This window comes from Methylocaldum sp. GT1TLB (genome assembly GCF_051027445.1).
Taxonomy (GTDB): Bacteria; Pseudomonadota; Gammaproteobacteria; order Methylococcales; family Methylococcaceae; genus Methylocaldum.
Genome location: NZ_CP194898.1, coordinates 3,211,656 through 3,266,992, shown reverse-complemented (window position 1 = coordinate 3,266,992; position 55,337 = coordinate 3,211,656). Strand labels below are relative to the sequence as shown.

Annotated in this window: 55 protein-coding genes (2 of these 55 cut by a window edge); 30 read left to right on the top strand and 25 right to left on the bottom strand. The window is 59.9% G+C overall.

Going from position 1 to position 55,337, the window contains the following annotated elements; genetic code table 11:
* The 3 genes in view from ACR2R1_RS14200 to ACR2R1_RS14190 are tightly spaced (at most 12 nt apart) and all read left to right on the top strand, a layout consistent with a single transcriptional unit that may run on beyond the window.
* Positions 1-1,146, top strand: partial view of an NAD(P)H-binding protein gene (locus ACR2R1_RS14200; protein ID WP_434110615.1) — the 3' portion only. The gene continues 135 nt to the left of window position 1, outside the view; 1,146 of the gene's 1,281 nt are visible here — the last part of the coding sequence; its start codon lies beyond the left edge, outside the window; it ends in the stop codon at positions 1,144-1,146.
* Positions 1,146-1,616: a DUF2269 family protein gene (locus tag ACR2R1_RS14195; RefSeq protein ID WP_077730812.1), complete on the top strand. Its 471-nt coding sequence runs from the start codon at positions 1,146-1,148 to the stop codon at positions 1,614-1,616. The genes ACR2R1_RS14200 and ACR2R1_RS14195 overlap by 1 nt, the downstream gene beginning before the upstream one ends.
* 12 nt (positions 1,617-1,628) lie before the next feature.
* Positions 1,629-2,237, top strand: coding sequence for a DUF4166 domain-containing protein (locus tag ACR2R1_RS14190; protein ID WP_077730813.1), 609 nt, complete (start codon positions 1,629-1,631; stop codon positions 2,235-2,237).
* A 55-nt stretch (positions 2,238-2,292) separates the two neighbouring features.
* Here ACR2R1_RS14190 and ACR2R1_RS14185 read toward each other — a convergent pair whose 3' ends face one another.
* The 3 genes from ACR2R1_RS14185 to ACR2R1_RS14175 form a co-directional block, all read right to left on the bottom strand.
* Positions 2,293-3,171 carry a general secretion pathway protein GspB gene (locus ACR2R1_RS14185; RefSeq protein ID WP_434110613.1) on the bottom strand — a complete coding sequence of 293 codons (879 nt, stop codon included), beginning with the start codon at positions 3,169-3,171 and terminating at the stop codon, positions 2,293-2,295.
* A 16-nt stretch (positions 3,172-3,187) separates the two neighbouring features.
* Positions 3,188-4,891 (bottom strand): AAA family ATPase, encoded by a 1,704-nt coding sequence (locus tag ACR2R1_RS14180; RefSeq protein ID WP_077730815.1) that lies wholly within the window; start codon positions 4,889-4,891, stop codon positions 3,188-3,190.
* A 279-nt stretch (positions 4,892-5,170) separates the two neighbouring features.
* On the bottom strand, positions 5,171-5,623 hold the full coding sequence (locus tag ACR2R1_RS14175) for a hypothetical protein (protein WP_434110610.1): 453 nt from the start codon (positions 5,621-5,623) through the stop codon (positions 5,171-5,173).
* Positions 5,624-5,875: 252 nt separating this feature from the next.
* On the opposite strand from ACR2R1_RS14175, the gene ACR2R1_RS14170 reads away from it, so the two are divergent.
* Positions 5,876-6,943: an extracellular catalytic domain type 2 short-chain-length polyhydroxyalkanoate depolymerase gene (locus ACR2R1_RS14170; RefSeq protein ID WP_434110608.1), complete on the top strand. Its 1,068-nt coding sequence runs from the start codon at positions 5,876-5,878 to the stop codon at positions 6,941-6,943.
* A gap of 205 nt (positions 6,944-7,148) precedes the next feature.
* Here the strand turns inward: ACR2R1_RS14170 and ACR2R1_RS14165 are convergent, their stop codons facing one another.
* Positions 7,149-7,571, bottom strand: a complete 423-nt coding sequence (locus ACR2R1_RS14165; protein ID WP_077730818.1) for a glycine zipper family protein — start codon at positions 7,569-7,571, stop codon at positions 7,149-7,151.
* Between the two features lie 318 nt (positions 7,572-7,889).
* Here ACR2R1_RS14165 and ACR2R1_RS14160 point away from each other — a divergent pair, with 318 nt between their 5' ends.
* Entirely contained in the window at positions 7,890-8,489 is a 600-nt protein-coding gene (locus ACR2R1_RS14160; protein WP_086133441.1) for an OmpA family protein, read from the top strand.
* 118 nt (positions 8,490-8,607) lie between these two features.
* Here ACR2R1_RS14160 and ACR2R1_RS14155 read toward each other — a convergent pair whose 3' ends face one another.
* The 4 genes from ACR2R1_RS14155 to ACR2R1_RS14140 form a co-directional block, all read right to left on the bottom strand.
* Positions 8,608-9,441: an OBAP family protein gene (locus tag ACR2R1_RS14155; protein WP_347259126.1), complete on the bottom strand. Its 834-nt coding sequence runs from the start codon at positions 9,439-9,441 to the stop codon at positions 8,608-8,610.
* A gap of 365 nt (positions 9,442-9,806) precedes the next feature.
* Positions 9,807-10,256: a cache domain-containing protein gene (locus ACR2R1_RS14150; protein ID WP_077730820.1), complete on the bottom strand. Its 450-nt coding sequence runs from the start codon at positions 10,254-10,256 to the stop codon at positions 9,807-9,809.
* Positions 10,257-10,590: 334 nt separating this feature from the next.
* A complete protein-coding gene (locus ACR2R1_RS14145) occupies positions 10,591-11,724 on the bottom strand; it encodes a GNAT family N-acetyltransferase (RefSeq protein ID WP_086133442.1) in 1,134 nt (377 codons plus the stop codon).
* A gap of 672 nt (positions 11,725-12,396) precedes the next feature.
* Complete coding sequence (locus ACR2R1_RS14140; RefSeq protein ID WP_077730822.1) at positions 12,397-12,705, bottom strand: hypothetical protein; 309 nt, start codon at positions 12,703-12,705, stop codon at positions 12,397-12,399.
* 401 nt (positions 12,706-13,106) lie between these two features.
* Between ACR2R1_RS14140 and ACR2R1_RS14135 the strand changes: the two genes are divergently transcribed.
* Positions 13,107-15,128: a PAS domain S-box protein gene (locus ACR2R1_RS14135; RefSeq protein ID WP_434110605.1), complete on the top strand. Its 2,022-nt coding sequence runs from the start codon at positions 13,107-13,109 to the stop codon at positions 15,126-15,128.
* Between the two features lie 183 nt (positions 15,129-15,311).
* On the opposite strand, the gene ACR2R1_RS14130 is transcribed toward ACR2R1_RS14135, so the two are convergent.
* Together ACR2R1_RS14130 and aqpZ are read right to left on the bottom strand one after the other, a co-directional pair.
* A complete protein-coding gene (locus ACR2R1_RS14130; protein WP_077730824.1) occupies positions 15,312-15,494 on the bottom strand; it encodes a hypothetical protein in 183 nt (60 codons plus the stop codon).
* Between the two features lie 996 nt (positions 15,495-16,490).
* Complete coding sequence (aqpZ, locus tag ACR2R1_RS14125) at positions 16,491-17,243, bottom strand: aquaporin Z (RefSeq protein ID WP_077730894.1); 753 nt, start codon at positions 17,241-17,243, stop codon at positions 16,491-16,493.
* A gap of 192 nt (positions 17,244-17,435) precedes the next feature.
* On the opposite strand from aqpZ, the gene ACR2R1_RS14120 reads away from it, so the two are divergent.
* Positions 17,436-18,620, top strand: coding sequence for a hypothetical protein (locus ACR2R1_RS14120; protein ID WP_156881335.1), 1,185 nt, complete (start codon positions 17,436-17,438; stop codon positions 18,618-18,620).
* A gap of 5 nt (positions 18,621-18,625) precedes the next feature.
* On the opposite strand, the gene ACR2R1_RS14115 is transcribed toward ACR2R1_RS14120, so the two are convergent.
* Positions 18,626-18,910 (bottom strand): glycine zipper family protein, encoded by a 285-nt coding sequence (locus ACR2R1_RS14115; RefSeq protein ID WP_077730826.1) that lies wholly within the window; start codon positions 18,908-18,910, stop codon positions 18,626-18,628.
* 23 nt (positions 18,911-18,933) lie between these two features.
* Complete coding sequence (locus ACR2R1_RS14110; protein ID WP_077730895.1) at positions 18,934-19,353, bottom strand: Rap1a/Tai family immunity protein; 420 nt, start codon at positions 19,351-19,353, stop codon at positions 18,934-18,936.
* A 307-nt stretch (positions 19,354-19,660) separates the two neighbouring features.
* Between ACR2R1_RS14110 and ACR2R1_RS14105 the strand changes: the two genes are divergently transcribed.
* The 7 genes from ACR2R1_RS14105 to ACR2R1_RS14075 all read left to right on the top strand — a co-directional run bounded on the left by ACR2R1_RS14105 (position 19,661) and on the right by ACR2R1_RS14075 (position 25,869).
* The gene (locus ACR2R1_RS14105; protein WP_086133445.1) at positions 19,661-20,098 is read left to right on the top strand and encodes a MerR family DNA-binding protein; all 438 of its coding nucleotides are present in this window, start codon (positions 19,661-19,663) and stop codon (positions 20,096-20,098) included.
* A gap of 10 nt (positions 20,099-20,108) precedes the next feature.
* Positions 20,109-20,615, top strand: coding sequence for a DUF4396 domain-containing protein (locus ACR2R1_RS14100; RefSeq protein WP_168175442.1), 507 nt, complete (start codon positions 20,109-20,111; stop codon positions 20,613-20,615).
* A gap of 36 nt (positions 20,616-20,651) precedes the next feature.
* Positions 20,652-21,473 (top strand): methyltransferase domain-containing protein, encoded by an 822-nt coding sequence (locus ACR2R1_RS14095; RefSeq protein WP_156881334.1) that lies wholly within the window; start codon positions 20,652-20,654, stop codon positions 21,471-21,473.
* 230 nt (positions 21,474-21,703) lie between these two features.
* Positions 21,704-23,431, top strand: coding sequence for a copper resistance system multicopper oxidase (locus ACR2R1_RS14090; protein WP_347258392.1), 1,728 nt, complete (start codon positions 21,704-21,706; stop codon positions 23,429-23,431).
* A 4-nt stretch (positions 23,432-23,435) separates the two neighbouring features.
* Positions 23,436-24,149: a copper resistance protein B gene (locus ACR2R1_RS14085; RefSeq protein WP_240502545.1), complete on the top strand. Its 714-nt coding sequence runs from the start codon at positions 23,436-23,438 to the stop codon at positions 24,147-24,149.
* A 423-nt stretch (positions 24,150-24,572) separates the two neighbouring features.
* Positions 24,573-25,238 (top strand): LON peptidase substrate-binding domain-containing protein, encoded by a 666-nt coding sequence (locus ACR2R1_RS14080; protein ID WP_077730830.1) that lies wholly within the window; start codon positions 24,573-24,575, stop codon positions 25,236-25,238.
* On the top strand, positions 25,222-25,869 hold the full coding sequence (locus ACR2R1_RS14075; RefSeq protein ID WP_077730831.1) for an HAD family hydrolase: 648 nt from the start codon (positions 25,222-25,224) through the stop codon (positions 25,867-25,869). Before ACR2R1_RS14080 ends, ACR2R1_RS14075 begins: the two co-directional genes overlap by 17 nt.
* Before the next feature lie 263 nt (positions 25,870-26,132).
* Here ACR2R1_RS14075 and ACR2R1_RS14070 read toward each other — a convergent pair whose 3' ends face one another.
* A complete protein-coding gene (locus tag ACR2R1_RS14070; protein ID WP_434110599.1) occupies positions 26,133-27,368 on the bottom strand; it encodes a glycosyltransferase family 4 protein in 1,236 nt (411 codons plus the stop codon).
* 22 nt (positions 27,369-27,390) lie between these two features.
* Between ACR2R1_RS14070 and ACR2R1_RS14065 the strand changes: the two genes are divergently transcribed.
* The 3 genes from ACR2R1_RS14065 (at position 27,391) to ACR2R1_RS14055 (ending at position 29,859) form a co-directional block, all read left to right on the top strand.
* On the top strand, positions 27,391-28,080 hold the full coding sequence (locus tag ACR2R1_RS14065) for a CDP-alcohol phosphatidyltransferase family protein (RefSeq protein WP_347258737.1): 690 nt from the start codon (positions 27,391-27,393) through the stop codon (positions 28,078-28,080).
* A gap of 4 nt (positions 28,081-28,084) precedes the next feature.
* The gene (locus ACR2R1_RS14060) at positions 28,085-28,834 is read left to right on the top strand and encodes a class I SAM-dependent methyltransferase (protein WP_086133449.1); all 750 of its coding nucleotides are present in this window, start codon (positions 28,085-28,087) and stop codon (positions 28,832-28,834) included.
* 110 nt (positions 28,835-28,944) lie between these two features.
* Positions 28,945-29,859, top strand: a complete 915-nt coding sequence (locus ACR2R1_RS14055) for a methyltransferase domain-containing protein (RefSeq protein WP_434110596.1) — start codon at positions 28,945-28,947, stop codon at positions 29,857-29,859.
* A gap of 213 nt (positions 29,860-30,072) precedes the next feature.
* Here ACR2R1_RS14055 and ACR2R1_RS14050 read toward each other — a convergent pair whose 3' ends face one another.
* Both ACR2R1_RS14050 and ACR2R1_RS14045 read right to left on the bottom strand, forming a co-directional pair.
* Positions 30,073-31,512 (bottom strand): sensor histidine kinase, encoded by a 1,440-nt coding sequence (locus tag ACR2R1_RS14050; RefSeq protein ID WP_434110594.1) that lies wholly within the window; start codon positions 31,510-31,512, stop codon positions 30,073-30,075.
* 142 nt (positions 31,513-31,654) lie between these two features.
* Entirely contained in the window at positions 31,655-32,377 is a 723-nt protein-coding gene (locus ACR2R1_RS14045; RefSeq protein WP_434110592.1) for a response regulator, read from the bottom strand.
* 218 nt (positions 32,378-32,595) lie between these two features.
* On the opposite strand from ACR2R1_RS14045, the gene ACR2R1_RS14040 reads away from it, so the two are divergent.
* From ACR2R1_RS14040 to ACR2R1_RS14030, 3 genes are all read left to right on the top strand, one after another.
* Positions 32,596-33,093, top strand: coding sequence for a Spy/CpxP family protein refolding chaperone (locus ACR2R1_RS14040; RefSeq protein ID WP_434110590.1), 498 nt, complete (start codon positions 32,596-32,598; stop codon positions 33,091-33,093).
* Between the two features lie 273 nt (positions 33,094-33,366).
* The gene (locus ACR2R1_RS14035; RefSeq protein WP_434110587.1) at positions 33,367-33,606 is read left to right on the top strand and encodes a type II toxin-antitoxin system CcdA family antitoxin; all 240 of its coding nucleotides are present in this window, start codon (positions 33,367-33,369) and stop codon (positions 33,604-33,606) included.
* Position 33,607: 1 nt separating this feature from the next.
* The gene (locus ACR2R1_RS14030; RefSeq protein WP_434110585.1) at positions 33,608-33,925 is read left to right on the top strand and encodes a CcdB family protein; all 318 of its coding nucleotides are present in this window, start codon (positions 33,608-33,610) and stop codon (positions 33,923-33,925) included.
* 53 nt (positions 33,926-33,978) lie between these two features.
* On the opposite strand, the gene ACR2R1_RS14025 is transcribed toward ACR2R1_RS14030, so the two are convergent.
* From ACR2R1_RS14025 to ACR2R1_RS14000, 6 genes are all read right to left on the bottom strand, one after another.
* Positions 33,979-34,941 carry a class I SAM-dependent methyltransferase gene (locus tag ACR2R1_RS14025; protein ID WP_434110583.1) on the bottom strand — a complete coding sequence of 321 codons (963 nt, stop codon included), beginning with the start codon at positions 34,939-34,941 and terminating at the stop codon, positions 33,979-33,981.
* A complete protein-coding gene (locus ACR2R1_RS14020; protein ID WP_077730838.1) occupies positions 34,896-35,270 on the bottom strand; it encodes a 6-pyruvoyl trahydropterin synthase family protein in 375 nt (124 codons plus the stop codon). The genes ACR2R1_RS14025 and ACR2R1_RS14020 overlap by 46 nt, the downstream gene beginning before the upstream one ends.
* A gap of 17 nt (positions 35,271-35,287) precedes the next feature.
* Positions 35,288-36,313 (bottom strand): zinc-dependent alcohol dehydrogenase, encoded by a 1,026-nt coding sequence (locus tag ACR2R1_RS14015; protein WP_077730839.1) that lies wholly within the window; start codon positions 36,311-36,313, stop codon positions 35,288-35,290.
* Complete coding sequence (gene ribA / locus ACR2R1_RS14010) at positions 36,313-37,626, bottom strand: GTP cyclohydrolase II (protein WP_346425849.1); 1,314 nt, start codon at positions 37,624-37,626, stop codon at positions 36,313-36,315. Before ribA ends, ACR2R1_RS14015 begins: the two co-directional genes overlap by 1 nt.
* A 212-nt stretch (positions 37,627-37,838) precedes the next feature.
* A complete protein-coding gene (locus ACR2R1_RS14005) occupies positions 37,839-38,276 on the bottom strand; it encodes a GlcG/HbpS family heme-binding protein (protein WP_077730841.1) in 438 nt (145 codons plus the stop codon).
* 209 nt (positions 38,277-38,485) lie between these two features.
* A complete protein-coding gene (locus ACR2R1_RS14000; RefSeq protein WP_347258064.1) occupies positions 38,486-39,577 on the bottom strand; it encodes a DUF3080 family protein in 1,092 nt (363 codons plus the stop codon).
* 47 nt (positions 39,578-39,624) lie between these two features.
* On the opposite strand from ACR2R1_RS14000, the gene ACR2R1_RS13995 reads away from it, so the two are divergent.
* The 7 genes from ACR2R1_RS13995 to ACR2R1_RS13965 all read left to right on the top strand — a co-directional run bounded on the left by ACR2R1_RS13995 (position 39,625) and on the right by ACR2R1_RS13965 (position 45,220).
* Positions 39,625-40,560 carry a lysylphosphatidylglycerol synthase transmembrane domain-containing protein gene (locus ACR2R1_RS13995; protein ID WP_434110580.1) on the top strand — a complete coding sequence of 312 codons (936 nt, stop codon included), beginning with the start codon at positions 39,625-39,627 and terminating at the stop codon, positions 40,558-40,560.
* Between the two features lie 110 nt (positions 40,561-40,670).
* Positions 40,671-41,402, top strand: coding sequence for a DUF3450 domain-containing protein (locus tag ACR2R1_RS13990; protein ID WP_434110578.1), 732 nt, complete (start codon positions 40,671-40,673; stop codon positions 41,400-41,402).
* A complete protein-coding gene (locus ACR2R1_RS13985; RefSeq protein WP_434110576.1) occupies positions 41,399-42,631 on the top strand; it encodes a MotA/TolQ/ExbB proton channel family protein in 1,233 nt (410 codons plus the stop codon). The genes ACR2R1_RS13990 and ACR2R1_RS13985 overlap by 4 nt, the downstream gene beginning before the upstream one ends.
* A gap of 50 nt (positions 42,632-42,681) precedes the next feature.
* The gene (locus tag ACR2R1_RS13980; RefSeq protein WP_434110574.1) at positions 42,682-43,176 is read left to right on the top strand and encodes a MotA/TolQ/ExbB proton channel family protein; all 495 of its coding nucleotides are present in this window, start codon (positions 42,682-42,684) and stop codon (positions 43,174-43,176) included.
* A complete protein-coding gene (locus ACR2R1_RS13975) occupies positions 43,173-43,607 on the top strand; it encodes an ExbD/TolR family protein (protein ID WP_434110572.1) in 435 nt (144 codons plus the stop codon). Before ACR2R1_RS13980 ends, ACR2R1_RS13975 begins: the two co-directional genes overlap by 4 nt.
* Complete coding sequence (locus ACR2R1_RS13970; RefSeq protein ID WP_434110570.1) at positions 43,604-44,413, top strand: energy transducer TonB; 810 nt, start codon at positions 43,604-43,606, stop codon at positions 44,411-44,413. Before ACR2R1_RS13975 ends, ACR2R1_RS13970 begins: the two co-directional genes overlap by 4 nt.
* Before the next feature lie 270 nt (positions 44,414-44,683).
* On the top strand, positions 44,684-45,220 hold the full coding sequence (locus tag ACR2R1_RS13965) for a PepSY domain-containing protein (protein WP_077730849.1): 537 nt from the start codon (positions 44,684-44,686) through the stop codon (positions 45,218-45,220).
* 56 nt (positions 45,221-45,276) lie between these two features.
* Here the strand turns inward: ACR2R1_RS13965 and ACR2R1_RS13960 are convergent, their stop codons facing one another.
* Complete coding sequence (locus ACR2R1_RS13960; RefSeq protein WP_077730850.1) at positions 45,277-46,071, bottom strand: hypothetical protein; 795 nt, start codon at positions 46,069-46,071, stop codon at positions 45,277-45,279.
* A gap of 143 nt (positions 46,072-46,214) precedes the next feature.
* Here ACR2R1_RS13960 and ACR2R1_RS13955 point away from each other — a divergent pair, with 143 nt between their 5' ends.
* A complete protein-coding gene (locus ACR2R1_RS13955) occupies positions 46,215-47,579 on the top strand; it encodes an alkaline phosphatase family protein (protein ID WP_434110567.1) in 1,365 nt (454 codons plus the stop codon).
* Between the two features lie 250 nt (positions 47,580-47,829).
* On the opposite strand, the gene ACR2R1_RS13950 is transcribed toward ACR2R1_RS13955, so the two are convergent.
* Positions 47,830-49,323, bottom strand: a complete 1,494-nt coding sequence (locus ACR2R1_RS13950; RefSeq protein ID WP_434110565.1) for a MinD/ParA family protein — start codon at positions 49,321-49,323, stop codon at positions 47,830-47,832.
* A 545-nt stretch (positions 49,324-49,868) separates the two neighbouring features.
* On the opposite strand from ACR2R1_RS13950, the gene ACR2R1_RS13945 reads away from it, so the two are divergent.
* Both ACR2R1_RS13945 and ACR2R1_RS13940 read left to right on the top strand, forming a co-directional pair.
* A complete protein-coding gene (locus ACR2R1_RS13945; protein ID WP_086133492.1) occupies positions 49,869-51,161 on the top strand; it encodes a nickel-dependent hydrogenase large subunit in 1,293 nt (430 codons plus the stop codon).
* A gap of 28 nt (positions 51,162-51,189) precedes the next feature.
* On the top strand, positions 51,190-51,855 hold the full coding sequence (locus ACR2R1_RS13940; protein ID WP_156881642.1) for a DUF2959 domain-containing protein: 666 nt from the start codon (positions 51,190-51,192) through the stop codon (positions 51,853-51,855).
* Between the two features lie 940 nt (positions 51,856-52,795).
* Here the strand turns inward: ACR2R1_RS13940 and ACR2R1_RS13935 are convergent.
* A complete protein-coding gene (locus tag ACR2R1_RS13935; RefSeq protein ID WP_434110562.1) occupies positions 52,796-54,166 on the bottom strand; it encodes a sensor histidine kinase in 1,371 nt (456 codons plus the stop codon).
* Positions 54,167-54,833: 667 nt separating this feature from the next.
* Positions 54,834-55,337 carry the 3' portion of a bestrophin family protein gene (locus ACR2R1_RS13930; protein ID WP_434110560.1) on the bottom strand. Its footprint extends 408 nt past the window's final position, so the window shows 504 of its 912 coding nt (coding positions 409-912); its start codon lies off the right edge, out of view — the gene reads right to left on this strand; it ends in the stop codon at positions 54,834-54,836.

Below are 55,337 nucleotides of genomic sequence, written 5' to 3'. Positions count from 1 at the left end.
ATTTCCATCGACTTTGCTCATCTTTTGAAGTCTGTCGACTGGCTGCCCCATTTATACGGGGTCGATGCGGTGATCAACGCGGTCGGGATCATTGCCGAGCGTCGGAACAGCCGGTTCGACGACGTGCATCGCGATGCCCCGATAGCCTTGTTCGAGGCGTGCCGCCGGGCCGGCGTGCGGAAGGTCATTCAAATTTCCGCTCTGGGTGCAGACGATTCGGCGTTCAGCCGTTATCACCTCAGCAAAAAGGCCGCCGACGATTTCCTGGCGACGACGGATCTCGATTGGTCCATCCTTCAGCCTTCGCTGGTGTTCGGACCCGGCGGGCAGAGTTCGGCTCTCTTCTGCGCGCTCGCGGCCCTGCCGGTCATCCCGTTGGTCGGCGACGGCGGGCAGAAGATTCAGCCGGTACACGTGGACGATCTCACGCGGACCGTGCTGCGGCTGCTGAAATCCGGTGCGCCGGCTCGCCTGCGGCTTCCCGTGGTCGGGCCGGAGCCCATGACATTGCGCGAGTGTCTGGGCGTGCTCAGAAATTGGCTAGGCTTGGGGGAAGCGCATTTCATTCCGATTCCCTATCGCTGGCTGTTGGCCATTGCCGACCGGCTCGGCGCGATGACGGCGACTCCTTTCAACGGAGAAGCATTGCGCATGCTTCAGCGGGGCAATACCGGGGACCCGGACATTTTGTCCGCCCGCCTGGGGCTTCGTACCGAAGGCTTGGCATCCGCTCTCCGAAATCGACCCGGCACGTCGGCCGAACGGATCTACGCCCGGCTGTTCTTTATCATCCCGGTCCTGCGGTACGCTTTGGCGCTGCTGTGGATCTGGTCGGGGCTGACCTCAGCGTTGTTTTTTCCGGAGAGCGAAAGTCTCGAGCTTTTGGCGGCCACGGGCATTACCGGTTCGGCGGCTCCTTGGGTGCTGTACGGTGCCGCCTCCCTGGATGTCGTGCTCGGAGTCGCTCTGCTGACGCGTTTTCACGTGGTCCTGGTGGGCCTACTTCAGCTCTTGGCGATGCTCGCTTATACCGCGGTCATCACCGTAAGCTTGCCCGAATTTTGGCTCCATCCCTTCGCGCCGATCGCGAAGAACATTCCGATTCTCATCGCTACCTTGGCGATTATGGCCGCGGAGAAACGCTGATGGACGTCCTGATCATCAAATGGGTTCATATTCTGAGTTCGATGTTCCTGTTCGGCACCGGTATGGGAACCGCCTTTTTCAAGTTCACCACCGACCTCAGCCGCAATGTGCAGGCGATGGCGATCACCAACCGGCGTGTGGTGCTGGCCGATTGGCTGTTCACGACGCCGACCGTCGTCGTCCAGCCGGTCTCGGGGTTCGCGCTTGCGGCGCTTTACGGTTATCCGCTGGATTCGCCGTGGCTGGTCGCGTCCGTGCTGATGTATATCATCGCCGGGGGCTGCTGGCTGCCGGTCGTGTACCTTCAAATCCGCATGCGAAACGACTGCGACCGGGCGCTTGCCACCGGCGAGCCGTTGCCCGAGCGTTATTGGCGAGATCTGAATAAGTGGTTTTGGCTGGGGGTGCCGGCCTTCATCGCCATGCTCGCTACGCTGTATCTGATGGTTTGCAAGCCGACATTCGTTTGAAAAGGGGGATTTATGACCGTACGCCACATGCCCGTCGTTCGGCGGGTTCTCGGAGAAGAGCACTGGGCGCGGCTGGCTCCTGCCGTGCGCCGGCACTACGACCTCTCGCCATCATTTGCAGAAGACATGACTCTCGATGGTGTGATGGACGAGATTCGCCATGCGCCCCTGGTCAAGCCTTGGCTGATGCTTGCCCGTTGGTTCAAGGCCTTGGTGCCTTATCCGGGCGATAATGTTCCCGTCAAGGTTCGGAATAGAACCGACCCGACGACCCCCGACTCCCTCTACTGGCATCGCACCTTCTCTTTCCCGGACGGCCGAGTTACCGAATTTCTGTCCCGAATGGAACCGGCCGGCAGAGGCCAGATCGTCGAGATTCTGCGCTTCGGGGTCGGCATCCGCATGAGGCTCAGCGTCGAGGACGGGGCGCTGGTGTTCACCGGATTGCAGCACTGCTGGAAACTGGGGCCGATGATGATCGGAATTCCCAATTGGGCACTGCTCGGGGATGCCGTTATCGTCGAGAGTCCGGTATCCGATGACGAAGTGCGCCTGGATTTCGAGATCGTTCACCCCTGGTTCGGGCGAACCTTTTCCTATTGCGGCCGGTTTCGGATGTAACGTATGCGGGCATGGACGCTCATTGTTCGCCGGTGGCCCGGCGGGACCGAAGGCGTTACGGCCGCGGAATGCGGAATTTACGCCCTTCCGTCCGCAGCACTAGGCTGTCGGAGCGAATCTCCAGGAGTTCCGCGCCGCCTTGGATGCTGTCGCCCACCCGGTATTTTTTCATGTCGATGATCGCAAACCGCTCTTCCGGCTGTTCGGAGTAGGCGAATACGTTGATCGTGATAGGGCCCACCCGCTGCTGAAAATCGATGGGCAAGGCATGGATGAACGGAATCGCGGGTTCGTCCGCGAGAGGCTGGGGCGGCAGGTCGCGAGTTTCCGGCGCGCTTGCGGGAGCCCGAAAAGCGACCGGAGGGTTGGCGTTTTCGCTCGCAGCAGATTCCGTTAGAGGTTCCTGATCGATTGGTTGCCGGGTTTTTTCCGCCGGTTTGCCGAGCCGCTTTTCGGTTATCGGCGTCGGGGAGCGTTCCGTAGATTCTGAGGGTGCGGATTTGGGTTTGGAAGGCTTTGGGGGTGTAACCGGCGGATTGACGGGATTGTCGGCCTTCGCTTCTGGGCGTTGGGCTGCCGGTGGCATACCTCTCGCGGGCTGAGGGATTTCCTCTGGACTCGATATCACCGGGGCTGAATCCGATGGAACCGCCGTGACGCCGGGTGCGGCAGCGTTCTTAACCGCGGCGGGTTCAACGGTTGGTCCGGCCGATTCGGCCGCGGTGGGCTGCGTTACCGGTCCATTGTTTCCCCATCGAGTGAGCCAAAGATAGCCCAGGACGGCGCCGTTAAGCACGATGAGAAACGCTGCCGACCACGCCAGACCGCGGCGCCGCGGCGGTGCTTGATCGAGCGGGATGGGAACGGGCGGCGCGGCTTGGCCCGCTTGCCGTTCGCGTTCCGATTTTCGGAGTGCTTCGAGAATGTAGGACATCGGCGCTGTTCCGGTTTTATCGAGGACCTGAGGTTAACCTGGGAATGCCTGGATCATCGGCTCTTTTGACAAGATAAATCATGGTATAGGGACCCGCTACGCCGTCCGGATTCAGCCCGTGTTCCACCTGAAAGGCGACCACGCGGGCCTTGAGTTTTGTGTCGAAATAGTCGTCGGCTCCGTCTTCAGCCGGTGCACGCAGCATCCGTCTCAACCACCTCACGGCTTCACCTTTGCTGCCCGCGACTAACGTTCTGGCGTCGCCCTTGGGCGGCTTCCAGAGCAAAGCGGCACCGCCCCGCCAAAATGGAAGAATGTCCGCGAGTTCGAAAGCATGGCGTTGAGTACCGAAGCTCAGCTCGATCTTGTCGTCGCGGATGCCGACCAGGACCGCATAGCGCTTCGTGCCGTCCGGCACTGCGAATTCCAGTACGGCCGGATGATCGAGGCTTCGCAGTTGGAACCAGTTGCCGTTGGTCGACAGACAGTGCAATCCCTTTTGTTCGGCAAATTGGCAAAAGTCGGTCGCGTCGACCGGCGGCTCGATTTGCCACAAAGCCAGGAGTCGGGCAAAAGCCTTGTCGCGGGTCAGGCCGGAGTCTGACATCAACTCGGCAAACACCGGCTCGGGAGCGCGCGCTGCGGTGGGGGGCGCGTCTGCGGTTTTCTCGGGCTCCGGGGCGCTTTTCGGCGCGGTTGAGGGCGCTGAAGGAACCGGGGCATCCGGCTTCGGCTGAACAATGGGCGGATCGTCGGCCAAAAGCGGACCCAGCAGAGCCGATAAGTGACGCGGTATGACAGCCGGGTCGGAACGGAGCGCAAGGCCTGCATAGATCGACCCGCAAACGGCGAGTACGGTCAGAAGGCCAAAGGGCGTAACGGCTGAAAAGCGTACGGAGCGTGTAATGTCGGCTTTCGGCATCAGCTCGTTGGCGGCTTTCCGGGCAATTGCATAGCCCGCTTTGCTTTTTCCAAGGGTGTAAACGCCCAACAATGCCCGGTCGCAAATAAGATTAATGAGACGCGGAATTCCGCCCGACCGGCGACAGATTTCACCGACCGCCAGCCGGCTGAACAGCGTATCTCTGGCGCCGCTGACGGCCAGGCGATGCCGGATGTAGGCCATCGTTTCCCGGAAATTCAGCGGACGCAGGTGAAACCGCGCGGAAATCCGTTGCGAAAGCTGCCGCAAGTTCGGCTGAGCCAAAAGAATGCCGAGTTCGGGTTGTCCGACCAGGATGATTTGCAGCAGCTTGGCCTGGTTGGTTTCGAGATTGGTAAGCAGCCGGATCTGTTCCAGCACTTCGAAGCTGAGGTTCTGCGCTTCGTCGATCAGGACGATGGTCCGTCGCCCCCGTGCGTGGATTTCGAGCAGATGCCGGTTCAGCAGGTCGATCAATTGCTTCAGGCTGGCCCGCTCTTCGGGATAAGCAATGTGCAGTTCGTCGCAAATGCTGGCGAGCAGTTCGCGGGGGTTCAGCCGGGGGTTGAAAATCAGGGCGAGATCGACGTCTTCGGGCAGTTGGTCGAGCAGACAGCGGCACAAGGTGGTTTTTCCCGTGCCGACTTCGCCCGTCAGCACGACGAATCCTCCGCCGACACTGATCCCGTACAAAAGATGAGCCAGCGCCTCTTGGTGCTGGGGACTCAGATAGAGATAGCGCGGATTCGGGGCAATGGAAAAGGGGGGCTCGCTGAGCTGAAAATACGGCGCGTACATGATAGTGAGCGAGTTCCCCTAGTGCCATTTGGATTGCGATTCTGATCCGACGATATCATTGCGTCGAAGGGGACTGTCAAGTTTATGTACCCCAAACGGTGCTTCGCCGGAAATCCTGGTCTTAGAGCCTATCTCAGTAGGCCGTTCGCTCTGAGCCCTTCGACGGGCCTGTCCTGAGCCCTTCGACTTAGCTCAGGACAGGCCCGTCGAAGGGTTTGGGACTTACTGGCATAGGCTCTTAGCTCTGAGCCCTTCCACCCGCTCCGCGATTCGAAGCTTCTACGGCTCGGAACCCGAAGATCGAGCCATCATCCAGATCAGCATCTCCTCGCTCACATCGTCGGCTGCCGCTGATTCGGTTGATTGCTGAGTAACTAATGATTCGGCCTTCTGCAATTGCAGGAGGTGCTCGACGGCCTCGTTGATCGTCATTCGCTGTTCCTTGGCCAGCTTGGCCAAGGCGGCGTAGGTGCTTTTCTTGAGGCTCAACCGCTGCAAGTTCTCCGAGCACCGGCGCTGGTTCAGTGCGTTCTGCAGGCGTTTCCAGCCGGTGTCGTTCAGATGGCGTCCAATCCACGCGTTCAATTGGTGGTGATCCGAACAGAGATCGAGCTGTTCGGCTGCGACGCGATCGTGAGTTACTAATATTTCCGGCGCCTTATCGGGTTCTTTGAGCATACGCCGCAAGTAACTCAGCGCCGCCGCGTATTTTTCCGGTTTGAGTCCGCGCATGGATAGCCCTCATTAGTTACTCATTTTTGTGGAAACATTCCAACTGAAGCCGTGAGTTCAAATTTGTGAGTAACTCATGAGTATTAAGGCCAAGTTCGGATGAGAGGTCAATCCTCCGCTTAAACAGGGCCGGGAAAAAACGGCCTTCGCTGCTGTCGTATAAGAAATGGCGCAGCGGGCGTCAAAATCGGGCTAATCCGCCGTATCGTGCTGTGGAGAGCGACCGAATACGAGCGCAGGGAGAACGACATCATGGCCGGTTTCAGCGTGTCGCGAACCATTGGCGGAATGACCTTGGCTACCGGGCTGGCCATCTTGAGCGTCGACGCGGACGCCGAAGCGGAGCGTCTACCCGCCTACGGCGTCGATCTTGAACAGACCTCGGTCTCGGGGATTTCCTCGGGCGCTTATCTGGCGGTGCAGTTCCATGTCGCCCATTCCGGTATCGTCCGCGGCGCCGGGGTCATCGCCGGCGGACCGTATTACTGCGCCGAGAACAACTCCGGCAGGGCAACACGGAACTGTATGAAACCCGATGAAACCCATCCTGTCCCCGATGCCGCGCATCTCAAGAATCTTACCGACCAGCTTGCGCAGTCCGGTGCCATCGACGATCCCGTTCAACTTCGGGCCGACCGGGTGTGGTTATTTTCCGGTACCGAAGATCGGGTCGTCGAACAGCCGGTGATGGACGCCTTGTTTCGTTATTACCGGTCTTATGTGGGCGATGACGGGATCGTCTACAAGAAAGACCTGGACGCAGGGCATGCCATGATTACGGAAACCGACGGAGCCGCCTGCTCCTATACGGGGCCTCCGTTCCTCAACGACTGCGACTACGATGCGGCAGGAGCTCTGCTGGCTCACATCCATGGGCCGCTCGAACCGCCCGCCGCCGAGCCCGGCGGGCGTTTCGTCGCGTTCGATCAGAACGAATTTCTGCCCGACCGGAAGGCCCACGATCACAGCATGAGCGATTCGGGGGTGGCGTATATTCCGGATTCGTGTAATACCAGGCGTTGCCGGGTGCATGTCGCCTTCCACGGCTGTTTGCAAAACGAGGATAAAGTCGGCGACGCCTTTTACCGGCAGGCGGGCTACAACCGCTGGGCCGACACCAACGATCTGATCGTCCTATATCCGCAGACGAAAGCGCGCTATGGCTGGGGATGGCCGTTCTGGACTTTGAATTTCGTGTGGAATCCCAATGCCTGTTGGGACTGGTGGGGGTATGACAGTGCCGATTACCACACCAAGAACGGACCGCAGATCGAAGCGATCCGAGGCATGCTCGGTAGACTGGCGGAAACGCGGCCGTGACGATGGGCGAGTGTATTATTAATCAGGCCCGTAAATACCCACCTGGTATTTCGGGCCGCCGCCCAGGCCGGTACACGCCCGGCCTGGGCTCACGCGGCTTGTCGCCGCGCCGGGGCATCCCTGCCCCGGATTAACCCGGCCTATATTTATAGGCCGGGTTAATAAATCTTCCAATCATCGGCTTTCTGAAGGGAGAACCCGACGATCAGTCCCAACCGACGACGTCGTAACCGCGTTCCTGCAAGCATCGGTTCACGAACGACTGATAAGCGGGATCCGGCCCCGAGCGGCCGAACATGGATCGAATCAGCCCTGCCGCCGCGCCGCTCGCGGCGCCGATAGCAGAGCCGGCGCCGGCCGACCCGACCACGGCCCCGCCGACCGCCCCGGTCGCCGCGCCCATGGCGGCGCCGCCTACCGTGTTTCTGGCGGCCCGGCCGGCGCCGGTTGCGCGAGAGTCGGCGCCGGCCGCTTCGGCCAAGGACTTGCACTCGGCGATATCCTGATCGGCGGCAACTTGTCCTACATTCTGAAGATGCTCGTTGGGGTAGAGTACCGGTCTCGCGGTGGCGCAGCCGCCCAAAGCCGTCACCAGCGCGAGAACGATCAATCCAGCGGCGGGTTTCATACGTTATCCTCCATAGTCGGGCATTCCTTGCGGACCCAATGCGCTTTCTCGCCGTCCGTCATCTTTAGAGGGAGACAGTATTGTCGGTGCTTAATTCCCTTTCATTAAGGTCCCGCAATCGGGTCTCGAGACCGAATGGGAGTGTTCATGATTGTCAGATGATTCTTCCCATCACTTGGCGGGCAACTACGAGCCCCTGAAAAGGTCTGAACACAATGTAAGCCCTTGAAACGAATGTTGAAAGGAGATGCCGGAACGGTTGACCGATGTCGGCGATGTCCGACGATCCATCGAATACCGAGGTGACAGGAGGTTGTTATGAATAGGCGATGGCTTGCAATAGGCTTGTGTTCATTGATGGTGGTGGGCTGTGCGACCGATCCGCACACTGGTGAGAAGCGTCCGTTGGGCAAAGTCGTGGGCGTGGACCGCTCGGGACGAGCGATACGGCTGGCGCTCGAGGATGCCGGTGTAGAGGTGCAACGTACCACGGAAAACACTCTCGACTTGGATGTCCCGTTCGCATTCGGGTCCGCCAGTCTGACGCCGCAGGTGCAAAGCACGCTGAAATCGGTGGCCTCGGTTCTGAACCAATACCCTGAATCAACCGTCACCGTCACCGGACATGCCGACGACATCGGCTCGGACAAGGGCAACCAACGGCTCTCCGAGCAACGTGCCGGCACGGTAGCGGGTTACCTGACATCCAACGGAGTGAACGCCGCCCGCATTTCGCAAGAAGGCATGGGGGAGAGAATGCCGAAAACCGCGAGCACAGACGAGGCCGTCCGGGCGCAAAACCGGCGCGTGGAACTGACGATCGTAACCCATCGAGACGTTGGGAAGGAGACTTCAGCGCGTCCGCCTTCGGAAAGTCCGGCTGCGCCAAGGACTTATCCGCCGTCGGGAAGCGAATGAGTTATTCCTGCTGAACGGCTTGGCTTGTGGCTGAAGGGCGGTGAAGCCGGAGCGCGCGATCCGCCTCACCGCTCGTGTGAAGGCTCTCTGCGTACGACGGACGCTTTCACGCTTACGGTCAATTTCTGTCTGATAATCGGCCGTCCGGGTTCTTTTTTCTGGACAGCTTACTGTTCTTGTTTATAACGCCCGGAATGGATTTGGTCGGTCTCGGGAACTTCTTTTTCAAAACGTCTACGCCGCTTTGAGGTTTGGCCAAGGGAACAAGATCTTTTCGGTTGAGGCGTTCCTGAACGATGTCGGTCCCCATACGCCGGTCCCGCTCTTCGACCAAGCCGGGTAACGCCTCGCCGTCGCGATTGAACGACCATTCCAGGACAGGGCCGCCCAGAGGCATCCTGTCGCCGCGTTTTCCGAACGGCGCCGAGTTCCAGACATGCCAGGTCTTGCCGTAGCTGTTCATTTTTCCTCTCATGAGTTCTTTCTCGGCTGCGTCGGGTATCCCCGGCGCCGTGAGCTGGCCGGAAAGGATCTCGTAATTGTGGGGATGCCAGTATCTCTTTTCCTGCGCGGGCAGAGACTCGAACAGCGTTTCCGAGATGATGTACTCGATGCCGATCAGATTGGCGTCGGCGGTGTTGCCGTCGAACAGCACGCACTGGGCAAAGTCCTCGTTGACTTGCCGGCAATAATGATGCGCCACCATCTGATGGGATGGGTCCCTTTTCGCGACGTGGAAACCCGATAGATAGATATCCATCGGACGCAGGGGCGATTGGGTTTGCAGCATGGCAGCCCCGGATTCGAGCGCTCGGGTTTTTGTGGTTTTTTCCCGTCCTTCGGGTTGCACGCCGGGGGGCTTTTTCTTCGTGCTTTCACAGCCGGATATCACGGCTGCGAGTCCGAACGCTGCGAGTATACCAATAGCATTGCCCAATGCCGGTTTGGCCATATTGTCCCTCCCAAAGAATTCGCCGATAACCCCCATGGGATTGTTCCTTTTCCCTCCGGATGGCAACAATAAGTGAATATACCTAAGATTGATATTTAGCCAGCGGCTTTTCACTGTCTGATCAGCTATTCGTCTCCGTCGCATGCCTGACATGCGAATGCCAGCGTCAGATAGGAAAGAAGTACGTCCGCAAAAGCTCGTAACAGAAAATCTTGCCTGCGCCGCAATGGCTTAGCCGGCCAGGAGGGACCCGCCTTGGACAGGCGCTTGCGGCCCCATCCAAGTTCCTCGCCCTTTGTGCTAGGTGGCGACCCCCATAGAGACGGCATGGCACGCTCTCCTTTCGGCGAGTTTGAGGCGACTCTTTATTGCTTGTAATAACCGACTCCACATACCTGGTCGTCCACCTTGGTCACGTAGCTCACTTTCGGAATCGACTGGGTGCCAGGAGCGCGCGGCCACACATAGGTCACTTCCTTGATCTTGCCTTCCTCCGCGATCTTGAACATTTCCGTGCCGAAGGGTTTGCCGTTCTGATCCTTCATCTCCTTGAGGTTCGTGCCGACTTCCGTTGGGTGGGCGGTAATGCGGCCATCTGGGCCGGCGCAGAACGGATAGAGGTCGCGATCCCGAAAACCGGCCTCGGCTTGGTTGAACTTGGCCAGAGCATCGGCCTTGTCCTTCTTGAGCTCGGCGACAGCCCTCTCCAGCATGGCACGGGCTTCCGCGGCAGTGCCATATTCCGCGGCGAAGGCGGCGCTCGATGCGATCGAGCCACTGAACAATGCTACGTATCCTAGGTGCTTGAGTTTCATAAGTCCTCTCCTTGAGTGGATAACGAAAAGGCCTCTTGAGACTGATTGAAACGGCCGGTCACGTTTAGAGACCGATTGGTATGAGGGTTATCCCTGAGCGCATGCACCAGATCTTTGACCGGTTTACTCAAGAGGACGCACCGAGCCAAGCCGCCGAGATTGACCACCATCTCGTGAAACCAATCGATCCGAGGCTCTCACGCAAAGCGCGGGTAAAGCGGGCAGGACATTCCGTGCCCACCTTGCTCGGCTGGAACACGCGGGGTAGCGGCCACGGTATCCATCCGAACCTGTCTTGGGGGAACGGTCGTGGAGGATCGACGGTGCGATCTGCCTACCAGGGCTCCGGAGAGTTCACGTCCCAGGCATCCCCATCGGCATCGCCGAAGGTGAGATACCAGTTGCCAATGCTGGAGACGAAAGACCGCTCAAACTGCTGCTCCCACTTGCAGGCCATAAACGGCTCCGGTGTGCGTGCCCGTAGGAAGCCAGTGCGCCTAAGCTGTCGGATGAACGGTGGGTAGGTGCACATGATCTCCGCACAATCCACTCCGCTTCGCTTGAAATCCTGGAGGCACTGGTTCAGCAATCCCTCGAACGCTTCCGGCTCTCGAGGATCCGCGAGTATGTCGAGGATTTGGCCGCGGAGACGGTCCCCCGTTTTCGCTCGCTTGATCACGGCATACCCGCAGAGGGTATCCTGGTTATTGAACGCAGCATACCGCCGGTAGTTACTAAACGGACGCTCGACGAATTTCCAGTTGAGATACCAGTGGTCCCGGACGACCATCAGTCCGAAGGCGGGAGACACCCTAGAGAAAAACTCATCGAAGCGCTCGTCGAAATGCATCATGGGGATGATGGCTATCCGCCGCGGTATTCTGGCGCGAAGGGCGAGTTCCCCCACCCGAAGCGCACTCCGGGCCAGCAAAGAGAGTGTGGTGCGGGAAATGCGCCCGCCGACCCGTTGCCGGATGAAGGGTGCCGGATCGAGTATCTTGAAGTAGGGATAAAAGTCCGGGACGGGAAGCCATCCGGCCTTGAGGTAGAGGTGGCGATTGGGCTCGTTGAACCAGAGGGCACCGGCGAAATCGGTGGTCTGTTCGGCCACGCCACGAAGCAGGACCTTTCCGAGCCCCTTCCCTCGATACGCCTTTGCCAGCAGGTCGTCATGCGCCAGATATCCCGTCATCTGACGGCCTCTCAGAGAAAATCTGAGCGGCATGTGTCCGTGCATGCCGACGACCTGCCCGCCGTGAGTGAGGAGATAGTAAGGCGTACGCCCCTCCCGGAACGGATTCCTCTCGGTCAGCCATCGGAACAGGATCTGCCTCTTCTCGATGTGGTCTTCGTCGAAGCGTTCCCGCCACAGCCGGACAATGCTTTCCAGATGCATTTCCTGGGCGCCGCTGCCCAGATATGGTTTCACGGACAGATCCACGCTGGCGAAATCTTGACTAACGGCCATTTTGCTCTCCTTCCTGGATGAGAAATGGGAAATCCAATCGGCTTGGCCATCTATTCGGCCGATGATGCGCGCGAGGCCATGTGCTTCCATTAAGCGCGATAGGTCTGGACTGACATTTAGAGCTACCCTTCGGCTTCACTTGAAACGGCAGACGCCGGGAGCATGCGATTTATCCGCTCCTCGGTCTTCGTAGGCGACTAGGTCGAGAATGAAAGCGTCCTTGATCATCTGTCGCTCCCTGCCCAGAGCTCGGGCATCTAGTTGATCGCGGTCGTCTTCACCTGCTCCGAACGCCTCGGTCCACGGCTCGAAACGCCAGCCGAAGCGAAACGATGCCTTTTCTTATCGGGTTAGGCGTCACGATCTGGGCGGCGTCCTTCGCTTATCCATAGCGTCCTTTGGAACAAGTGTCGGCGGCCGGTCCCGCCGATCAGACCGACCCGTCAATCGAAGCGGGTGCTTGGTCGGAAAAGAACGAAGCCAGAACCCGAACGGCTGGCTGGGGCGGCGGTTCGGCCGGCCGGCTCGTCCTCCGGCGCGTGTCCCGTGGGAGCCCCATTAGACCGAATCTGATTCAGCCACAAAATAAGTACAAATCCTTGTCTCTCTGATAAGCCTTCGTAACAGACCAAGAAATCCGGCCGGAACCGGGTTCTGGCCGTGGAGCGAGGCTTATCGGTCGAACGTCTCCACGGTAATGCTGATTGCGGTGGTTGCGCCGAGCAACCAAATGGAATCCGTCATCTCGCCATGCTCACGAATCACCACGTCAATCGCGCTATCCAACTGCGCTTGGGTATCGCAGGCCCCGAGCGAGATGCCTTTCTCGAAATACCTGACGCCATGATGATCGGCCACGGGTTCGAGCCAGTAATAGCCGGGGCCTTCGAATTGCGCGTGCAATGGCGCCCTATAGCAGCCGGCGTCATACCAGATACCGCCGACCCTGGCTCCATCGGTTCTGACCGTAATGGTGTTCATGACATTTACTCCTTTGAATTGGTGGACCGCTTTTCTGAGTCCGATTGATTTTTGACAAGCGCTCTTACCGAACGTTGGGTGCTTTTTCCAAAGCCATTCGGGTGACAGTACAGATAAGTATCCGATCGACGCAGCTCCGATTCGGCTGGGTGAAATCCGATCACGCGGGCTGCCGGCTATCCCGCCCAAGGTTTGCTCTGGAAACATTCCGGCAATGGCCGTTCGTGAAATTCAATTTTTTGAGTCCAATCCCCGGCGATCAGTGCAACCGTGGCCTTGAAACGAGTCTAAGGAGAACTTTTCAGTCCGCCGCCTCCTGGGGGAAGAACGGTACCCGTTGGGTGCGGCGGAAGTGGCTGGGATGCCCATGACGTTACTTAAGAGGAGACGGGGATCCCAGAATGACCACCATCAAAGACTTATCGGATGCCAAGCTTCTTCATAGCCTGGCAGCGTGCCGGGACTGCAGCGACGTTCAGCGGCTTCAAAACGAGCTGACGCGGACGATCCGTGAACTCCAGGCACAGGTGCGGGAATTGGAGGCCCAGAACCGCGAACTTCAGGAGGCCCAGCGGGCCCTTAAACGGTCCCGCAACCGCTATGCCGAGCTCTATGACGGGGCGCCGATCGGCTATGTGAGCCTGAACTCTGAGGGGGTGATCCGAGACATCAATATGGCCGGGGCGACAATGCTCGGCCGGGAGCGCACGCATCTGGTGGGCTCTCCCTTGCACCGCTACGTGGCTCCCGAAGACCAATCCACACTTCTAACGCATCTCAAAGGCTGTCTGCAGCAGGAGCAAGCCATGGCGGAGCTGACCCTTCTAACATCAACGGGAGACCGCCTCGCCGTCCAGCTCGCCAGCCGGAAAACCTTCACCCATGACGCGGAGGAGGTCCGGTATTTGACGGCTCTCACCGACCTTACCGAGCGGATGCGCACGGATGCCTTGCAGCGCCAATGGGCGGCCATCGTGGAGTCTTCCGACGATGCCATACTCGGCAAGACCCTGGATGGAGTCATCACCGGCTGGAATGCCGGCGCGGAGCGGCTGTTCGGCTACGCCGCGGACGAAGCCATCGGCCGCCCCATCAGCTTCATCATTCCGCCCGAACGGCAGGCGGAGGATTTGGAGATTCTCATGAAAATCGGCCAGGGCCAGCGGGTTGATCACTATGAGACCGAGCGTCTCGGCAAGGACGGCCGAAGGATCGCCATCTCGCTCACCGTCTCGCCGCTGCAAGACGAACAGGGCCGAATCATGGGCGCGTCCACGATTGCCCGCGACATCACCGCGCGCAAAGCGGCCGAGCAGCAGCTCAAGGAGCGGGATGCCTTCGCCAAGAAGGTCCTGATGTCCTCTCTGAACGGCCTCTACATCTACGATGTGAAAGCCGGGCGGGATGTCTTCATCAATGCCCAGTGCACCGAGCTGACGGGCTATACCCTCGAGGACCTCCAGAGCCTGAGCGGGAAGGACTTTTTCAATCTGTTTCACCCTGACGACCAAGGCCGCATCATCGCCCATTTCAAGGCCTTGCTCGACACGGCCAATGGCGAAACACTGGAAATCGAGTACCGGATCAGAACCGCTGACGGCCGTTGGATCTGGTGTATTTCGCGAGATGGGGTGTTCGCCCGCGAGGCCGACGGATCGGTCCTGCAGATCATCGGCACCTTCCTGGACATCACCGAGCGCAAGCGAGCCGAAGAACTGCGCCTGGAATACGACCGCCGGAAGGATGAATTTCTGGCGATGCTGGGGCATGAGCTCCGCAATCCCTTGATGCCGATCCGGAATGCCGTCCACATCCAGCGCAAATTCGGCGCATCGGAGCCCAAGTTGATCTGGGCCTGTGAGGTGATCGACCGTCAAGTCACCCAGTTGATCCGGCTGGTGGACGATCTCTTGGATGTGTCGCGGATCGTCCAAGGCAAGCTGGCACTGAAAAAAACGCCGGTGGAGCTCGCCGCCGTGATCGCCCAAGCCGTCGAAACCGCGCGGCCCTTCGTCGAGGCGCGGCGCCACGCCCTCACCATTTTCATCCCGGAAGACCCGATTCAGGTGGAGGGGGACAGCGTGCGCCTGGTTCAGGTCGTGTCGAACCTGCTCAACAACGCAGCAAAGTACACCTCGGAAGGCGGTCGGATCTGGCTGAGCCTAACTCGGGAGAACGGCGAGGCGGTCGTTTCGGTTCGGGATACGGGCGAAGGCATACCCGGCAAGTTGTTACCTCACCTCTTTACGCCCTTCACCCAGGCCGAGCGCACCGTGGACCGCGCTCAAGGCGGGTTGGGGCTCGGTCTGACCATCGTCAAGCGCATCGTAGAACTGCACGGCGGGTGGGTCGAAGCCGAAAGCGGAGGCTCCGGCCGAGGGAGTGAATTCATCGTGCGACTGCCCCTTTACCCCGATGTTTAGAGAAAGACAGACGCATGGCACCGTTCCGTATTGAATCCGCAGTTTGAAACCTCAGGCAGAGGTTCGGTAATCCCGACTTTTCATGCCTGCCGATCAAGTGATGGAAAATCCGGCCGTAGCCCGACCATAGGTCTTGCAGCTCGGGCTTGCCTTCGAGCCGACACTCGTTATGGATTGGCACGATCAGTCGATGGAAGCCACACCGTCGTGTAGCGCCAGGCATGCGCTGCAACCGCAGTCCTCGCCATCGCAGGGATCGGTACACTCCGCCGTGCACGTACAGGCGTGCGGCTGGGTCATGTACTTGGCTTGATACAAGCCGTTGGGCGGGTATCGCTTTTTCCCTTCGTCGGTCGGACCGTTCATGCCTCCTCCACAGTCTCCACAAAGGTCGATAACTTAGGCCCAGCGGGGTTTTCTGACTATCCGTAAGGTTCCATACCGAGAGTCGTTCGCTCGGCAACCGCCATGCCTTTGGTCTTGACTGTTATGGCAGTCATCACCTGCTCCGTTTGCTTAAACTCGGGAGAGATCGATACTGATGCAGCGTTCGACCCTAGAGCATTTTCCGATTCGGTGTCAGAGCGCCCGACAGGTAGGTCGGCAATCCCTTGCCGACCTACCGGCGCCGGAAAGCGGGCTTGGCCGAGAGAGGGAGAACATTGAGAGCGTCCCCCGACGGGATCGGCCAAACTCGGTGAATGCAAGTTGGAGGCTTAGATCTGTTGCCGGATGGGTTTATGGCCTGCGGGAGCCGGTTTCAATCAACTCCTATTCCAGATCGCTTTCGATCAGAAATTCGTGTTTTGTAGGGTGGGTTAGGCGCCCATCAGCACTGACCGACCGCCGGTCACTGCACTTCGCGTGCGCGTAACCCACCGAGCGACTTCCAATCGGTGGGTTACGCGGAGCCTGTCCCGAGCCCTTCGACGATGCTCAGGACAGGCTTGTCGAAGGGCCTGTCCCGAGCGGAGACTAGGGGCTAACCCACCATCGATGGGTTTCGCTTCGCTATACCCATCCTACGATGAATATTCACTCGAATGCCGAATGGAATTACATGCGAACGGAAACCGCTCTAATTCCGGTGCGGCTTCACCCGTGTTTGAATAAGCTGGGGTGCTGCCTATGGTGGGTTGTGAACCGGTGGATCTCCGCTAAGCTGAAGATTAACCTCGATGTCAGTCCAGACCTGCGGGGATACCCGGCTCCGGCCGGGTTTTTTTATGGTTTTCGGAGATGAATCGTCCCATGAATCAAAGCAAACGGGGATGGAACCGGGGCAACATCCTTGTGCGCCCGGCTGGCTTTAGAACTGTGCCGAAGTCAGCCCGAGCCGTCCGATTTTTGGGCCGCCTGCAGCTATGGAATCGTCTTCGGTCCCCGGGTTGCGGCGGCCGCCTGCCAATCCTCGCGATGGATGGTTGCCGACAACCAGCGGTGGACCAGTCCGGCGAGAACGGCTCCGATCAGGGGGGCGACCCAAAAGAGCCAGAGCTGGACTAGCGCCCAATCGCCCACGAACAACGCGGGGCCGGTGCTTCGGGCCGGATTCACCGAAGTGTTGGTCACCGGAATGCTCACCAGGTGAATCAGGGTGAGGCCCAAGCCGATGGCCAGCGGCGCGAACCCTTGAGGAGCGCGCGAGTCGGTGACGCCCAGTATGATCATGAGGAACATGAAGGTCATCACGACTTCCGTTAAAAAGCCCGCGCCCATGGAATATTCTCCGGGCGAATGTTCGCCGTAACCGTTGGCGGCGAATCCCGCGGCGACATCGAATCCGGCCTTTCCGCTCGCGATCAGATACAACACGCCGGCGCCGAGGATCGCGCCGAAAACCTGAGATGCAATGTACGGTGCTAGGTCGGACCCCGGTATGCGGCCTCCGGCCCAAAGACCGACGGAAACCGCCGGATTGAAATGGCCGCCGGAAATATGGCCCACGGCATAGGCCATGGTCAGCACGGTCAAACCGAATGCCAGGGATACGCCGAGCAATCCGATTCCGACATTCGGGAAGGCGGCGGCAAGAACGGCGCTGCCGCAGCCGCCGAAAACCAGCCAGAACGTTCCGATAAACTCCGCTGTACAACGTCGATAAATCGACCACATGATCAGTCCCTCCAAGGTTTTTTTTTCAAAACGAGCCGATTTCCGTTCCCGCCTCGAAAGCGGGACGAGCGGTTACCTTTTTAGATCGCGGTTCGACCGCTAACTCACAGCATCCGACGAAAAATTTTCAGCGTCAATGTGATACCGTAGTTCCGGACAAAAAGTTCACCACGGCTATCAAGGGACGGTGGAATGGATCGACAGGAACCGGATCACGGCATTACACATTTGTTCGTGGGCAAGGACCCGTTCTTTCGCCTGCAACGGGCGATCGGGCTGGCACCGTCCCATGGTTTGGGCGTAAAGCGGCGCGCCTTGTTCTTCGCGCTGTTGTGCTGGGTGCCCATCGTCGTCCCGGCCTCGCTCGCCGGTCGGGCATTCGGCGGCGAAATCTCGGAACCCTTGCTCCTTCACTTCGCCATTCATTCTCGTTGCCTGATCGCGATACCGCTCTTCATCATCGGCGAAAGCGCCCTTTTGCGCCTCGAATCGCTGATTCGCCATTTTGTCGTCTCGGGACTGGTCGGCGAATCTTCGATGCCGAAGTTCCGCGCGGCTTTGAATACCGCCGACCGCTTGCTGAATTCCTGGTGGATTTTCGCGATCCTCGTCAGCCTCGTGACAGCGAACGTGATTTTTGCCGTGCAGCAGTTCGAGCGGCTGCACGAGGCATCCTGGGCCATCGACCGGGATACCGACCCGATCGGGCTCATCTTCGCGGGATGGTGGTATCTCCTCGTGCTGCGCCCGATTTTCAGCTTCCTGATAGGGTTGTGGGTATGGCGCGTCGTGGTATTCGGGATTCTGTTGCTACGCGTTTCCAAGCTGGACCTCGAGCTCGTTCCGGTTCATCCGGACCGGGCCGGCGGCCTGGGTTTTCTCGGCATGGCCCCGCAGGTGTTTATTCCGTTCATATTGGGCGTATCCATGGTGCTGGCCTCGCACTTCGCGCACAGCGTTCTTTACCACGGTGCGCGCGTCGAGTCCTTGAGGATGCCCATGGCGCTTTATGTGATGCTCGCACTGTCTCTGTGTTTAGGCCCGCTGCTGGTGCTCATCGGCAAGTTGAAACGCCTGCGGCGCAAGGCCCTGCTCGATTACGGCGCCTTGGCGGGACAGCACGGGAGACTGGTCGACCGCCGCTGGATCCGAGGAGAAACGGTTCGCGACGACGCTCTGCTCAATGCTCCGGAACTCGGCCCCGTGGCGGACGTGCGTTCCATGCACGAAGCCGTGAGTGCCGTTCGCATGGTGCCCATCGGCCGGCAAACCGTCATCACTCTGTTTGCGGCGGCGGCCTTGCCGATGGTGCCGGTGCTGGCCATCGAAATTCCCGTTATCGATCTCTTGAAAATGTTGGCGGGATATTTGTTTTGAGCCGGTCAAGGCGCGGTCGGGGCTGGTTGCTGGCGCCCCTGCTGATAACCCTGGCGGTAGGCACGCTCCTCGGCCTGTTTGTGCTGGTCGTACAGATAGCTGCCCACCAGTCCTGTGCCCGCGCCGATCGCCGCGCCCAGGCCCGCATTCCCGGCAATGGCGCCGATTGCCGCGCCTGCCGCCGCGGAACCGGTAGTGCCGCTCAACATCCGCTGCTCGCTGGGAGACATGCCGGCGCACCCCGATAACAAGGCTGCGCCCAAAAGACTCAAGAAAATTCGCGATTTCATCGCGGCCCTCGCTTGTCTGTGGATCAATCGGTCATGCCGGATCGAGCCGTTTTTTTACACGGCCATTTTTGGGTCATGAATCGGAACATCACATCCACCGGGCGCTCGTTGTTGTATTCCGGGTGAGCTTGCGCCCAGGAGACGAATTCCGCGATCGCCTGCTGCCGGGTCGGCTTCGGATCGGGAGGGCACACCAAGGGTTGGCTGTCGGGCCCGGAGTGCATGGACTCGTGATAGTGGTAGGCGCCAACCAGGTAACCGGTACAAAAGTGCACGGCGGCAACGTTCAGCGGATCGTCCCGGGGCGTGGTGCAAAGGTCGATCAGATCCTGGACGTTACGGACCAGGAAGTCCTCTTCCTCGGTGGCGGCCGAGGCATTCTGCAACTGGATCAGGGTTGCCAACAGCACCATTCCGGTGCTCACCAATCGCTTGAATCGCATGGATAAACCTCCTTGAAGCCATGTCTCGCCGGATATCGATCTCGGCCGGTATTCCGCTTCGAGTCCGCCGGCCGCTGCGCGTTCCTTCATCCGTAAACATTTCGACTTTTGTGGCGCCGGTGGAGTTCGAATAGCCTCGGCCCGACATGCGGAATTCCGAAGGCGAAAGCCGCGCCCAAACGAAATCGAAATCCCGTTCCGCCAAATCTCCCCGAATATTTGTAAATACCGCGACGGACGCTTGACTCTGGACTTGGGTCCAGGGTTTACGCTATCGACGCATGCACTGAGAAGAGGAGGGTGCTCCATGCTCACTATCGGGAAAGCCGCGGCTCAGGCCGGGATCAGCATCGATACGGTTCGCTTTTACGAGCGCGCCGGCCTTTTGAAAAAAACGATGCGCACGGCGGCCGGCTACCGGCTTTACCAGCCCGACGACGTGGATCGGCTGCGCTTTATCCGCCGGGCCAAGGCGCTCGGGTTTTCGCTGGAAGAAATCGCCGAACTGCTGGCGCTAAACGACGGCGTCGGCGAGCGCAGCGCGGTTCGGGCGATTGCCGAGCGCCGTCTCGCGGAACTGGAGCAAAAGATCGCCGAACTCGACCGGGTCCGCCGGACCCTGGCCGAACTCGTCCATGCCTGTGACGGCGCCGGTCCCGTATGCGGATGCCCGATCATCGAAGCGGTCCTCGGGGACAATACCCTCGAATCAAAGCGCGACAATGCCACGACATCAACATCATAAGGAGCGACTCATGAGCCATGATATTCATCACATACCCCTTCACGGCGGTGCCAGTTTTTCCACGGCGCACGCTCACCATCATGGAGCCAGCCGCTCTTCGCCGACGCATTTGGCGACTCACGCGACCGTTCATTGCCTGAGCGGTTGCGCCATCGGCGAATTCGTCGGGCTGGCCATCGGGGTGAGCTTGGGGTTGAATCCGTGGACCACCATGATGCTCGCCACGGTTCTGGGTTTCGTCAGCGGCTACACCTTGGGCTTATGGCCCTTGGTCCGTCAAGGCTTCGGCTGGGTTCGGGCGTTCCGCACGATCTGGATCGGCGAAACCGTGTCCATCGCGGTCATGGAGCTGGCGATGAATCTGACCGATTATCATCTAGGCGGCGTGCAAGCGGCCTCGATGCTCTCGTTCCGGTTCTGGCTGGGATATCTGGCGGCGTTGCCGGCCGGGTTCATCGCCGCATGGCCGGTGAACTACTGGCTTTTGGGCCGCAATCTCAAGCAGCGGTGTCATTAGTACTAATACAAGCTCAACCAAACTAGGGGAACAAACATGGTCACTCCTGACGAGGCAAAACACCGGGCGGCCACGGCCTATAACGCCGCCGCCGACCTATTCGATGCGCCGGAACTGGGATTTTGGGATTACCATGGACGGCGAACGATCGACCGGCTGGGTTTGCGGCCGGGAGCACGGGTGCTCGACCTCTGCTCCGGCAGCGGCGCCTCGGCCCTGCCGGCTGCCGAGCGGGTGGGGCCGGACGGCTTCGTTCTGGGCATCGACTTGGCCGAAAGGCTGTTGACGCTCGCCAGGGCCAAGGCCGCCAAGCGTGGACTAACCAATATTGAATTTCGGACTGGCGACATGCTCGACCTCGGTTTGCCGGCCGCCAGCTTCGACGCGGTGGTGTGCGTGTTCGGCATCTTTTTCGTGCCGGACATGGCGCAGGCGGTGCGCGAGTTGTGGCGCCTGGTTCGTCCGGGCGGCAAATTGGCGATAACCACCTGGGGACGGGACTTTTTCGAGCCGGCCGATAGTCTATTCTGGGATACCGTGCGCTCTGTCCGGCCGGATCTCTACAAGGGATTCAATCCCTGGGACCGGATCGACGATTCCATCGGGCTGCGCGGCATGCTCGCCGAAGGCGGTATCCGCGAAGCCGAGATACATACCGAAAACTACTCTCATCCGCTAAAGTCGCCCGACGATTGGTGGACCATCGCGCGCGGATGCGGCTACCGGGGCACGATCGACCTGCTCTCGGTCGAAGAGCAGGCGCTGGTCAGGGAAAGCAATCTGGCCCCGCTTCGCGAGGGCAAAGTCTCTGGTATCGAAGCGAGTGCCTTGTACGCCATCGCCGTCAAGCAGAGTTAGAGATAGGCCGAAAACATGGTTCCGATTCCGTTTTCCGATATAGGGTGGGAGGCGAGCACTGCCACGAACCATTCCGTGTCCGCCGGAGATGCCGAAGAAACTTTGCTGGTTACGTACGATGCGTGCCTAACCTGCTCTACATTGAAAGCTTTTTCGAGTTGAACGCGATGCTGTTGGCGGCCAAATCCCGAAGCGTTGAAATTCCCGAGAACACTTAGAGGCGAAAATCCGTGCAAACCGTAAATGCCATTATCCGGCAATGCCGAATCGCGGCCTTCTGGTTCGCGGTTCTGTCGGCGCCGCCGGTCCAGGCCGGAAGCTATGAGCTGGTCATAGACAAGAAAGCGGTGAATCTGACCGGACGGGAACGGACCGCCATCGCGGCCAACGGCTCATTGCCGGCGCCCACGCTGCGCTGGCGGGAAGGCGAGGAAGTCGCCTTGCGCGTGACCAACCGATTGGACGAGCCGACTTCTATCCACTGGCACGGCATCGTGCTGCCTTACGACATGGACGGCGTGCCCGGCATCAGCTTTCCCGGGATTCCGCCTGGCGAAACCTTTAGCTACCGCTTCAGGCTGAGCCAGAGCGGGACCTACTGGTATCACGGCCATTCGGCGATGCAGGAGCAACTTGGGTTGATGGGCGCGATCGTCATAGAGCCCGCGAAGGGCGAAGCTCACGCTTACGACCGCGAGTATACGGTGATGCTGTCCGACTGGTCCGACGAGAACCCGCACCGCGTGCTTTCGAAGCTGAAGAAGCAGAGCGACTACTACAACTTCCAGAAGCGCACCGTGTTCGATTTCTTCCGGGATCTGTCTGGCAAGGGCGTCAAGGAAACCATGGCCGACCGGCTGGCCTGGGGCGAGATGCGGATGGACCCTACCGACATCGCCGACGTCACCGGCTATACCTACACCTTCCTCGTCAACGGCCAAGGTCCCGAAGCCAACTGGACGGCTCTGTTCAAGCCGGGCGAGCGCATCCGGCTCCGTTTCGTCAACGCCGCGGCGATGACCCATTTCGACGTGAGCATACCGGGGCTCAAAATGCAGATCATTCAGGCGGACGGGCAAAACGTCGAGCCGGTCGAGGTGGACGAGTTTCGTATCGCCGTCGCGGAGACCTACGACGTGCTGGTCGAGCCCCGCGAACCCCAGGCCTACACGATCTTCGCGGAAGCCATGGACCGCAGCGGTTATGCGAGAGCGACCCTGGCTCCCCGGCGCGGCATGAGGGCGGAGGTTCCGGCGCTACGGCCACGACCCTTGGTGACTTTGGCCGAGATGGCGGCGGCCCACGGCATGGAGCACGGTTCTGCGGCCGGCGGGCCGCACGCGGCCATGAAGCATACGCCGGAAAAGGAACATCGGACGAACGGGCATGAAGGTCACGATATGGCGGGCATGGATCATGCCGCGATGCCGGAGATGAATCACGCCATGTCTTCACACGCCGGTCACGAAGGCCATGCCATGGCGGAGCATGTCGAAGAACGCGCCGGCACGGGCCATCGGGTGCTATCGTATGCCGATCTCAAGAGCGCGGAGAAGCATGCGGACTGGCGCGAGCCCGACCGGGAAATCATTCTGCGCCTCACCGGTACCATGAACCGCTACATTTGGTCCATCAACGGCCAGAAGTACTCCGAGGCCGAGCCGATTCGCCTCAAGTACGGCGAACGGGTACGCTTTACCTACATTAACGAGACCATGATGAACCACCCTCTGCATCTGCACGGCATGTGGCAGGACCTGGATAACGGCAAGGGGCCGTTCAATCCGCGCAAACACGTCGTAAACGTCAAGCCGGGCGAGACCGTGCACGTCGACGTGCCGGTCGACGCGCCGGGCGAGTGGGCGTTTCATTGCCATCTGGTCTATCACATGGAAACCGGGATGTTTCGAAAGATCATCGTGGAGCCTCCCGATACAGCTGCGAAAACGGGAGCTTGAGAAGGTGATTCCGAGTCTCGAACACCACCGTGTCCGGCGTTCCGTTCCGGTTTGTGCCGCGGCCATTTTGATGATGTTCGGGAGCGGCCGTGCGACCGCTCAGATGGACGATGCGATCTACAACTATCTTAGGTTCGAACGGTTCGAGTACGAGGGGAACGGGGACATTCACCTCTTCAAATGGGACATCGAAGGCTGGACCGGCAGCGACTACAACAAACTGTGGGTGAAAAGCGAGGGCGATTACGTCTTCGAACAGGACATTTTCGGGCGGGCCGACCTTCAGTTGCTCTACAGCCGCAACATCGCTACCTTCTGGGACGCCCAGATCGGCGTCCGCCGCGCGTTCGAGCCGGAACGCACCTTCGACGGCGTCATCGGCATCCAGGGGCTCGCGCCTTATTTTTTCGAGACCGAGGCGGCGATGTTCATCAGCGAGAACGGCAATGTGCTCGGCCGCTTCAAGCTGGCCTACGAGCTTTTACTAACCCAACGCCTCATCGCCCAGCCGCGCATCGAAATCAACGTGTCCGCGGACGACATCGAGAACCGCGGCGTAAAGGCCGGCATCACCGAATTCGAAGCGGGACTCAGGCTGCGCTACGAGATCGTGCGGGAATTCGCGCCTTATATCGGCTTCGATTACGTCGAGGAGCAGTCGCTCAGAGAGCACAAGCACAGCGTAAGGGCGGTGGCGGGTATAAGGGCCTGGTTTTAGAGCGTTAGTTTGGCGGTGATGATCGGGAAATTCGTAGGTCGGCAATCCCTTCCCAATCGCAAACGGTCGCTTTAGTCGCGACCCTTCCGACAAAGCCCCTTGCCAACCCAGCGCGTCGGCAAGGGTTTGCCGACCTACCGTATTCTGGGGCGCTAAATCAAACCGGAAAATGCTCTAAGTACATTCCGCAAATATTTGCGGAATCTCGACAGATTGGCTTGATTGGCGGGGTTGTCCTGCAGGTTGCCTATGCCGCAAGACTTCCCTGAATGTACTTAGCTCCGCGATTTCCACAAAAGCTGTGGAGCGGTTTGTGGATAATGTTGTGAAATATCAAGAATACGCATGTTATATCCGGAGCTTAGCGGAAGTGTCTAAATTCCGAACACAGACGACAGGATTCGAGAACATCGAAAACACCCTATGGCGACAAACCCCTTCACTTTACCCTTCGAGCGCTTGCCGGCCACGCTGCCGATTTTCCCGCTGCGCAACGCCATCGTCATGCCGGGGGCTCAGTTGCCGCTGAATATATTCGAGCCGCGCTACCTCAACATGGTTTTCGATTGCCTGGGTACCGACCGGATGATCGGCATGGTGCAGCCCGATCCGGCCTCGAAGGACGAGAATCAGCCAGGGGTATACCGAACCGGCACCGCGGGACGCATCACCTCGTTCAGCGAAACCCTGGACGGCCGCCTGCTGATCGTGATGACCGGCGTCTGTCGTTTCGATATCCGCGAAGAAATACCAACCACCCGGGATTATCGTCGCGTCATCCCGGACTGGGATCGATTTCGTGTCGATTACGCATTGTCGGATGCCATTTCGTGCGACCGGGGAAAGCTCATGGAGCTGCTCAAGGACTATTTTCAGCGTAAGAGCCTGAGCACCGATTGGACGGTCATGGAGCAGATGTCTTTCCCCGTTTTGGTGAATGTCCTGATCAGCCAGTTGCCGTTTGAAGTGGCCGAGCGCCAGGCATTGGTGGAGGCAGTCAGCGTGGAGGACCGCTACGCCAAATTGCTGGGGCTGTTGGAATTCGAAATGGCGGCAGCGCGGGTCGGCACCGATGTCAGGCAGCACTGAGCGTCAACGGGTAAAGCCGCGGCGCGAGCCTCATTCCGGTCCCGTTGCCGGGGTCATTTTCGACATGGACGGAACCCTGGTCGATTCCGGTCTCGATTTCGCCGTGATGCGCCGCGAAATGGGGCTGCCGGACGGCGTTCCGCTGCTGGAGGCCATGGAAGACCTGGCCGAAGCGGAGGCCATTCGATGCCGGGCCATCCTCCTCCGCCACGAGGCGGCCGGCGCGGCGCGTGCCGTAGTGCTGCCCGGTGTGCGTTGTTTCTTGGATCGTTTGCGCGGATTGGGTGTTCGCCAAGCCGTGTTTACCCGTAATAGCCGGGAAGTCGCCGATGCGACTCTGACCCGCTGCCGATTGGATTTCGAACTGGTGATGACGCGGGATGACGGTCCGATAAAACCCGATCCCTGGGCTATCCGCCATATTTGCGCGACTTGGGGTGTTGTCCCCGCGCAAGTCGCGGTGATCGGCGATTACCGTTTCGACATCGAAGCCGGTATCCGCGCCGGGGCCAGGACGGTGCTCTTTACCCGAGGACGTCCAAGCGAAAGTCTGCCGGGCGCCGATTTGGCCGAATTTCATCTGGCAAGCTTTCAGCAAGCCGATCAGTTGTTGCGTGCGCTCGGATTATGAGGTTATTGGTCTTATTCCATTCGGCATTCGAGTGAACATTCATCGTAGGATGGGTAGAGCGAAGCGAAACCCATCGATGGCGGGTTAGCCCCTAGTCTCCGCTCGGGACAGGCCCTTCGACAAGCCTGTCCTGAGCATCGTCGAAGGGCTCGGGACAGGCTCCGCGTAACCCACCGATTCGAGGTCGCTCGATGGGTTTCGCTTCGCTCTACCCATCCTACAAGAATGAATTCCTACTGAAAGCGATTTGGAATTACTGTGCCCTAGACAGTTGTACCTGACGATCGGAGTGCAACAGCCTCGACGGCATTCCGGAAGTCAACGAAAGCGGCGTCCCAGGTACGAGGCGTATTCCGCAGCAGCCGTGAGCGGTAACGGCGTCGCAAGTCGCGGTCCGACAGCAGTCGCTCCAGGCCATTCCGAAAAGCCTCGCGGTCCGCGAGGGGTACAACGAAGCCGGTCTCTCCGTGCCGCACGATGCGCGATGCTTCGCCGACGTCCGTGATCACGGCGGGCAGGCCGACTGCTGCCGCTTCCGCCAAGGCCATGCCGTACGCTTCGAATCGGCTGGCGAAGGCGAAAACATCCATTCCGCCGAGAAACCGCGCCAGTTCCGGCGTATCCAGAACGCCGTGAAGGAAAATCCGGGTTTGCAGTCCGAGATCCGCGATGCGTGAGCGGAAGCGCCCGGCATAGTTCGGGTCGATTCGGTCGTAGCCCGCAACGTGCCAAGCCCAGTCGCACTGTCTGAGTCCGGCCAGGATTTCGAGCAGTTCAGTCAGCCCTTTTGCGGGAAGCAGGTTGGCGACGGTCGCGATTTGAACCGGCTGGTCCGTTGACCGCTTGCCCGATGCTTGTCTCGCGGCAAGAAACGCGGCATCGACTCCGGGTTCGCATAGGAAAGCCGGCTTACCGGGGTAGCGCCGTTCGAGGAGGCATCGAATCGATAATCCGGTCGCGATGAAGAACCGGACGCGCTCCGCCGCCCGCTCGAACCGATCTTCCTCTTCTTTCCGCCGGTCCGCGTCGAGCAGCGGGTTCAGAAAGGGGACATAATGCACCAAGAGCCCGTGCACTGCTTCATCCCCGGCTAGAGCGTTTTTCATCCCGGTGTACGGCTTCGTGTCGGGCGGGAAGAACGTAGGTCGGCAATCCCTTCCCAATCGCAAACGGCCGTCCTGGGAGCGCCAGGACGCCCCTTCCGACGAAGTCCTTTGCCGAGCCGATAAGTCGGCAAGGGATTGCCGACCTACCTGTCGGGCGCTCTGACACCGAATCGGAAATTGCTCTAGCGGATAATTCGACAAGTCTTCCAGAAGCAGGCTGTCCCATAGAATAATCGCGTTGCGCGGCAAATAGGGAATCGCGCCGTCCGGCGGGACTTCCGCGGCTTCGAGCGGAAAGCTTGTTTCTCGCGCCTGGCGGATGATTTGGCGGTTGAAGACATTGCCGCCGGAAGGGCAGGCATCGAGCGGCGGATGAATGAACACGAGTCTCATCGTATCAACCGAAATAACCAGAATGAGTCATAAGCTATCTCTTGAATCCCGATTGGTCGAATGGAGCGAACGCCATGCGATGCTGATGGGGCTCGCGATCGGAGGTCTGTGGTTTAAGTCCCCGCCGGAGTTTCTCGCAGCGATGGCCGCTGCATCTTTTCTTGCCCTGATCCATCAGTTCCGGCGGGAATGGACGCCTTCCGGGGCGTTCGGGGCGGCTAACGCGATTACCTTGATCCGTTTGATGGCAACGCTCTTTCTGCTGCTTTTTCCGCTATCGAACGGCTGGTTTCTAGCGTCCTTCGCCCTGACCATTTTATACGCCGACCACTGGGACGGCTGGCTGGCGAGACGCCGCGGCCTGACCTCGGCCTTCGGCGATTGCTTCGACAAGGAAGTGGATGCGTTCTTTTTTCTAACTCTATGCCTGCTTCTTTATAACCGCGGCCATGTCGGCATTTGGATTCTGTTTCCCGGCTTGTTGCGCTATCTGTTCGTGCTGTTCGTCAAACTGGCGGGGCCGCCCCGGCGCGTCGCGGCGGGCAACTGGTTCACCCGCTCCGTCTCGGTGATCGCCATCGTCGTATTCGTTCTGTGCCTGCTGCCGGTCGAGCTCCACTGTACGGGTTTCGCCGTGGCGGCGACGTTCGCGCTATGCGCCTCGTTTCTGTACTCCCTGTTTCAGCTCTATCGGCCGCAACGCCCGGGATGATGCCATGAGTCTTCGCACTACGCCGATAAAAGGCTTGGACGACGTTCGGGCGTTTTTCGACCGTCTGGCGCCGGTTTACCGCGATTGCCACGGCAAGGCGGAAAAGCTTTTGCGCTACCGGCTCGGCATCATAGATCGCCTGCTGGAACGCGCCGGTCACGGTTCACTGGTCGAAATCGGCTGCGGCACCGGGATGCATCTTTTTCCCCTGGCCGCCCGATTCGAGCGCGTGCACGGCACCGATCTTTCGCCCAGCATGATCGAGCAGGCAGAGCATCTTCGTCTTGGACACCCGCATGGCGAGCGCATCCGTCTGAGCGTGGCGCCCGCCGAAAGCTTGAGCTCGGTGGGCGATGCCGAAGCGGATGCGGTGCTGTGCGTCGGCGCCTTGGAGCACATGCTCGATCAGCGGCAGGCGCTACGCGAGGCTTGCCGCGTTCTAAAGCCGGGCGGCGTCTTCGTCTGTCTCACGCCGAACGCGGAATATGTCTGGTACACCCGAATTGCGCCTTGGCTGAGGCTCAGCACCAAGCATCTGAGCACGGACCGTTTTCTCGGGAAGAAAAAATTGACCGATTTATTGGAAACCGCCGGATTCGAGGTCGAGCGCATCGGCTCCTGGACCTTCATCCCGCGCGGCGACATGCCGCCCTATCTTGCCCGGATTCTGACGCTGCTGGACGGCGTCGGACGTCTGTTGCGCGTCCCGTCCTTTCGCGGCGGACTCTATTGCCGTGCGGCAAGACGCGGCTGATCCGTATCCTTCGGGTTATCATTACGCCCGCTTCCCGGCCGGCGCGCCAACCGAATGTGCCGGACATCCGAACCGATTTTCCGTTTTTGACTGACAACTATAAAAGACCGATGTCGTACTATCTCGAACCGAACAAAGATTACCGCAACGATAGCCTGCGCCACGGCGCCGAGTTTTCCGAGGAAGACATTCGCGTAGACACCGCGAAGCATTACGACGACTGTTATTGGGATTACCGGACCGCGTGGTTCGACAACGAGAATCTAGCCTTGCATTACGGTTATTGGGACGAGAATACCAAGACCCACAGCCAGGCCTTGCTGAACAAGAATCGCATACTCGCCGAAATCGCCGGCATCAAGCCGGAAGACCATGTCCTGGATGCGGGCTGCGGCATCGGCGGCAGCTCGATCTGGCTGGCGAAGCATGTCGGCTGCCGCGCCACCGGCGTCACGGTCAGTGCCCGGCAGGTCGAGCACGCCAAGCGGAACGCCGAGCGCCACGGGGTGTCCGATAAAGTTGATTTTCAGCAGGCGGATTTCTGCAAGACGCCGTTCCCGGACGAATCCTTCGACGTGGTTTGGGCGGTCGAAAGCAGTTGCTATGCGACCGACAAGCGGGATTTCTTCCGGGAAGCCTACCGCCTGCTGCGCAAGGGCGGCACGCTGATCGCCTGCGACGGCTATGCCACGCGCCGGGAATTCAACGAAGAGGAATGGCAGGCGGTCATGGATTGCCTGAACGGGTGGGCCGTGCCGAACCTCGCCAGCGTCGAGGAGTTCCAGGCCGGCATGGAGGAATGCGGCTTCCGCGACGTGCACATCACCGAGGCCACGGCCGAAACCATGCCCTCGTCCCGCAGAATGTACCTGACTGCCCTGTGGACCTATCCGATGCAGTTGACCATGCAATGGCTGGGACTCCGCAGCAAGGCACAGACCGCGAATTTCAAGGTCGCGCTCGCCCAGTACAAGGTGTTCCGCGACAAGATGGTCCGCTATTGCATTTTCCGGGCAAAAAAGTGATTGGTAGGGCGGGTTAGGTGCGCCCCCACGCCCCTCTCGTAGCTCAATGAGTCTGGCGTGCACCGTAACCCGCCGAAGCGAACGGCAAGGCACCGCGCGTTTCGGCGGGTTACGGTGCACGCTTAGCGCAGCGATCAACGGCCGCGCCGTACCGATGTGCGCCTAACCCGCCCTACGAAGTCGTAGGTCGACAATCCCTTGCCGACAAATGGGTCAAGTCCTTGGCCGGTTTCGAAACACCGGCAAGCGCACCCGCGCTTCGAGGCCGCCTTGCGGGCGGTTGTGGAGGCTCAGCGTTCCGCCCTGGGCGCCGAGCAGGTTGGCGGCGATCGGCAGACCCAGGCCGGTGCCGCCGGTTTCCCGCGAGCGCGAGGTTTCCAGGCGGAAAAACGGCTGCATCACTTCGCCCAAATACTCTTCCGGGATGCCGGGGCCGGAGTCCCGCACCCTTATCAGCCAGTCATCGCCGGAGCGCTCCAGACTCACATCGGCTTCCCCACCGTATTTCACCGCGTTGTCGATCAGGTTGAGAAAACTGCGTCGCAGGGCTTCCGGCCGGCCCGAGATCAGCGCGCCGTCCGGTCCTTCGAAACGGGCCTTGCCGCCGGCATCGACGGTATCGTCGCAGAGGCTTTGCAGCAGGGCTCCGAGATCGATCGTTTGCTGCGGCGGCCCCGAGTCCAGGCTGCGCGCCAGGTCCAGCCCCTCGTCGACCAGCGCCTGCATGGCCGCCACGTCCTCCGCCAGCCGGGCGCGAAGCGGCTCGTCCCGGCACTGCTCCAGCCGCAGGCGCAATCGGGTGAGCGGCGTCTTCAAGTCGTGGGTGATAGCGGCGAGGATGCGGGTTCGCTCTTCGATATGGGAGCGCAAGCGTTCCCGCATCCGGTTGAAGGTCCGGGCGGCTTGCCTGACTTCGACAGGTCCCGATTCGTCCATGGAGGAATGTTCCGGATCGCGGCCGAACGACTCGGCGGCGTGAACCAGGCGCCGCAAGGGTTGTAGGACCAGGCGGACGGCGAACCAGGCCACGATCGCCAAAAAACCCGCCAAAATCGAAAGGCTCGTGACGAATCCCTCGGCCCTCGGTTGTCGTGGCGGCGGGAGTTCGCGGCGCGCTTCGATCAGAACCCGTTGTCCGTCGGCAAACCGGACCCGTGCACCGACGGTCCGGGACGGCTGGCAATCGGCCGGTTGGTCCCGGCAGTCAGAGTTTCGGGTTCGCCATGCTGCTTCCACCGCAATCGATGGTCCGGCTGCTTCGCTGAGAGCGGCGGTGAATGAAGGGTCATCCGGGTGCTCCAATCGCAAACGGGCATCCAGGGAGTGCCTGGATGCCCCTTCCCCGGATGACCGGTTGCGATTGAACGGCAGAGGTGGCGTCGGCTCCGCCGTTCCGTCCGCAGGTTCGATGCGCCATTGCCCGGACGGCAAGGCCTGGACTGCGGCGAGGCGCTGTTCCGGCGGCAGGGAAGCGAGCAGATGGAGGATATCGGCGATGCGATCGGCCGCGCTTTGTTCCCGAAAGCTGTGCACGATGTGGCTGCGCTCCCGCAATGCCAGGCTCACGGTAACGAAGACCGCCATCAGCACCCCGGCGAGCAGCAGAAGAAACAGCCGGACGGCAAGCGAGCGGGGCGGAAAGGAGACGCTCATGGACACCTCGAAAAACCGTCGCGAGCGCCCCGAGTGCAAGGCGTCCGGAGCACAGGAACCGGAGTGTACGCGGAGTACATGAGGATTCCGAGCACCGCGCAACGCAGCAATCGGGACGCGCAGTAGGTTTTTCGAGGTGTCCTCATGATTCCTGCTCCACCACGGCGGCTAGAACATAGCCCTCGTTCCGCTGTGTTTTGATCAGGTTTGGCGCCCGTGCGTTATCACCCAGCTTCTGGCGCAGCCGGCTGACCCGGAGGTCGATGGAGCGATCGAAGGGATCAGCCTCTCGGCCGCGGATCAGATCCATGAGCTGATCGCGGGTGAGCACCCGGTTGGGATGGGTGAGAAATACCTCCAGCAAGCGGTATTCGGCTCCGGATAGCGCGACTACCACGCCCTGGGGAGAGGTGAGTTGGCGCGTCTGCCCATCCAGGGTCCAGCCGGCGAATCGCCAGCGATGCGCCGAGTCCGAAACACCCCTGTTCGGCAGCGAACGGGCGCGGCGCAGGATATTGCGGATGCGGGCCAGGAGTTCGCGCGGTTCGAACGGCTTGGCGAGATAGTCGTCGGCGCCCATTTCCAACCCCAGCACCCGGTCGATCGGCTCTCCGCGGGCGGTCAGCATCAGCACCGGAAGGTCGGAACGCGCGCGCAGGTCGCGACACAGGCTCAAGCCGTCCTGGCCGGGCAGCATCAGATCGAGGACGATCAGGTCGATGCCGCTGCTTTCCAATATTTCGCGCATCTGCCGGCCGTCGGCGGCCAGGCTGACGCGGTAGCCGTGCTGTTTGAGATAGTCGCCGACCAGCACGCGAATTTCGCGGTCGTCGTCGACGACGAGGATATGCTCTGTGGTTTCCATGGAGGCTTTTTACCGCGGTTGCCGGCCCGAGTCATGGGCTTTTGTATCGTTTTGTATCGACTGCTACCGACGACAAAAAACGATACAAAATCACCGCCGGCCGGACACATATCCGATACATGGCCGGTGTGAAATAGATTCCGAAGACGGCGGGACGGTCCCGGCGGTCTAAACAGAATCGGCTTCGGCCGACGTTTCACAAAACCGGAGGAATCCACATGAAATCTTACCCCAAAGCACTCTTGATAAGTCTTGCCCTGCTCACCCCCGTAGCCGCTATCGCCGAGTCCGGAGAAGCCAAGCCTGAATCCGGCGCTTACAACCAGGGTCCCGCCGGTTCGCGGGCAGAGCGGCGGGAGCGCTTCATGGAGGAACGGATGGCCGAGCTGCGCAAGGAATTGAAGCTTACGTCGGCGCAGGAAGCCGACTGGAATACCTGGTCCGCCAAGATCAAGGAAATCAAGGAAAAGAAGAAACAGTCCCGTCCCGACCGCGAGGCCATGAAGAACCTGCCGGCCCCGGAGCGTCTGGAAAAAATGATCGCCCACAATAAGGCAAAACAGACCTATCTCGAAGAAGCCCTGGCCGCGACCAAGACCTTCTACGCCACGCTGACCCCGGAACAGCGCAAAGTCTTCGACGAAAAAACGCCGTTCGGCAAGCACGGTCAGAAATGGAAACATCACGGCGGTCCTCGTCACCCGGGCGCGAAATGACCAGCCATTCCGTAACTCGGAACCCATAGGCTTCGTTGGGCGGGTTAGTCGGTATCCCGGCGTAACCCGCCGATGCCGTGAGATTTCGCGTTTCGCTGGCTCCAAAGCTCTCGCTTTTCGATTTATACGCGCGGGCGGTTGCCTTAATCGCAATCCTTCGTTCGTTTCCCATCTCCAAAGCCAGGAATGTCGACGTCGGTGCATCTGATAGCCACATGTGGTCATGTTGGCTTATTATGCGCATCATTCCATTTGTCGTTCGGAACTCATGTCATGTCGCCCACGGCCACCACTCCCAAAAAAGCCACTAATATCACCCTTTCCGCCGATGTGTTGCGAGAGGCCAAAGCTTTAGGCATCAACATCTCCCAAGCCTGCGACCGATTCCTGAGAGAACTGGTGCGGCAGGAACGGCAGCGCCGCTGGCAAGAGGAAAACGCGGAATTCATCGCCGCCTACAACCGTATCGTTGAAACCGAGGGGTTGCCGTTGGAGGAGTGGCGAAGCTTTTAACATGGCGCGCTTCGACGTTTATCGCAACAGCGGCCCGCATGCGGGCGATGTGCCCTATCTGCTCGACGTGCAAAGCGATCTGCTCCAAGAGCTGAACACCCGTGTGGTCGTGCCGCTGCGCCGACGGGACCGCTTCCCGGCCGGTCAGCTTCCCGACCGACTGACGCCGGTGTTCGAAATCGAAGGAATCGCGTGTTTACTGGAAACGCCCAAGCTCGCCGCCGTGCCCCTGCGCCTGCTGAAAACACCGGTAGGTTCTCTGGCGGACAACTGGGCGGCGATTGTCGGTGCGTTGGATTTTCTGTTTCAGGGCTATTGAAACCTAACCCATCGGATTGGCCGTACCCGGTGTAACCCGCCGAATCCGGCGACTCAAACCTTCTCCGCCAACAGATCGATCTGATGAATAATCAAGCCGAGTTCTCCGGCCGTCAATCGCTCGGAGCGTTCCCGGTACCATCGGTCGAGCGAATCCGTGGAGAATTGTTCCGATCTTAGGGCTTCGTCCCGGATCATGTTCAGCAGGGCGGCCAGGCAAACGGCATCGCGGTTGCGATAAATGCGGCGGAGCGGGGTGATGTTCCAGTCGGAGCTGCCGTAGGCGATCGGTTCGAAGCCGGTTTCGCCGAGGACGCGGTGCAGCCGTCTTCCGGAGCGTGCGCCGCCGCTGTTTTCGTCCCATACCCGGCGCTCTTCCATGGAAGCGTCGTATACGGCAAGGATGGAGTTTTCGAACGCTTCATCGGCATAGACCGGAAACAGCACGGTCTCGCCGTCATAGTTGACACTGCCGTAAAAGATTCCCTTCGGCCGCAGCCAGCGCGCGATCCGTCCGGTCATGGTCCGGAGCGGCAGAAGATCCATCACCGCGTGGGCAATGACCGCGTCATAAGAGCCGGGAGCTTCATTCGGTTCGAAGTGTCGTAAGTCGCTGCAGACGAAATCCACGGCGATTTCACGGCCGTCTTGCCGGGCGCGGATGCCGGCCGGTTCCACCGAGACATACAAGCCTTTCTGCCGGAGCAGATCAGCCGTTCTTTCTCGGGCGGTGTACAAAAGGGTCCCGTCCCGATCCACGGCGGTGATGTGCAAATCGGTTTCGGGGGCCAGCTTCAGAAGCCGCAGCACGGAAGCACCGGTACCGGTGCCGAGGTCGAGGCAGGTCGAGCGCGGTTTGCCCGACAGCCATTGGGCAAACTCGGTTTGGACCTCGCGGTTCAGGCTGCGCTCGTCCAGCGCGAACTTGGCTTCGAGATAGTCGTGGAAAGGAATGTCCACGGCCGCCGGAGTTAAAGCGTCCCGCCGAAGGCCGCCCAGTCCCGGTCGTTCTCCCAAAGCTTGATCGTCATCTTTACGCCGTGCAGCGTCACCCGATCTCTGAGCCGTTCCCAGAAGATGCGGGCAAAGCGTTCGAGGCTGGGGTTGAGGCCGCGAAAAGGTTCGAGATCGTTGAGTACGCGGTCCTTGAACTCTCCGATCAGCGCCATGGTCGCCTGCTCCAGATCCACGATGTCGATCAGATAGCCGTGCCGGTCGAGCTGTTCGCCCTCGATCAGTACTTCCGCCTTGTAGTGGTGGCTGTGCTCATGATTCTCGGCGCCCCAGTCTCCGCCGATCAGGAAATGGCGGGCGATGAAGTCGCGGGTGATGGCTAGCTGGTACATCGCGGTTCCTCGGATCGTCAGGTGTACTCGAAAATCGGCTGCAACACCCCAGCCCGCTTGCTGTCGACCAGCTCGAAGGCTTCCTGGCAGGCACTGGGCGCAAAATGATGGGTGATCAAACGTTCCGCGCGGATTTCGGCCAGCCACTCCCAGGCGAGGTCGAGCCGCCGCTTCTTGCTCCAACGTCCGCAAAGGCGCGGGTCGATCGTGCTCACCTGGCTCGAAACCAACCGGATGCGCCGCCGGTGAAAATGGCCGCCGAGATCGAGCGGCGCCTCGCTTTGGCCGTACCATGAACCGATCACGATGCGGCCGGCGAAACCGGTCAGTTCGATGGCCTGGTTCAGAGCGGTCTGATTTCCCGAGACTTCGATGGCGGCATCCAGCCCGTCGGCGCCGTCGTAGAAAAGACACTCTTTAAGCGCCGCGACTTCGCGTTTGACGGCCGGGTTGATGGCCAGGGCCGCGCCCATCTCGGTGGATTTTTGTCGGCGGAACGCGAGAGGATCGGCCGTGATCAGTTCTCCGAGCGGAAATCGGCCGAGGACGGCGGTGGTGAGCAGTCCGACGATGCCCTGCCCGAAAACCATGATCCGCTCTCCGGGCAGCGGCGCCGCATCGAACACCAGATTCAGCGCCGATTCCATATTGGCGAGAAACAGGGCGCGCTCCGCCGGAACGCCCTCCGGCAGGACCAGGCAATCCTTCTTATCGACGACGGCGTAGTTTTGGTGGGGGTGGTAGGCGAAGACCCGGCGGCCCAGCCAGTCCCGGTCTTCGTCCGCTCCCACGGCGGCGACTTCCCCGACCAGGGCATAACCGTACCGGAACGGATAGCTGAAGTTTCCTTGCAGACTGCCGATGCTCGTGTCCCGAGGCAGATCCTCGGGCACCTCGCCCCGGAAGATCAGGGATTCGGTGCCAGGGCTGATGGCCGAGCACAGGGCTTTGATCAGTAATTCTCCGGTCCGTGGGGCGGGCAGATCGATTTCCTGCACCGCCACCGATTTGGGGGCTACATGACAAACGGCTTGTACTCGCATCAGACGTATCCGACCGGGCCGAAGGCGATGATGTCGGAACCCAGGACATGGTACTGGCAGTCCGTGATGCTTAAAGGGGCTTGCTCGCCGGAGCGGCACAGATCGTCGATGGCTTTGAGCCCGCCTATGATTTTTGGTGTTATTGTAATCACGCAGTAGTTCACTAAATGATGTTTGAGAAAGGTGCCGATGATCTTCGATCCCCCCTCGACCATGAGGGTGCGGATACCGATTTGGCGCAGTTTCGTCAGGGTTTCTTTCAAGTCGACGCAGCCGTCCTCGCTTGCTCCCACCACGAGAATTTTCGCGCCGGCCGAGAGCAGCGCCTCGCGCTTGGCCGGGTCCGATTCGCCGGTGGTCACGATGACGGGCGGCTTTTTCGACTGCTTCAGAACGCGGCAGTCCGGCGGCGTCCGCAGGTTGCTGTCGAGAATGACCGGCTGCGGATCTTCGCCTTCATAGTAACGGACGTTGAGCTGGGGATCGTCGCTGAGGATGGTGTTGACCCCGACCAGCAGCGCGTCGTGGTGCGCTCTCAGGAAATGGGTGAGCGTCAGCGACTGCCTCGAACTCAGGGCATAGGGAACCTGGCTGTCGACGGCGATGCTGCCGTCGACGCTTTGGGCATAGGTCAGGGTGACGAAAGGGCCGCTTTCCGCCGGGGCATGGGCCAGCGACAGCTGGTCTATCAACGGCTCGATGAATGCGAATTCGCGGTGGAACGGCGTGCTTTCCCGAAATGTCAGCAAATGGGCCAGCTTTTCGGCCTTGGAACGCAGATAGCCGGCATTGTCGTCATGATGGCCGACCTCGATGGGAATGCGCGCCTCGACCTCGATCCCGTATTCGGTGAGTTCGTCGACTTTACGGGGGTTGTTGGTGATGAGCCGGATCGAGCGAACGCCCAAATCCTTGAGCATCAGCGCGGCGACGCCGTAATTCCGTTCGTCAGGCTGATGGCCGAGGCTGATATTGGCCTCCACCGTGTCGAGGCCGCGGTCCTGGAGATTATAGGCTTCCAGCTTTTTGCGGAGGCCTATGCCGCGTCCTTCCTGACGCAGATAAAGCAGTACGCCGCAGCGGGAGCGTCCGAGATATTGAAGGGTGTGTTTGAGCTGATCCCCGCAGTCGCAGCGCCGAGAGCCGAAGACGTCGCCGGTCAGGCATTCCGAATGGACCCGGACGGGGACGCCGCTCTCACCGTTTACGTCCGATTTCACCAAGGCAAGGTGGTCCTTGCCGTGCTCGGTGTAAAGATAAAGGGTGAATTCGCCGTAGCCGGTCGGAATTCGAGTCTTGACGAGGTTCTTCACTACAGGTTTTTTGGGGTTTCGCGGTAAAAAAGGCAAACAGTATAAACACCAATATTGCCGAGTCGATACCGAATAAGTTGTGTGTGCCGGGTTCGGTCGTTCTGTCCGGAAAATGCCGCTGCACCGACGGAGCCCGGCTTGTGCCGAACAAGCCGAGACCGCCCCGCCGGCCACGCCACAGCCGGACCGGGAACGCAAACGCCAGTATATCGTTATTTCTTCCCATAATCCGGGATTAGGCCGACGGCATCGATTCCCGCAATCGCGCAACTTTCGTCGAGATCGGACAAGTCGCCGCTGATTCCGACCGCGCCAACGATCCGATTGTCCGCCGAGCGGATCAGCACACCGCCTGGCACCGGCATGAGCCGGCCATCCGCCACTTCGGTCAAGGCCGTCATGAAATGGGGACGTTCTTTCGCCATTTTACCCAATTCGCGCGAGGATACGCCCATCCCTATGGCTCCCCAGGCTTTGGCCAAGGCGATGGAACCTCGCATGAAAGATGCGCCGTCCTGCCGCTGCATCGTCTTCAAGTGACCGCCTTCGTCCAAAACGGCCACTGCCAGCGGTGCCAATCCTAAGTCCCGCGCTTTTCTGAATGCGCCGTCGATAATGGCATTGGCGATATCGAGTGTCAGAGTGCTCATGGGTTTTCCTTGTTGTATCAAATAAACGCCGGATCTTGGTAATGCCGAGGAGCGGTTGCCGTTCCGCGTCGCCCTCGTCAGAACAATTTTATCCGTCTTTTCCGACATGTCATTCCGCGCGGGATATGTTCGCTCCCTTCGACTCCCATGAAATGGCATCAGTCATCCCGTCGCAGAATTCGGGCAAGTACGAAATCTGACCTACTTGCTTAAGCCGCGGGTCCCCCCGGCATCATTCCGCAGGGTTTCAATACTGCCTGCCAGGCGCGGGTGTGGCGTTGCAGTGCGGCGTTGAAGCGATGCCACAGGCCTTGCTCGGTTGCCGGGTCGAGCGTCGCGGCGTAATAGCTGTCGAATGCTGGCGGGATTTCGGCCCTTTGGCTTTCTTTCAAATGCCTCACGCTTTCGATCAATGGCGATGCGGTTTGATGAAGCCGGCTGATGTAGGATTGCACTTCGCCGGCGTAAAACTTGACGAATACATTGAACAGATACTCGGCCCGCCGGGTTTTTTTGCCCATAGGACACATTCGCCCGGTCGATGCGGTTTGTTCCAGAAGCAGCCCGACCCGGTCCAGATAAAACCCGCTAAGGCTCAGGGCGCGTACGATTTTGCCGCCGGTCTTATCGGTTTGAAGTTCGAAATAGTGCTGTTCGAATTCGCTTGGAGGTATCGAAGGCGCTTCCTCGAGTTTCGCGCCCAGCGAAGCGAGATACCGAATCGGCCTTTCGAAGCGGGCCACGGAAATCTTTTCGCTCCGCAGAAGCGGGGCGGTTGCCGTATCCATGAAGACGCGGAATTCCTTGGCCGCGAAGGTCGCGTTCCAGAATGCCTTGGGTAAATTGTCGGCTTTCGCTTGCCGGAGGGACTCTATCTTGCGGCCGAATTCCGGGTCTTCGCCCGGTCCTCCAAGTCTCGCTTCGCACTCGGAGAGTTTCCGAAACAGATTCAGCTCGTAAAGGAAGCGGCCGCTTTCCCGCTGTACTCGTCCGAGAGAGCTGTTCCGCGCGCTGATTTCGCCGACCAGCCCGCATCGGGTCATTTCGAGATAAGTGATGACGCCGATTCGGATATCATCGATCGGGAGCACGATGTCCCGTAGCCGCGGATAAGGCGGCACGGCGGGCGGTGCAATAGCTTCGTCGATGTCGACCTCGGTCACGTTCGCGAGGCGGTCGAGGTAATTCTCGAACATGGCTTCCGGCGAATCGCCGGAGCAGCCGGGCAATCCCAGTGCGAGAACGATGACGAAAAAACCGATGAAAGATGCTCTAAGACTACGCGCGGGGTTCGATTTCACGGCGCCCGAGCCGACGATGATCTCCATATAAATAAGGCATCAAAGTAGTGAAACAAGTTCTCCTGAAATCGGGGGCGTGGCTCAATCGCCGGAGCGTGCGCTTTATCATGATGCTGGCGGTCTTGACCTTCATTTTCGCCAAGATAGACCGCTCCGCGCTGATAACTCAACTCAGCCGCTTCGATCCCGCCATGGGTGTCGCGATCGTCGGAATCTTCCTGCTCTCGATAGCCGTGTTTGCGCTGCGCTGGTGGTATATCAGCCGTGCCTTGGGAATCTGTGCGCCTTTCAAGGACTTCATCCGTGTCCTCTGGATCAGCCAAAGCGTCAGCGAGTGCGGACCGCCGCTGGTGGTCGGCGAACTCGCGCGGTTTCAATTGATGCGGGGCAGCGCCGAAACCTGGCAGCTCATTATCGGCCAGGTCATAGACCGGTTCTCCGGCAAGATCGTCCTGCTCCTCATGGTGCTTGGATTGACGCCGGTTTACCTGGGGTTGTACAGCGAATTTCCCGGATTTCAGATCGGCTTGTTCGCCCTGATCCTGATCGCTGCGGTGAGCGTCGCCGTGCTCGTCTTCCGAAGATTCAGGCCGATGGCGCAGCTGCATGCCGGCGTCGTGCTCGCCATTTGCAATCCGCTGCGCTCGCCTCGACACTACGGGTTGTCCGTGCTGATCCAGCTACTGCTGGCCGCGAACTTCGCCTTGGCGGCCGTCGGGCTCGGCATTTCCGGCGACGCTCTGACTGTGCTCATGCTCGGGCCGCTGTTATTGCTGGGCGTCAGTTCGCTGCCGGGGCTGGTTTCCGACTGGGGCAAGCGGGAGGCGGCCGCGGTGTTCTTGCTCGCTCCCGCCGGATTGACGCCCGAGCAAAGCCTCGCCGTATCCCTGATCTTCGGTGCCCTGCATCTATTGACGGCCTTGCCGGGAGCACTCTTGCTTCTGCTGGTGCGGCGTCGAGCAACGGTTTCCGTTACCGAGTAAATAGCGCGCTCAAGTTCGGGAAGCATGGTTTCCCGAAGACTACCGATTAGGAACCGATCCATGACCGCGAGACGGCGTAGCATTCACATCGGAAGTTTGCGGCAAGAGAAATGTCCCAACGCTCCGGTCGGGAAGTTTTCCCGTTGCTCGGCTTTGAAACGCCTGTGATATCCTGCGGCGACTATAAGCCTGGAATTGGTTCACCCAAGGTGTTCCCTCGCCGCAACGTACTACCCGCCATCGCCGGCTGCCTGCTGGCTATCGCTTCGTCCCTGACGCCGGCTGCGCCGACTCAGCCTCCTAACGGGCCGGGGGCGACTCCGTCCGAGCCGCCTGCATCGCCGGACGCGGCGGTAGCGAAGCTTCAGACGCTTTCCGAGCTCGACCAGCGATTGAACGGTATATTGTCCAACGCTGTTTCCGCATTGAAGCAAAGCATCGAAAATGGCCCTCCTTTCCTTCTCGAAGAGCGCCGCGATCGGCTCGACAGGCTGGAAAAGCTGATTGGCGATCCTGCCGCGTCCGCGGCTGAGAAATATCGGCGCGTTCAGGAAGCCTACAGGGTCGAGCTCGACTATGCGAGGAGCGTCGAAGCTTACCGGGCTGTGCTCCGGACGGGGAACGACGAACGCCTGGTGGATTTCCTAAGCATCGGTCGCCTGGCGCTCTACTACCAGACCCTGGATGGGCACGAATCGGGCATCTGGCGCAACGACCTGCGGCGCTGGCAGCGACTGTCCGGCGAGGAGAACGAAGCCATCGCCCGCGGGCTACGCACGGCGCGCAAGCTGGAACCCCCGCACCTGATGGTGCTGCCGCTGCCGGGGCCCAAGTCACCGTGAGGCCGCTTTGCGTGCTCCGCGTCCTGGGAATTGCGGCCGCCTGTGCGGTGTTCGGGGTTTTTCTTCCGTCCGCCCTGGCCGCACTCGAGGCGAAAGCCGAACAGCCGGCCCCGCCGTCGGAAGTGGAGGCTGAACTGACGACGGTGCTGGCGGCCAAGGAGGAATTGTTCTTAAGCATCCGCGAGAGCGCCGCGAATCTCAAGCCCTATTATGTGCAGCAGGTTCTGGCGGGCGATCCTTCGCACCAACGGGAACTGATCGACCGGCTCGCCGATAGCCGCCATATGCCGAACGCCCACGAACTGACGCAGCTGTTCGCCAGCTTGCAGAACCAGCTCGACGCCCTGGGCAGCATCGCAAGCTTCCGGGCTCCGGTTTACGCACCGAGCGGGCAGGCAGCCGAGAAAGAAGTGCTTCGTCTGGGAGGATTCAGCTTCCTCTCCGAAGGACGTTACCTGGTTTATTCACCCGAGGTCGACCGCTTGATCGAACTGCCCAGGCAGCCGGCCCCGAACCTCCTCGATTTGGCTCGGGAGTATGCCCGCGTGGAGGCGCCGTCGCTGGCGCCGGTGGCCATCGATCCCTCGGCTGGGCAAACCTTGCAGTTGTTGGTGCAGGTTCCGACTCTGCGCGAACGCATAGCCCAGGGAGGCGTCGTCGGCTACCTGATCCTGGTGCTTGCGGGCGTTGCCTATGCACTTGCCGCCTACCGCTTCGTCGAGCTGACGCGGATCGGGCAGCGTATCCGAAACCAGCTACAGTCGTCGCGACCCCGGCTCGACAACCCTCTGGGTCGGGTGCTCGCGCGGCTCGAACAAGCGAACACGAACGAGGAGGAGGTCCTGTACCTGACCGTGGAAGAGGCATTGACCGGCGAACAGGCACACTTGGAGCGGGCTCTGCCTTTCCTGAAATTGGTGGCCGCCATTGCGCCGATGCTGGGCTTGCTCGGCACGGTGACCGGCATGATCAAGACCTTCCAGGCGATCGCCCTGCATGGCTCGGGCGACCCGAAATTGATGTCGGGCGGGATTTCGGAGGCCTTGGTCACTACCGTGGAGGGGCTGGTTACCGCCATTCCGATCCTGCTGTTGCACAGCCTGCTGCTGGGGAAGAGCCAGACCCTCGCCGCCTTGCTCGATGCGCATGCCTCGGCCGCGCTCGCGGCTCGCCTCGAACGGCGGAATGCCCCGGGGGATGGGGACATTCCGCCGAAGAACAGGGTCTAATTCGCCCACGAAGAGGAGGCACGATGGGCGGCCGGGTTTTCGAAACTTTCTTGAGCTTTCTTCATAAATCCGAGCAGCACGTCGAAGATCTGATGGATTTGGGCGGCCCGGTGATGTGGCCGTTGCTGGCCGTCTCCCTGCTGCTGTGGACCTTGGTTCTGGAGCGCTACTGGTTCTTTCTCCGCACATTGCCCAGGTTCTTGGAACGACGTGCGCCGCTCGCGCGTTCCCCCGCCGCGGTGATCGAGATGGCCGAGATGAAAATTGCCCTGCGCCGCCATCTGCGCCTGATCAGGACCCTTTCCGGCATTCTGCCGATGTTGGGCCTCTTGGGCACGGTGACCGGCATCATCGAAACCTTCGACCTGATCCGCGTATTCGGCAGTGCGGAAACGCGCATCGTCGCGCGAGGCGTCTCCCAGGCGCTGATCACGACGCTGGCGGGCCTGGTGATGGGACTTTTCGGCGTGGGGGTCGGCTACAGCCTCAACCGCCGCGCTAGGGCCTTCGAGCGCCGCTATGCCGACCGTTTGCGGCAGCCATGAGAAAACGCAGCCTGTTCACGCGCCGCACCGACGGCGGCGACGAAAGCGCCGGTGCGATCAACCTGACGCCGCTCATCGACATGGTGTTCATCCTGCTGATCTTTTTTCTGGTGACGACCTCCTTTATCCGCGAATCGGCGGTGGCGGTTCAGCGTCCCAAGGCCGCAACGGCGGTGCCGCAGCAGGATGCGGCGGTGATCATCACCATCACCGCCGACGAACAAATCTGGCTGCACGATGCTTCCATCGACATACGCCTGTTGCGCGCCCGGCTCGAACAACTGGGCCTCGCCAATCCGGCCCAAGCCGCCATCATTCTGGCAGACGCCCATGCCAGCACCGGCTTGCTGGTCAAAGTGATGGATCAGCTGCGCCTCGCCGGTTTCGTCAACATTTCGGTCGCGGCCAGTACGGCTCCAGACACGCCATGAAAACCTCCCTTGCCGGGATCTCGAGCCGCTCGAGATGGGTCCTGGCCGGAGCCTTCGCCGCGGCGGCGGTCATTAATCTGGCCTTGCTGTTATTGATAGGCGCCCTGATCAGTCACCGTGAGACCAGGCTGATATCGACGCCCAATCCGCAGCCGGTCGATTTCATTCGCATCATTCCGAAGACCGAGGAGTCGAAACCGGTTCCGCCGCCCGCGCCCAAGCCGATGACCGAGGTCGCGCCGGAGTCCCGGCCGTCGACCGGGCGCCCGCCATCCGGTTCCGCCAAGCCTTCCGGCAAAGCGCCGGCGCGCGGGTCCGGCCGTACCGGCGCCCCCAAGCCTCGGAAAGCGCCGGCCCCTGCGCCGGGCGTACCGGCCCCTCGGCTGGATATTCCCGAACAGGGCACGGGCGCCCCGCTTAGCCCTGTGCCGGGCTCCGACTCACGCCTTACGGCACCCCCTGGGCAATGGAATCCGGAAAAGAAGCCGACCGGAGAGGGGAATGGCTCGACCGGCGAAGGTGGTTCCGGCGCCGGGGATCTGGTCGTACTCTCCCGTGTATTGCCGGAATATCCGCCCCGAGCCCGCGCGCAAAAAATCGAGGGTTGGGTGCGGATCGAGATCGACGTCAGCCCTTCGGGTACGGTGAGCGCGGCGAGGGTGGTGGCGGCCAGCCCCGAGCGGGTATTCGACGAGGCCGCGCTCAAGGCGATCCGGCGGTGGCGCTTCAAGCCCGCCTTCAGCGAAGGCCGCGCCGTGGCCCAGCGCGCCACGCTCACGATGAAATTCAGGCTCGAGGAGCGCTGAAGGGCGATATCCCGAATGTAGGCGGTTTCACCTGCTCGTGCGATAGCTTGGATTCTCGACGCGAGTCGAACACGCGCCGGCCGATCAGCGGCGACGCGGGTACCGAAAAGAGTCCCTTACCGGATGTAGGGGGTACGGCATGTTATTGTTAATGAATAAGAAGGCTCTTATACTCGAATCCGGCATCCGATTTGAAGAACAAACGCGGATCGCTGAATCAAAATCTCTAGGGAGTCCGATGTTCCCGCCAGAAGCCAACGGAGGCAAACGATGAAAACACGCATCACAATAACAACATTCACCGCACTGTTTTTGTCCTTGGGAGCGACCGCGGCATTCGCCGAAAAAATCAAAATGCCGAAAACCAAGGTCAGCATGGAAAAATGCCTGGAGGCGGCGCTGGCCAAGAAAGACGGAGAGGTCGTCAAGCTCGAGTTCAAGAAGGAGCGTGGCGCCCCTACCTATGAATTCGAGATCGCCGGCACGGACGGCAAGGACTGGGAATACGAATGCGACGCCAACACGGGAAAAATTACCGAGGAGGAACAGGAAGTCGATAGCGCCGACGATCCGCTGTTCAAGGCCAAGATGAAGATCAGCGAAGAGGAAGCCAAGAAGATCGCCCTCGAAAAGCATCCGGGCGAGATCGTCGAGACCGAATACGAGATCGAGTCCAACGGCGATGCGTCCTATGAATTCGACATCAAGACCGCCGATGGCAAGGAGGTCAAGATGGAAGTCGACGCCGCGACCGGCAAGATCGTCGAGGACGACGAAGAAGAGATTTACCAGATCGGCAAAGAGTGACACTTTCCGATCCGACCCATCCACGAACGGGCTCCGCGGAGCCCGTTTTTTTGCCCTCAGTACATCGAAAGCTTGAACCGGTTCCGCTTCAGGACCGGCTGCGAAGTGATTTGTCGATGGCCGAACAGGTAGCGTTCGGCGGGACGAATCGCGCGCAGGCGGATCGACTCCGCCAAGGGCGGATAGGCAATGGAAGCGGACCGATCCCAGGCCGGCCACTGTGAAAACAATTCGCGCCAGACTTCCGGCTGCCGGCGGCGCAGCATATGGATCGGATCGAAGCCGTACCAGGTGGCCGGCGGCTCGATCAAGCGGATGCCGTATACCCTCGCGAGCTGCCGCATTTCTTCCTGGCAGCGGTTCACACGATCGAACAGCACCGGCCACGCGATTCGGTGCGCCGGGAAGAAAGTCCTGCGCAACAATTCGAACTTCCAGGGATTAAGCCGTTCGACGCTTTCCAGCGGCAAGGCCATCAAGGCGATTTCGGCGCGTTGCTCGGCCAGCCGGTTCAGGCAGGCTTCGACCCAGGCGAGCAGCTGCGGAACGGTGACGCCGTAAACCAGATCGTTGCCGATATCGGTCACGGCCGCGAGCGGTGGAAGACTGTCCGAACCGTGTTTCCGCAGAGCGGTCCACAGCCCGCACCGGACGATGCCGGGAAGCGTTCGGCCCAGCATCCGGCTCCAGAGCCCGTAAGATCGGCCATGCCCGAACGCCGCCAGCACGTCCAAAGGCTCCCGCAATCCCGCTCGCAGACCGTTCACGACCAAGGGAAAGGCCCGTGCGAGATTGCTCGCTCCGATCAGGATCACGGGCCGAGTCGGCTGCTTATCGACTTTGACAGTCATGTTTCTATCGCTGCGGGCACTCGGGCGATTTGGCTTGGGCATCAGTCTGAGCGGATTTGTCACGCGACGTAACACTGGACTGCGTAAAATAACCGGTTACGAATTTGACGGCATCAGCGACTTAAGTCTTTCGAACATCCGCGATGAAAAAAACAGCCTGCCTGAATGTCCTCCTGATATTTCTGATTCTCGCGACGCCCTTATCTGCTTCGGCCAAATCGAGCCGGAACCCAGGATTGGACCGGATTCGCCACATCGTGGTGATTTATCTTGAGAACCACAGCTTCGACAATCTCTACGGACTGTTTCCGGGAGCGGACGGATTGGCGAATGCGCCGGAGGAAACGATGCGGCAGACCGATCGTCAAGGCGGGGTCTACGCCACCCTGCCCAGGGTAATGAATACCGAAAAGAAGCCGCCTGTGCCCGACGAGCGCTTTCCTTCGGATTTGCCGAACCGTCCGTTCGAGATCAGCCAGTATGTTGCGATCGATCAAAAAATCGGCGATCCGCTACATCGATTTTATCAACACCAGGCCCAAATCAACGGCGGGCGCATGGACCGTTTCGCGGCCGTGTCGGATGCCGGCGGCCTGGCCATGGGGTATTACGACGGCCGTAAGCTTCCGTTGTGGGAGTACGCAGAAAAATACACGCTGGCGGATCGTTTCTTTCAGGCCGCTTTCGGCGGGTCGCTCTTGAATCATTTTTGGCTGGTCTGCGCCTGTACGCCGCATCACGACGACCCGCCGGCCGAATCGACCGTCGTCTTGAACGAGAAAGGCGAGTTGATCAAGGACGGCGTGTTTACGCCCGACGGCTATGCCGTGAACACCATTCAGACGATACAGACGCCTCACAGTCCGAAGATCACCGATCCGCGCCGGCTTTTGCCGCCGCAAACTTTTCCCACGATCGGCGATCGCCTGTCGGAGAAAAAGGTTTCATGGGCGTGGTATTCCGGCGGCTGGAATGACGCGATCGCAGGGAAAGCCGACGAAAGTTTTCAGTACCATCATCAGCCATTCGCGTATTTCGAGCGCTACGCCCAGGGGACCCGCGAAAGGGCCAGGCATCTCAAGGACGAAACGGATTTATTGAAGGCCATCGAAAAAGGAAATTTGCCGGCGGTTTCCTTTTATAAGCCCATAGGAGCCCATAGCGAGCATCCCGGCTATGCGGATCTTCTGGCTGGGGAGATGCAGGCGGTGACGGTGATCCGCAAGATCGAACAAAGTCGGCTGTGGCGGAACAGCGTGATCATCGTCACTTACGACGAATACGGCGGGTTTTGGGATCATGTCCCGCCACCTCCGGGTGACCGCTGGGGACCGGGCAACCGCGTGCCGACCATTGTCATTTCCCCGTTCGCCAAGCGCGGGTATGTCGATCACACCTTCTATGACGGCACATCGATCCTGAAATTCATCGAAACCCGGTTCGATCTGAAACCGCTGGGCGAGCGTGACGCCAAAGCCAACGACTTGCTGAATGCGCTGGATTTGTGATCGCTTAAAGTTCTATCGGCGCCGCGCCGGTGTATAGGCCGAAATAAGCTCTTGTAGATCGGCAATCCATTGCCGACACATCCGTTGCGTCGGGAAAGGATTCCCGACCTACTTGGCGACACAGATTTGTAGGTCGGCAATCCTTTGCCGACGATTCGTCGTGTCGGGAAAGGTCGCGACTAAAGCGACGTTTGCGTTGCGATTGGGAAGGGATTCCTTAGGCAAAGGCTAACAGGATCGAGAATGGGCTTTATTTTCGCTGCGCTAGTTCGTCCAAGCGCATTTTGGAATCCCGAACCGGTCGCAAGGCTTCCATCAGGATCTCGGCGCTGGCTTGCAGCGCCGCTTCCCGCTCCCCCAAGGCACCAATCTCGATTCTAAGCTGTTCGATCAGCCGGTCCTTTTCGTCCGCGTAGGGTTTCCCGAAGCGGATTCGAAACCATTCTCGGGCTTTCTCGAGCAAGCGCTCGAAATCCGCCTCGGTGAAAGCCTCCTCGGAAATCCAGCGTTCCATCTCGACCAGAGGATCGATCAGTTTGCATCCGAACTGCCGCTCGTAGCTTGATCTGAGGAATTCCGCGAGTTGGCGGATCTTTTCGTCCGACCCGCGAACGTTCGCCAGCAACTGAACGATCGTGCTGTCGGGACTTTTGATAGGCCGTTCGTAGCGTCGCTCGTAAATGGCTTCCAGCGTCGTGCAAATCTCTTTTAAATCGATTTCCGGAAATCCCTTGACTTCGAGATCCCGATAAAGCATTTGAATCGTATCGAACGGAAAAGCGCTGAACCGTTTGAGATAGGTTTCGATCTGGGATTCTATGGACTCGCGCGTCGGCGTTGGGACGAATGGCGCGCGCTCGGCCGCAGGCGCATCGTTCTCCGTGCTTGGCGGTCGATCCGGGTTGCCGTCAGCGTCCGTGACCGGCGGTTCCGGTGCCTGCCGGGACAGATCGGTTTCCACCTTGTCCCAGTAGCGGCTGAAGTTCGATGCATCCCCTGTGGCCGGCAGCCGCTCCCGAATGACTTCGGCAATCTGTTTGATGGCCCAGCTCGCCGGAGAACTCGGGTGGGTCTGCGTCACCGGCGTCTGCAAGCTCACGGCATCCAGCAGAGCCTCATCGAGCGGCACATAGCCGAGATAATCGACGTCCAAGCCCAGGTAGTTCTTGATCGCGCCCCGAAAGCGGTTGAACACCTCCAGGCTGCTGGCGCGGTCTTTGGTCATGTTGACCAGCACGTGAAAATCGATCTCGGCCTCGCGGTTTTTCAGGATCTTGATCAGCGAGAAGGCGTCGGTCAGCGACGTGGGCTCCGGCGTGATCACCAGAATCGCCGTGCCCGCCGCCAGCAAGAAATCCTGCACGTTGTTTTCCACGCCGGCCGGCGTATCGATCAGGATGTAGTCGTAGCTCGAATCCAGATCGGCCAGGCCGAGAATCAGCCGGTGCCTTTGTTCCGGTTCGAGATTGGCGCACTCCGCGATGCCGGATGCGGCGGGAACGATGTGGAAATTCTCGCGGTAGCGGAGTATGACGTCGTCCAGACGCTTTCGCCCCTTCAGGCAGTCGGCGAGAGTGGCTTCGGGATGTACGCCCAGCAGCACATTGACGTTGGCGAGACCGGTATCGGCGTCGAACAGACAGGTCTTTTCCGCGTGCTCCGACAGCGCGCAGGCCAGATTGACGGCCAGATTGCTTTTGCCGACGCCGCCTTTGCCGCTGGTGATGGCGATGACACGAGCCATGAGTGAGGGGGCCTTTTGGGGTTTTCGATCTTAAAAGTGTAGCCGTGGATGAATGCCGGTGTGACGCTTTCAAATCGGTTTTCGAAACGAGTTCTATGCAAGGTGGAGCGGCGGTAGTAACCTAGTTCCGCTCCGATGGAGCCTTTTGGCGTGCTTCGGTTTGCCGCGACCCGGTCGATGACCGGAACGGATATTTTCATGGACGTTACAGGGAGTGTGACATGGCCCCTCGGTCGCTGTTTTTGCCAAGAAGGGTTTTTTTGCGATCTTTTTCCGTTCCCGGTTTTTTCGGAGGAGCGGGGCGATGAGCGGTCACGGCGCTTTCGCGTCGAACTGCTTTCGAGCGAGGCTTGCGCGCTTTGGCACCGGACAAGGGGGTATCGTCGAGGACCGCCGGGCATGCGGTCGCTCGCGCGGAAGTTCCGCCGCGGCGTTTCTACCGGAATTGGCTTGCAGGGAGGGTGAACCTAGCCGAAACATGTGTCTCCGCTTAAATCGATCGCCATCACTTTTTACGAGGTAGCAAGGCGATGGCAATCGAATTCATGAGTGAACAACAAGCTGTCGATACCGGATCCGGACCCGCGCGGCTGGACGGGGATGCCATCCTGGACTTGCGCATCCGCAACGCGCGGATCGAAAGCCTTGCGCTTCACATCTTCGAGCAGTCCCGGCTGCTCTCAGCATTTCTCGAAGGACGGGCATGTTTCGACGTGCCCGACACGCTGGCGCGCATCTGCGGGACCGGTCCCGTAGCCTATCAAATGAGCGCCGTGCAAGGCCTCGAATCGGCTTTGGACTGCCGTCCGACAGCCTGGATTCAGGCGATGCGGCGGGTGATGTGCTGCGGCGAGTGGATCGCGAGCCATTCGCTGCACATTCATTTGCTCGCCGCACCGGATTTCCTTGGGTTTTCGAGCCTCGCGGAAATGTCTCGGGATTTTCCGGACGAAGTGCGCCGCGGACTGCGTCTGCATAATCTGGGTTGCGAGTTGATCCGCCTGTTTCACGCCTCGTCTTCCCGCGCGGCGGGAGTCCGCATCGGCGGATTTCACCATGCGCCGTCCAAGGCCCAGGTCAGGCAATCGGTCGAGCGGCTGCGCGCGGCCTTGCCGGAAGCGGAGTCCTTGGTGGCTTGGACGGGCGGCATCGATCTGCCTTCCAGCGAACAAGCGTTCATCAACGTGGCCCTGCGGCATCCGGACGCGTACCCGATGTGTGGCGGCACCATCGTTTCCAGTACCGGCTTGGACATAGCCGTCGAGAGTTTCGAAAGGTATTTCCAAGTGCACCGGGATCCGCATTCCAAGACCGATTATTCATTGATCGAGGGAAGGCCTTATCTCGCGGGGCCCTTGGCGCGGCTGAACCTGAACCGGGACCTGTTGCCCGGTCCGGTGGCCGAGGCTCTGCGCAAAGCCGGCATCGCTTTTCCCAGCCGAAATATTTTCCACAGTATCGTGGCGCGAGCGGTGGAGGTGTATTTCGCCATAACCGATGCCATTCGCCTGCTGGACGGCTATGAGCCGCAGGCATCGTACGTCGAGGCTCGAACTCGTGCCGGGACCGGATTCGCCTGTACCGAAGCTCCGCAGGGCATTCTCTGGCACTGCTACGAAGTCGATGCCCAGGGTCGCGTGATGCGCGCACGGATCGTTTCTCCGGCCATGCATAACCAGGCGTGTATCGAGGAGGATCTTTTCGGAGCGCTGCAATCGTTCGGCCCGGAAAGAACCGATGAGGAATTGCGGCAGTACGGAGAGCGGGTGATCCGCAATTACGATCCGTGCATCGCCTGTTCGAGCGATTTTCTCGATCTGAATGTAGTACGATCTTGAGCCTGTTCGTTTTCGGAGCCGCTTTCCCATGCCCAACCATGTACAGCTCGTCGCGCGGCGGAGCTTTTTCCTGCTCCTGTTTCTCGTCCTGACCGGTTGTTCTTCCGCTTATTACAGGGCGGCGGAGTCGCTGGGCTTTCACAAGCGCGACATTCTCGTTCACCGCGTAGAAAAGGCCCGCGACAGCCAGGAAGAGGCCAAGACACAGTTCAAGAACGCGCTGGATCGGTTTACCGCGCTCACCGGCTTCAAGGGCGGCAGCCTGGAAGAGAAGTACCGGGAGCTCGACGCCGAATACGAGCGCAGCCGGGCCAAGGCGGACGAGGTTCGGAAACGGATCGACGACATCGAGGACGTTTCGGAAGCCTTGTTCGACGAATGGGAAAATGAACTCTCCCAATACCAGAACCCGTCGCTCAAGCGCAGCAGCCAGCAAAAGCTCACGGGGACGCGCCGGCGCTACGATCAGCTCATCGCCGCCATGAAACGCGCCGAATCCAAAATGGAGCCGGTATTGCTGACGTTCCGCGATCAGGTCCTATTCCTGAAGCACAACCTCAATGCCCAAGCCATCGCCTCGCTCCGGGGCGAACTCGACAGCCTCCAAACCGATATTTCGGCGCTCATCAAATCCATGGAAGCGTCGATCCGGGAGGCGGACGAGTTCATCAAGTCGGTCGGCGGTCCCGCCTGACAAGACATTGAGTCTGTCCAGTGGGCCGTTTGCCCTGAGCTTGTCGAAGGGCCTGTCCTGAGCGTGTCGAAGGGTTCGAGGGCCTGCTGGTACAGGGTCTTATTGATACCTGTTGCTACGTCTTCGAAGGAATCCGTTGCGTGCGTCCGACAGCAAAACCGGTTATTCCCTAAAGAACGGCCGTCCTCGGGGTGCGATAGATCTACGGTGAAAGTCGGAGAGTTTCATGGAGTGTCTTCCCATCGATAATTTGACTCAATCCGACTCTTGACTGGTATAGGATGCTGCCGACGATAGGAGGCGCATCGGTCGCGATCGATGGGTTCATGCCGGACAATCCCTGTCCGGCACCCTATGGGCGGCCTCGCCACGCTACGCTGTCCCGCTTCGCTCGCGAGTCCGGGGCAGCCCATCCCTGGCCTGCCCGCTCATCGCGTTGCGCCTCGCCCTGCCGATCTGTCACGTTGTTCAGATCGATGCGCTTCACTTTGTTCAGCACATCCTATGCCCTGAAGCTCGCAGGTTTGGATAATCTCAGCTAGAGCGTTTTCCGGATCGGTGTAAGGGATTCGGATATGTAGGTCGGCAATCCCTTGCCGACGTATCGGCTCGGCGAAGGGCTTTGTCGGCAAGGGATTGCCGACCTACGTTCTCCCCTCCTGGAACGAATTCGTACACTGGGATGGAAAACGCTCTAAGTACATTCCGCAAATATTTGCGGAATCTCGACAGATTGGCTTGATTGGCGGGGTTGTCCTGCAGGTTGCCTATGCCGCAAGACTTCCCTGAATGTACTTAGTGTAGGGCGCATTAGCTTTAGCGTAATGCGCCGAATGGAAGGTTCCCATGCGGCGGCGGGTTGTCGGGGCACTACCCGGATGACCGTTTGCGATTGGGATACGCTATTCCGCCCTACATAGGTTATATGGGCTGCTTTTACTTAAGAAACCTCCACCAGCGGAAGTTCGACCCGGATGCGGGCGCCCTGTTCGTCCTGCCGCGGTTCGATGCTTTCGACTTTTCCCTGGTGATTGGCCACGCACTCGCTCACGATCGCCAGCCCCAAGCCGGCACCCTCGGTGTCGGTCATGTGGGCCGCCTTGCCTCGAAAAAACGGCTCGAATATCCGCGTACGCTCCGTGGTGTCTATTCCGGGACCGTCATCTTCGACCTCCAGTTGCATACCGGTTCCCAAGTCACGAAGAATGATCCGGATCTTGCCCCCTTCCGGAGAAAACTTGATGGCGTTGGAGAGCAGATTGTCGACAATCGTCCGCACCTGGTCGGGAACACCGAGGAATTCGACAGGCTGGATCAACTCCTTGATGGTGAGGGACTTCGCATTTAGGGAGTCCCGATAATCTTCGATCACCGATGCCAGCAACGTCTTCATGTTCACCGCGTCCTTCGGTTGCGGCGATGGATTGTCCTTGACCTGGCCATAGTGGAGCGACTCATCGAACAGGTTTTGCAGTTTCTGAACGTCCTGGCTCAGCCGCGCCAACAGGTCGCGTTGCTTCGGATTCAACGCCTCGGCCATAAGCAGGCCGGTGCTTTCGAAAATGCCGGAAAGCGGCGTTTCGAATTCGTTCGAGACTTTGCTCATGAACTGTTGCTTCGACTCTTCCCGACCCAGCAAACGGGTGCGCAGCCAGTCGAGCCGATCACCGAGAAGCCGAAGGTTTTTCGGTCCGGTAACCCGGATGGGTTTGCCGAAGTCTCCCGCTCCCAGTCTTCGGATGGATTCGTCCAGTTGCCGGACCGATCGGGTAAACACGGCCAGCAGACCCGAGCCGAAGCCAACGCAAATGAGCAACAGAATGCCCAGAATGGCCCCCTTGACCAGAAGGTCCTGCCGAACCGCTCGATCAATTCGGCTCAAACCGTCCTGCCAGAACCCGTCCACGGCATCCTCCAACCCGTAAAAGGTTTCGTCTATCGACAACCTGGCTTTAGCCTCGGCCCCAAAGTCGGCGATTCGGTCATAAAACCGTTTTTTCTTTTCCGATAACTCGTTGACGAGAGGCGTCAATTTATCGTCGTCTTCGGCCCTGAAGAGTTTGTCCAATGCCTGCTCGACCGATGCATGAATGTCTTGCAGCGCAGCAGGCAGGGGCGTAACGCGATCGGCAAGTCCGCCGAACCCGCCGTGGCTTTGCACGAGCACGAGCCCGAGAGCGCTAAGGCCGAGGAGCGCCGCAAGCACGAGACGCCATCTGGTCCGCACGGGTTTTCCGGATTTGTGTACCTTGCGCACTTCTCCGGGCACCGAAACCCGATCCTTCCAATAATCCTGATCTTGCACCACCATAGGACACTCCTTGAGCAGTAAGTCCTGAGAGAGTTCAGTGACGGAAAATTGACACTAAACGGGTGTAAAGGTCAACCTGTCGTACCGAGTGCCCGTGACACGGGCACTTCGAACGGAAAACTTCAGGGCCGTTTTTGTCTCGGCGGCGAAATACTGTCGATATCCGGCTTGCCGGCGAACTGCAAGACACAGTCAGACCTTTGTTGTTTGCTTCTTGAAATGAAAGAAGCCAAATTCAAAAAAGTAAACGCCTGACCCTAGAGCACTTTCCGATTCGGTATCAGGGAGCCCGATAGGTAGGTCGGCAATCCCTTCCCAATCGCAAACGGTCGCTTTAGTCGCGACCCTTCCAATCGCAAACGGGAACTTTGGGAGCACCAAAGTCCCCCTTCCAATCGCAAACGGCCGTCCTGGGAGCGCCAGGACGCCCCTTCCCACAAAGTCCTTTGCCGAGCCGATAAGTCGGCAAGGGATTGCCGACCTACGTTCTTCCCGCCCGACACGAATCCGTACACCGGGATGAAAAATACTCTAAAGAGCCAATGGTAAGCGGCGCGGTGTAAGTCCGACCAAATGGGACATCACCACCCAAACCTTCCCCGCAGGCGCATAAACCGACGCAAGGCCATTGCCTCGCGCCGGGAAGCGGACGGGTTCATCAAAACCGTCAATGCGCCGAGGTGACCGATGCGCGGGATCCGGGATCGGCGTATTTCGCCACGCTGGAGCCGACGGTCGCCCGCTTTTTCAGCAAAATTTCGCTCACGTTGGAGCCGATCATCTTAGCCAGTTCTTCCGTGGGAAGGTCGTTGGCATCGTCGCCGAAGGGATTCTCGATTTCTTCCGCGATCAGCTCCAGGCTGCCCAGAACGAAGAACACGAAAGTAGTGAACAGGATCGTCCAGTACCCGAATTCGTGCACGAAGCAGAACGGCATGGTGACGATGTAGACGAAAATGAACTTCTTGATGAAAAGGCTGTAGGAGTACGGGATCGGCGTTTTCTTGATGCGTTCGCAGGCGCCGCAGATGTCCGTCAGCGAGGTGAGTTCGCTGTTGATGTTCAGATAATGTACTCCGGCGAGATCTCCGCCCCGGTGCAGTCGGTTGATTTCCCTGAACAGGCTGTTGGCGATAAGATTCGGCCGGTGCACGCCGGCCGGTCGGCGTTG

What these genes read in the sequence shown, in the direction of transcription:
- ACR2R1_RS14140 (WP_077730822.1), bottom strand. Translation starts at nt 12,705, where the DNA reads ATGAACACCATTACGGTCAGAACCGATGGAGCCAGGGTCGGCGGTATC.
- ACR2R1_RS13935 (WP_434110562.1), bottom strand. Translation starts at nt 54,166, where the DNA reads ATGGTGGTGCAAGATCAGGATTATTGGAAGGATCGGGTTTCGGTGCCC.
- ACR2R1_RS14065 (WP_347258737.1), top strand. Translation starts at nt 27,391, where the DNA reads ATGAGTCATAAGCTATCTCTTGAATCCCGATTGGTCGAATGGAGCGAA.
- ACR2R1_RS13965 (WP_077730849.1), top strand. Translation starts at nt 44,684, where the DNA reads ATGAAAACACGCATCACAATAACAACATTCACCGCACTGTTTTTGTCC.
- ACR2R1_RS13970 (WP_434110570.1), top strand. Translation starts at nt 43,604, where the DNA reads ATGAAAACCTCCCTTGCCGGGATCTCGAGCCGCTCGAGATGGGTCCTG.
- ACR2R1_RS14195 (WP_077730812.1), top strand. Translation starts at nt 1,146, where the DNA reads ATGGACGTCCTGATCATCAAATGGGTTCATATTCTGAGTTCGATGTTC.
- ACR2R1_RS14060 (WP_086133449.1), top strand. Translation starts at nt 28,085, where the DNA reads ATGAGTCTTCGCACTACGCCGATAAAAGGCTTGGACGACGTTCGGGCG.
- ACR2R1_RS14070 (WP_434110599.1), bottom strand. Translation starts at nt 27,368, where the DNA reads ATGAGACTCGTGTTCATTCATCCGCCGCTCGATGCCTGCCCTTCCGGC.
- ACR2R1_RS14135 (WP_434110605.1), top strand. Translation starts at nt 13,107, where the DNA reads ATGACCACCATCAAAGACTTATCGGATGCCAAGCTTCTTCATAGCCTG.
- ACR2R1_RS14030 (WP_434110585.1), top strand. Translation starts at nt 33,608, where the DNA reads ATGGCGCGCTTCGACGTTTATCGCAACAGCGGCCCGCATGCGGGCGAT.
- ACR2R1_RS14015 (WP_077730839.1), bottom strand. Translation starts at nt 36,313, where the DNA reads ATGCGAGTACAAGCCGTTTGTCATGTAGCCCCCAAATCGGTGGCGGTG.
- ACR2R1_RS14045 (WP_434110592.1), bottom strand. Translation starts at nt 32,377, where the DNA reads ATGGAAACCACAGAGCATATCCTCGTCGTCGACGACGACCGCGAAATT.
- ACR2R1_RS14055 (WP_434110596.1), top strand. Translation starts at nt 28,945, where the DNA reads ATGTCGTACTATCTCGAACCGAACAAAGATTACCGCAACGATAGCCTG.
- aqpZ (WP_077730894.1), bottom strand. Translation starts at nt 17,243, where the DNA reads ATGTGGTCGATTTATCGACGTTGTACAGCGGAGTTTATCGGAACGTTC.
- ACR2R1_RS14100 (WP_168175442.1), top strand. Translation starts at nt 20,109, where the DNA reads ATGAGCCATGATATTCATCACATACCCCTTCACGGCGGTGCCAGTTTT.
- ACR2R1_RS14145 (WP_086133442.1), bottom strand. Translation starts at nt 11,724, where the DNA reads ATGGCCGTTAGTCAAGATTTCGCCAGCGTGGATCTGTCCGTGAAACCA.
- ACR2R1_RS14095 (WP_156881334.1), top strand. Translation starts at nt 20,652, where the DNA reads ATGGTCACTCCTGACGAGGCAAAACACCGGGCGGCCACGGCCTATAAC.
- ACR2R1_RS13990 (WP_434110578.1), top strand. Translation starts at nt 40,671, where the DNA reads ATGTCCCAACGCTCCGGTCGGGAAGTTTTCCCGTTGCTCGGCTTTGAA.
- ACR2R1_RS14005 (WP_077730841.1), bottom strand. Translation starts at nt 38,276, where the DNA reads ATGAGCACTCTGACACTCGATATCGCCAATGCCATTATCGACGGCGCA.
- ACR2R1_RS14130 (WP_077730824.1), bottom strand. Translation starts at nt 15,494, where the DNA reads ATGAACGGTCCGACCGACGAAGGGAAAAAGCGATACCCGCCCAACGGC.
- ACR2R1_RS14105 (WP_086133445.1), top strand. Translation starts at nt 19,661, where the DNA reads ATGCTCACTATCGGGAAAGCCGCGGCTCAGGCCGGGATCAGCATCGAT.
- ACR2R1_RS13960 (WP_077730850.1), bottom strand. Translation starts at nt 46,071, where the DNA reads ATGACTGTCAAAGTCGATAAGCAGCCGACTCGGCCCGTGATCCTGATC.
- ACR2R1_RS14160 (WP_086133441.1), top strand. Translation starts at nt 7,890, where the DNA reads ATGAATAGGCGATGGCTTGCAATAGGCTTGTGTTCATTGATGGTGGTG.
- ACR2R1_RS14120 (WP_156881335.1), top strand. Translation starts at nt 17,436, where the DNA reads ATGGATCGACAGGAACCGGATCACGGCATTACACATTTGTTCGTGGGC.
- ACR2R1_RS14110 (WP_077730895.1), bottom strand. Translation starts at nt 19,353, where the DNA reads ATGCGATTCAAGCGATTGGTGAGCACCGGAATGGTGCTGTTGGCAACC.
- ACR2R1_RS14155 (WP_347259126.1), bottom strand. Translation starts at nt 9,441, where the DNA reads ATGGCCAAACCGGCATTGGGCAATGCTATTGGTATACTCGCAGCGTTC.
- ACR2R1_RS14165 (WP_077730818.1), bottom strand. Translation starts at nt 7,571, where the DNA reads ATGAAACCCGCCGCTGGATTGATCGTTCTCGCGCTGGTGACGGCTTTG.
- ACR2R1_RS14075 (WP_077730831.1), top strand. Translation starts at nt 25,222, where the DNA reads ATGTCAGGCAGCACTGAGCGTCAACGGGTAAAGCCGCGGCGCGAGCCT.
- ACR2R1_RS13950 (WP_434110565.1), bottom strand. Translation starts at nt 49,323, where the DNA reads ATGGCTCGTGTCATCGCCATCACCAGCGGCAAAGGCGGCGTCGGCAAA.
- ACR2R1_RS14080 (WP_077730830.1), top strand. Translation starts at nt 24,573, where the DNA reads ATGGCGACAAACCCCTTCACTTTACCCTTCGAGCGCTTGCCGGCCACG.
- ACR2R1_RS14190 (WP_077730813.1), top strand. Translation starts at nt 1,629, where the DNA reads ATGACCGTACGCCACATGCCCGTCGTTCGGCGGGTTCTCGGAGAAGAG.
- ACR2R1_RS14180 (WP_077730815.1), bottom strand. Translation starts at nt 4,891, where the DNA reads ATGTACGCGCCGTATTTTCAGCTCAGCGAGCCCCCCTTTTCCATTGCC.
- ACR2R1_RS13945 (WP_086133492.1), top strand. Translation starts at nt 49,869, where the DNA reads ATGAGTGAACAACAAGCTGTCGATACCGGATCCGGACCCGCGCGGCTG.
- ACR2R1_RS14185 (WP_434110613.1), bottom strand. Translation starts at nt 3,171, where the DNA reads ATGTCCTACATTCTCGAAGCACTCCGAAAATCGGAACGCGAACGGCAA.
- ACR2R1_RS14150 (WP_077730820.1), bottom strand. Translation starts at nt 10,256, where the DNA reads ATGAAACTCAAGCACCTAGGATACGTAGCATTGTTCAGTGGCTCGATC.
- ACR2R1_RS14035 (WP_434110587.1), top strand. Translation starts at nt 33,367, where the DNA reads ATGTCGCCCACGGCCACCACTCCCAAAAAAGCCACTAATATCACCCTT.
- ACR2R1_RS14040 (WP_434110590.1), top strand. Translation starts at nt 32,596, where the DNA reads ATGAAATCTTACCCCAAAGCACTCTTGATAAGTCTTGCCCTGCTCACC.
- ACR2R1_RS14175 (WP_434110610.1), bottom strand. Translation starts at nt 5,623, where the DNA reads ATGCGCGGACTCAAACCGGAAAAATACGCGGCGGCGCTGAGTTACTTG.
- ACR2R1_RS13955 (WP_434110567.1), top strand. Translation starts at nt 46,215, where the DNA reads ATGAAAAAAACAGCCTGCCTGAATGTCCTCCTGATATTTCTGATTCTC.
- ACR2R1_RS13975 (WP_434110572.1), top strand. Translation starts at nt 43,173, where the DNA reads ATGAGAAAACGCAGCCTGTTCACGCGCCGCACCGACGGCGGCGACGAA.
- ACR2R1_RS13940 (WP_156881642.1), top strand. Translation starts at nt 51,190, where the DNA reads ATGCCCAACCATGTACAGCTCGTCGCGCGGCGGAGCTTTTTCCTGCTC.
- ACR2R1_RS14170 (WP_434110608.1), top strand. Translation starts at nt 5,876, where the DNA reads ATGGCCGGTTTCAGCGTGTCGCGAACCATTGGCGGAATGACCTTGGCT.
- ACR2R1_RS14115 (WP_077730826.1), bottom strand. Translation starts at nt 18,910, where the DNA reads ATGAAATCGCGAATTTTCTTGAGTCTTTTGGGCGCAGCCTTGTTATCG.
- ACR2R1_RS14050 (WP_434110594.1), bottom strand. Translation starts at nt 31,512, where the DNA reads ATGAGCGTCTCCTTTCCGCCCCGCTCGCTTGCCGTCCGGCTGTTTCTT.
- ACR2R1_RS14020 (WP_077730838.1), bottom strand. Translation starts at nt 35,270, where the DNA reads ATGTACCAGCTAGCCATCACCCGCGACTTCATCGCCCGCCATTTCCTG.